This is a genomic window from Arthrobacter sp. UYCu511 (assembly GCF_040547105.1).
Classification (GTDB): domain Bacteria; phylum Actinomycetota; class Actinomycetes; order Actinomycetales; family Micrococcaceae; genus Specibacter; species Specibacter psychrochitiniphilus.
Genome location: NZ_JBEPPB010000006.1, coordinates 113559 through 170964 on the forward strand (window position 1 = coordinate 113559; position 57406 = coordinate 170964).

A 57406-nucleotide genomic window follows, 5' to 3' on the forward strand; every position below is an offset into this window, starting at 1 on the left:
GTGCGGTAGCCCCAGTGGCGCAGCAGGTGGAGGGGGCTGTGCTGCTCTCGCCGCCACTTCACCGGGCCGCTGATTCGGATTTGCTTGCATGGGCCGCGTACGGCAAGCCACTGACCGTGCTTGTGCCGGAATTCGATGACTACCTGCAGCCGGAAGCTGCCACGGTCCGGTTCGCCTTAGTACCCCAGGCCAAGCTCATAGCTGTTGACGGTGCCAAGCACTTGTGGGTGGGGGAGAAGTACGCTGCCCGAGCCTTGAATGAAATTGCTTCGAGCGTCTTGGGCACTGACGTGGAGTTGTCCACACAATGGCACGGACCCGTGGCGGCGCTTCCCGTCTAATATGCGCCTGGGTTTTGGCGCTTGAATTCAAGAAGGAGGGGCGGATTCCCGCCCCTCCTTCTTGCTTCTGTAAGATCAAAAAAACGATCTCTGCCCAGAGGTGAACTTTAGTTCTCGTCCTGCCGGGCTATGAAGACTTCTCTCACCAGCAGCATCACCGCAGCGGCCGTGGGGATCGCAATCAGTGCGCCCAGAACACCGAGGAGTGTGCCACCGGCAATCACCGAAATAACGGCAACGGCGCCGGGAACCGCCACGGCCTTTTGCATGATGCGCGGTGAGATGAAGTACGCCTCAAACTGCAGGTAAGCAAAGTAGCAAATGGCGTAAATGACGGCAGTCTGCCAACCCGCTGTCAGGCTGACGGCGATCACCACAATCGCCGCGATCATGCCTCCCACCAGTGGAATGAATGCCAGCAGCGCCACAACAAAGGCCAGCAGGACGCTGAAGGGGATGCCGAGAATGCTCATGACGATGAAGGCAAAGGTGGCGTTGAGTACGGCCACGCACACCTGACCTATGACGTAATTGCCCACGCCGCGAGTGATTTCCTCGCTCAACTCTTCAACACGGGAGCGCTGTGAACGGGGTGCAAGGCGGTAGCCCCACTTCTTGATGGCAGGCAATGAGGCTAGAAAATACAGGCTCAGGACCAGCACAATAAGGGTGCCAAAAAGTGCATTAGCAATAGTGGTGCCAACACCTAGTACTCCGCCAAAAATACCGCCCACAGCTTGTGCGTCCTGGAAAAACTTGGCTACTTGCTCGTTGATCGTGTCAAGGACGTGGTACTGGACATCAAGTTGTTTGAAAAAATCCGAGTTGAGGAAGTCCTTGATCCATACCGGAGCCTTATTAATGAGCTGGGTAGTCTGCTCAACAATGGTAGGAATCAATGTGGCGAAGAACAACGCCACCACACTAAGCAGAGCAAGCAGAACCACAACTATTCCCAGAGGGCGCGGGACCTTGCGCTGCTCGAGCCAGCGGACCACTGGGTCCAACCCCAAAGAGATGAACAAAGCTGTCACAATCCACAACAGTAGGGATTGCGTGTTCGCCAGGATAGAGCTCAGAAACAAGGCAATGCCAACGCCCACGGTTCCCATAAAGCCAAAGTAAATAGGATGGCGGACCAAGCTGCCCCCGCTGGAACCTTCGTTGTTGCTCATGGGCGCGCCCGGTCCGCTCGGAGCCATCGGCAGGTCAAAGCGCACGCGAGGCTGTGCACCCGGAACCGGCTGCCGGATTTTGTCCGCCACCCAGCTGCGCCAACCCCGTTGAGCTGGTTTTGCTTCGAGGGATATTGAGGCGGCCGATGCCGCAACGGGGGCGGCCAACGTGGGGTTCGCTTCACCCTGCTCTTGGCGTGTTTCATTCCCGCCCTGAAGCGGAGCCGGAGTGGTTTCTTCCGGGAGCGGCTGTTCGCCGCTTGGATCTGGGGAAGAGTTCACTGTTTCTGCCTTAATGTCTGATGGATGGTGGCAAATTCTTCCACTTCCTTTAGTGAATAGAGGTTACCAGCGCTTGAGTGTTCAAAACGTGCGCCACGGGGATGCCAACGTGATAAAAGTCAAAGGAGAATGCCCATTAGATAACGGTTCAGTTACCCTTGATCTAACGATCACAGCAGTGTTCCGTCGATGTTAGGTAAGTTCTTGCGTTCAAAAATTGCGATTGTCTTGGCCATCCTGGGCCTCTTGGTGTTGGGTGCAGGCATTGGCCAGCGCACCATCTGGCTCCCTCCGGCCACGCTTACAGCCACAGCGCCGGCGCCCTCCGCGTCTGCACCACTGACTGTTATTGGTCCGCAACTGCTCAATACTCGTGATGGCCAGTTCACCATGACCGTCAAGAGCGATGGGCCTCTGCAGCTTGCTGTGGCACGCCAGGACGATATCCTCGGCTGGGTAGGGAATGGCGCATATACCGAGATTGGTGGGGCCGATGCGGACTTTACTCAGCTGGCGGCCACCAGCCACAAGGGTGAGGCCACCGTGCCTAACCCTGCAGGCTCCGATATGTGGGTCAGCGAGGAAAAAGCCGATGGTGAACTCAGTTACACCTGGCAGGCTCCCGGCCGCGGGGACTGGGCCTTGCTCCTCTCTGTTGATGGCAAGGCCGCAGCGCCTACCGACATTTCCATCACGGTGGACAACGAAGCTGGCACCCCTTGGGCCGTCCCGCTGATGATCATTGGCTCAGCGCTGTTGGCTCTGGCCGCACTGATGTTCCTTATTGCACCAAACAAGCCCAAGGCAGAAGTTGCGGCAGGCCGCCGTACTGCTGGCCGCGTCCCGTCCGATCCGGCCACCGGCGCCCTGGAAGTGGACAAGATTGTGGCGTCCCGTTCAGCGGCCAAGCAGGCAGACGGACCCGGCGCCCCTGCCACGATTGACGAGGCCCGCAAGGCAGAAGCCGACAAGGCAGGCCCAGACAAGGCAGGCCCAGGCGATGATTCCACTGATCGCCCGGACAAGAGCTCAAGGCAGGACAAAGCTGCCCCCGTTCAAGCAGTTGTTTCCGGTGACGCTACCTCCGCCCTGCCGCTGATGCTGTCTAAGACTGAGCCCCCCGCTGCGTCCAAGCCCAGCGACACTACGGTGGATCCGGTGGCCGTTGAAACTGAGTCCAGCTCAGATTCCGGCACCTCGGACCAGGCTGATCGGGACCAACCTGATAATGACCCCTCTGATCAGGACAAGCCTGATAACAACAAGCCTGATGACAACACGCCCGATAACAACAATGGCGGAAATAATATTGCTGGGGAGAACATTGCCGGGAAGAACAAGCCTGCTAAGAGTAAACCTGCCAAGGACAAGCCCGGTAAGGACCAGCAGACGGAGTTCAGGGCGCATGAAGGAACCATGGGACTGATGAACAAGCGCGTTAAGTTCACCACGCGTTGTGGCGTGGCCTTGGCCGCAGTTCTAGTGGCTGGCAGCCTCAGCCCTGCTGTGGCTGCCGATCCCACCACACCGGCAACGAGTCCCTCAGCCACAGCTGCTGCCACAGAATCTGCGCCCGCCACGGCAACAGCCGTGCCGTCCACGCCAGGTTTCCCCGCACTGCTCGATAGCCAAGTGCAGCGTATTTCCTCGGCGGTTGCTGCTGCTGTGGCGGCTGGTGATAATGCAAAAAATGCTCAGGAACTTGAAGTTCGGGTTTCGGGAATGGCCTTGGAAGCCCGCACAGCCAACTACAAAATTCGGGCCAAGGTATCCAAGCAGGCGGCCATGGAACCGGTGAATGCCTCAACACTGCTGGCCAAGGTCGTCACCACAACGGAGACTTGGCCCCGTTCCAGCATGTTGGTTACACAAGGTGAAAACAATGCCCTGCCTCAGCTATTGACGCTGGTGCAGGCAAGCCCGCGGGAAAACTACAAGCTGATTCAGGCAACGCCTTTGCTGCCCGGTCAAACTTTCCCCAAGGTTGATAAGGAAGGCACCAAGGAATTGCCTCTTGATGCTGCTGATGGTCTGGCGATGAGCCCTGCTGACGCCATTGCGGCCCTGAGTGACCGCCTCACAAAGGCCGATAGCAAATTCAAAACCTCCTTCAATGACAGCGTCTACATTCAGAGCGTCCTTGATACCCAAGCCACCATCCTCAAGGAAGCCAAAGACGCCAGCTACGTGTTCAGCCACAAGGCAGACACCGGCCAGGTAGTAAACCTGCGCACGGCTGACGGCGGCGCCATGGTGGTAGTTGGATATAACTTCGGAATCGACGCTACGAGCAAGGAAAACGCCAACCTGACCGTGGGCGATGACGCGGCAGTATTCACGGGAGGCAAGGAAACCACGAAGGGCTTCACCCTCAATTACGCTGAGCCCGTGGTCATGCACATTCCGCCCGCAGGCTCGGATGGAAAAATCACCATCTTATCCGCTACCCGCAACCTGGTAGGCGGCAACTTCAAGAAGTAATTTCGCCTTGCACAGGGGACCCGGACGCTATCAGGAGTCTGAGTCCCCTTTGCCAGGTTTCACCCGCGGCGAGATTTAGCTAAGGCCGCCGCCTTGCCCAGTTAGAGTGAGTTCATGAGTCAAAACAGCCCCATGTCACCCAACGGCCTGTCCGGAGTTAACCTCCGTGGCGCCGTCGATCTTTCCGCCCTGAAAAACCGTGCCGCGGCTCCCGCGCCTGGCGCTTCCGCCAACGCCTCGCCCTATGCGGTGGACGTGAACGAGGCAAGTTTCCAAGAGTTTGTTCAGCTTTCGCAGCAGGTTCCCGTTGTGGCGGCGATGGGTTCTGGCCGCTCGCAGCAATCGGCCAATGTGACCGCCATGCTGGAAAAGGTTGTTAACGAATTCGGTGGCCAGTTGGCGCTCGGCCGGATCGATGTTGATAGCAGCCCGCAAATTGCTCAAGCTTTTGGCGTGACAGCGGTTCCCACAGTGGTGGCACTGATCAAGGGCCAGCCTGTGCCCATGTTTGAGGGTGAGCTTCCCGAGGAACAGGTCAAGGAGTTCTTCAATGAGCTCCTGAAGGTCGCAGCCAGCAACGGTGTTACCGGCAATCTCGGTGGTGCGCAGGACCCGGCGGCCGTGCCCGAGCCGCAACTGCCACCACTGCATCAGGCCGCCCGCGACGCCATTGAAGCAGGGGATTTGGAAACGGCGCAGAGTAGCTACGAGAAAGCCTTAGCTGAAAAGCCCAACGATTCCGACGCTAAGATCGGTTTGGCCCAGGTGCAGCTGATGCGCCGGACCGCTGGTATCGATGTGGTGGCGGCCGAGGAGCTGCGCACCCGGGCAGCCAGCGATCAAGACGATCTTGAAGCCGCCTTGGCCGTTGCGGATCTGGACGCGACAGGTGGTCATGTTGAGGACGCATTGGCACGGCTGGTGAAGTTCATTGCCACGCATTTTGGCCCCGAACGCGAACCTGCCAGGATCCGCCTCTTGGAGCTGTATGACGTTGTGGGCATCAGCGATCCGCGCGTTTCTGCTTCGCGGCAAGCACTGGCCCGGGCCTTGTTCTAAAGCTGCGTTCTCGAGCCGCGAAGCCGGCGGGTGGCTGCCGTGTCATTCTTGTGGGGCCAATTGCCGGAGTGACACGGAAGTGCCAAAATCATCCTTTGGGATAAGTCACATGCAACCTCAGGATTGCTAGTGTCGTCTTCATGAACACCTCGATTGCGCCCTCAGAGACCCGGCCACCTGCCCTGTCAATTCGCGGACTGGCGAAGCGTTTCGGCGAGAAGGTGGCCGTTGACAACATCAACTTGGATGTTCCTGCCGGATCCTTCTACGGTTTGGTGGGGCCCAACGGCGCCGGAAAAACAACCACGCTATCCATGGCCACGGGGCTGCTGCGCCCGGACTTTGGTCAGGTAAGCGTCCATGGTCTGGACGTTTGGGCACAACCGTTGGAAGCCAAGAAGCTCATGGGTCTGCTGCCTGACGGTGTGCGCCTCTTCGACCGGCTCAGCGGTGAGCAGTTGGTCACTTACGCCGGTCTCCTGCGGGGCATGGACAAAGACACCGTGGCGTTGCGTGTGAAAGACCTCCTTGCCGCCTTGGACCTGACCCGGGACGCCGGGACGCTGGTGGTGGACTACTCCGCCGGTATGACCAAGAAGATCGCCCTTGCCGCGGCACTTATTCACGCCCCGAGGCTGCTGGTCCTTGACGAACCCTTTGAATCGGTGGATCCTGTCTCCGCCGCCAATATCCGTGACATCCTTCATGACTACGTAAATTCCGGCGGCACCGTGATTGTCTCCAGTCACGTCATGGACCTGGTCCAACGCATGTGTGACCACGTGGCCGTGATTGCCGGCGGCAAAGTCCTGGCTGCTGGCACGGTGGATGAGGTCAGGGGCGAAATGAGCCTGGAAGAGAAGTTCGTGGAACTTGTTGGCGGCCGTAACCAGACTGCGGGGTTGTCATGGTTGCGCACCTCTTAAGACTAAAAATTGCGCTATTGCGCAACTCCATGAAGCGCACGCCCTGGCAACTGGTAGGGCTCATCATTGGGGCCCTGTACGGGCTGGGCATCTTGGTCATGGTGCTGGTGGGCCTGGCCGTGCTGGGTGCCACTGATTCGGCGCTGGTAGGCACCGTCCTTGTCCTTGCCGGTGCGGCACTGTTCCTTGGCTGGCTTATTGTTCCGGTGGTTGCCGCCGGACTGGATATGACACTGGACCCTGCCCGCTTCACCACCTACGCCATCCCCATGAAGAGCATGCTGACCGGCCTGGCGCTCTCAGGTTTCATCGGTATTCCAGGTGCCATCACCTTGTTGGCCGCCGTGGGCACCGCCGCTGCCTGGTGGCGCCACCCGGTGGCAGCTGTTGCCGCCCTCATCTGCGGAGCCCTAGCCGCGCTAACCTGCATTGTTGCCTCACGTGCCATCACGGCAGCGAGCACCAGTCTGGCATCCTCCCGCCGTTTTAAGGACGTCAGCGGCATTGTGGTTCTGGTCCCGCTGATGCTTATGGGCCCCATCATTGCCGGCATCTCCAGTGGAATCACTGACTTTGCCGATTTCCTGCCCCAGCTGGCAAACACTGTGTCCTGGACTCCTTTGGGCGCCATCTGGGCGGTGCCAGCCGCCATTGCCAGCGGCGCCTATGGTGCTGCCGCCGTGAAATTCCTGATTGCGCTGGCAACCATTGCGGCACTGACCTGGGTGTGGAAGGTGTGCCTGGTCCGGGCTCTTGTGACCCCCGCGTTCTCCGGAACAGCCAAGCGTAACCCGGGCAAGTTGGGCTTCTTTGCCATGTTCGCGCAAACCCCCACTGGCGCCATAGCTGCCCGCTGTCTCACCTATTGGTTCCGTGATCCGCGCTATAGTGCGGGGCTGCTCATCTCCCCACTTATCCCCGTTGTCCTGGTATTTGGCGGTTCTCAGACGGGGGGGATGGATGCAGTGGGACCCATCCTGAGCTATTCCGGCGCCATTGCAGCTTTCATGATTGCGTGGAGCATTTCCTCCGATATTTCCTATGACAGCACCGCGTTCGCTCTGCACTTGGCCTCCGGTGTTTGTGGAAAGGCAGATAGGACCGGACGTGTTCTGGCTGCTGCCGTCCTGGCACTGCCACTGGGATTGCTCTTTGCTATTGCCGGAAGTGTTGTCTCCGGAACCTGGGCGCAGTTCCCACCGGCCGTGGGCCTGATAATGGGTGCTACCGGCGCAGGACTGGGCCTGGCCAGTGTGCTCTCATCCCGCTTCACCATGATGGCTCCCTTGCCGGGGGAGAGCCCCATGAAATCCAAGCCGGGCAATAGCTTCGCCACCGTGCTGGTTCAGTTGGGCGGCTTTGTCGGTGCGGGGGTACTAGCTGCCCCCGTAGCAGTGCTGGTCATCATTGGTGCCGTCACCGGCCAGCCACTGTTTGGCTGGTTGGCCTTGCTGGTTGGTCTGCTGCTCGGCGCCCTGTACGTGGTCTTGGGGATCCGCATTGGCGGGGCGCAATATGAGCGCCGTGGACCGGAATTGTTGCAGTCCGTTTCTGTAGATCGCTGAGACTGGATATGGTTAGAGCTACAAAGCAGACCCAAGGCAAAAGCGCCCTGTCAGCCACCGCTTGCGGAGTGCGCTGACGGGGCGTCTGTGCACTTGCGCCCGTCTGCGACAAGCCGTTAGTCACCGCTTTCTGAGGGTGGCAGTGAAAGGAAGCGTGTTTCATGGAGGTCATCATCCTCCCCAGCAGCAAGGAAATTGGGGCGCTTGCCGCCGACTCGATCGAGGCCTTGGTGCGTAACAAGCCCAACGCCGTGATTGGCCTGGCCACGGGTTCCTCCCCGCTGCCCATCTACGATGAGCTGGCCCGCCGCCACGCTGACGAGGGGCTGAACTTTTCCGCGGTCAGCGGCTTTGCTCTGGATGAATACGTGGGCCTGCCCGCGGGCCACTTCGAGTCCTACCGCGAGGTCATTCGCCGCGAGTTCACGAACCGCGTTGATGTGGCAGCAGAGAACGTGCACGGCCCGGATGGCTCCACCGAGGATCTGTTGGGTGCCTGCCAAGCGTACGAGGATGCGATTTCTGCCGCGGGCGGCATTGACCTGCAGATCTTGGGCGTCGGCACCAACGGGCACATCGGCTTCAACGAGCCAGGCTCCTCGCTGGCCTCACGCACACGCATCAAGACCCTGGCCGAGCAGACACGCCAGGACAACGCGCGCTTCTTTGATCATCTTGACCAAGTTCCGCACCACGTGGTGACCCAGGGGCTGGGCACCATCATGGATGCCCGCCACTTGGTTCTGGTGGCCTTCGGAGCAGGCAAGGCCGACGCCGTACGCGACTTCGTTGAGGGCCCCGTGTCCGCAGCGTGCCCGGCCTCGATCCTGCAGTTCCACCCCCGGGCCACCGTCATCATTGACGAGGCTGCAGCATCGAAGTTGGCAGGTGCTCCAAGCTACCGCCACGCCTATGACAACAAGCCCGCCTGGCAGGGTCTGTAAAAAGTAGGGCCACTGACGCCACTTCTGCGGTTGCGGGAGCTCACCTGAACGAAAAGGTGGGCTCCCGCAGCCGTCCCCTCCCAACGCTCCCGCAGTTTCGGCGCGTTTTCCAGGGACGCTCCCTCTCCTTCAGTCGGAGTGTGATGTGGGAGCCACTACGGTGAGTCGCGGACGTGAAGACGGTAGACTGAATTTATGAGTTTGCCTCCAGACCCCTTTGAAAACGATCCGAACTACGGACCCGGCCAGACCGGTGGTTCCACTGCCGTGATTGAGCGCCAGGAACTGAAGCAGGAAGTCGAGCCCGGAGACAGCGAACGGTTCTCGCATTATGTCCGCAAGGAAAAGATCATGGAATCGGCCATGACCGGAGATCCCGTTGTGGCGCTCTGCGGCAAGGTCTGGACTCCGGGGAGGGACCCCCAGAAGTTCCCCGTCTGCCCCGAGTGCAAAGAGGTCTATGACGGACTGCGCCCCGAGGGTGGCGGCAAGGGCAAAGGCCCGAAGAAGCCCAAGAATTAGTTCGGGGCTGTAATTCTTTTTTGGGAACGGTTTAAAACCGTTCAATCGCCGTGCCCGGAAGTGGGAACGGAAGCGTGGAAGAAGTGACAAGGATGGCGGATAATTCGTGACGGAGACATTGTTTGGTGGCCCGTCGCTGCCTCCGGCCTATCCTGAGCGCGCCGCATGGGGTACAGCACAAAAGCTGCGTGCATGGCAGTCAGAAGCCATGGAAAAGTACTTCAACGAGAGCCCGCGGGACTTCCTGGCCGTTGCTACCCCGGGTGCCGGAAAGACCACGTTTGCCCTGCATATTGCCACACAGCTAATAAGCCGCGGGCAGATCAACAGGGTCACGATCGTCACACCCACCGACCACTTGAAAAAACAGTGGGCAGACGCCGCGGCGAAGGTGGGCATCGCGATTGACCCAAACTTTAAAAATGCTGATGGCCGCCACGGCAAGGGCTTCATTGGTGTAGCCGTCACGTACGCCCAAGTTGCCAGCAAGCCCATGTTGCACCGGGCCAAAACTGAGGCCGCGCGCACCCTGGTCATCATGGATGAGATCCACCACGGAGGCGACGCCTTGTCCTGGGGTGATGGCATCCGGGAAGCGTTTGACCCCGCCACACGCCGTTTGGCCTTGACGGGTACCCCGTTCCGCTCGGATACAGCGGCCATCCCGTTCGTGGAATACGCCGAGGATAGGGACGGCATTCGCCGGTCAAAGGCTGATTACACCTATGGCTACGGTGAAGCGCTCAAGGACCATGTGGTGCGCCCCGTCATGTTCATGGCGTATTCGGGGCAAATGCGCTGGCGCACCAGTGCTGGTGAGGAAATGGCGGCAACGCTGGGCGAGGCTGTGACCAAGGATGTCACCTCGCAGGCATGGCGCACGGCGCTGAACCCCGAGGGGCAGTGGATCCCTGCCGTCCTGGCCGCCGCGGACAAGCGCCTCACCGAGGTGCGCAGGGCAGTGCCTGACGCCGGTGCCATGGTGATTGCCACAGATCACGAGGACGCCCGCGCCTACGCCGCAGAGTTGAAGAAGATCACGGGAGAGTCACCTACCGTCATTTTGTCCGATGACGCCAAGGCTTCCGCCAAGATTGATTCTTTCTCGGCAGGGGACAAGCGCTGGATGGTGGCCGTGCGCATGGTCTCCGAAGGTGTTGACGTGCCGCGTCTTGCTGTTGGTGTGTACGCGACCTCGACGGCGACTCCGCTGTTCTTCGCTCAGGCCGTGGGCCGTTTTGTGCGGGCCCGCAAAAGGGGAGAAACGGCGTCGATCTTCCTGCCTTCAGTGCCCAACCTGATGGCACTGGCCAACCAGCTTGAGCTGGAGCGCGATCACGCCTTGGACCGCCCGGATAAGGATCCGGATGGCTTTATTGAAGAAGATTCCGAGATGGAGGAGGCCAACCGTGAGGAAAAGGCCTCCGACACCCTGGAGAAATTCAAATTTGAGGCGCTGGAATCACAGGCGTCCTTTGACCGGGTGTTGTTCGACGGCGGCGAGTTCGGTACCGGCGGCGCGATTGGCAGTGAAGACGAGCTCGACTTCCTGGGCATCCCAGGACTTCTCGACGCCGACCAAATGGGTTTGTTACTGCGTCAACGCCAGGCCGACCAACAGAGCCGCAAGCGCAAGAGATCTCCGGCCGAACCCGAGGCGCCGCCGTTGGTGGACCACCGGCTGTTGATGGATCTGCGAGGCGAGCTGGCCAAGAACGTCTCCGCGTGGAGTTCCCGATCAGGGATGCCCCACGGCATGGTGCACAGCGAATTGCGCCGCATCTGTGGCGGCCCGGCCGTGGCACAGGCTGATGAAACGCAGTTGCAGACCCGGTTGAAGAAGCTCCAAGACTGGTTTATTGGGCGGAAATAACCCGGCTCATGCGCCCGCCCGCTACTTGACCTCTACTCCTGCGTCTTTGAGTTCCTCGAGAGCTTCCTCACTGGCGTCTTCGTCTACACCTGCCACATAGTCCCGCAACACAGTGGTGTTGTACCCGGCGTTAATGGCATCTAGGGCAGTGGCGCGCACGCAGTGGTCCGTGGCGATCCCCACAATCACAACATCTTCGACGTCGTTCTCGCGCAGCCAATCATCTAGGCTAATGGGGGCCTCGCCGTCCTCTGCCACAGATTCGTGGGCCTCACGTTCACCCACGGCAACCTCATCCTCAGGTGCCAGCAGGCCGTCGAAGCCAGAGTAGGCCGCATCAAACTTTCCCTTGCGAAAGTATGCGTCAATGTCCTCAGTATCCAGGTTCCGGTGCAGGGCTGCGCCCTTGCTGCCGGCCACACAGTGCACAGGCCAGCTGTTGAGAAAGTCCGGGGTCTCGGAGAAGTGGGCACCCGGGTCAATATGCCAATCCTGTGTGGCAACAACGAAGTCCAGGTCTTGGGCGTTTTCTAGGAATTCACTGATTTCGCTTGCAAGGTTGGCGCCGCCGGCGACGGCGAGTGAGCCGCCTTCGCAGAAATCATTCTGCACGTCAACAATGATCAGGGCCTTGGCCATGGGATGCTCCTTAGTTCTCTGCCGCAGGGACAGGTGCTGCTGTTTCGTATTCGGTAGGGATCACAGGCTCCCCGCGTTGGAGCCGGCGGGCGGCTCCGGGCAATTCGGCCATGGATGCGGCGTGCCGGGCGGTGGCTCGCACCACACCATCAGAACCGATCCACCCTGGTTCCAGCACGCCCTCGGTCATGAACCGTGCCAGCAGCGGGCGGTCATTGGTGTCAGCATCCGGGCGGTGACCAATCCCCACCACTTCGGCAGTAGCCACACCCTCGTTGTTCAGGCGGCGCGTGGCGTACTTGCGCCCACCCACACTGGTTTTGTTCTTGGAAGCCTTGGCAACAGCCACAAACTCACCGTTGTCACCTTCACGGGACACCAATTTATACACCATCGACGCCGTGGGCGCACCTGAGCCGGTCACGAGGGAGGTCCCCACGCCGTAAGCGTCCACGGGGGCTGCGGCCAGCGCTGCGATGGCGAACTCGTCCAGATCGCTGGTCACCGTGATGCGCGTGTTCGTGTTCCCCAGCGAATCCAGCAACGCCCGGACATCCCGCGCCTGGGCGAGCAAGTCACCGGAATCCAGCCGCACGCCGCCCAAGGCGGGTCCCGCAATGGCGACGGCCTTACGGACGGCGGCTTCGACGTCGTACGTGTCAACCAGCAGTGTGGTGCCGTTGCCCATGGAACCGAGCTGAGCACGGAAGGCATCCTCTTCACAATCGTGCAGGAGCGTGAAGGAGTGGGCGGCGGTGCCCAGCGTCAGTACGCCGTAGCGCAGGCCGGCTTCTAAGTTGGACGTGCCGTAGAACCCGGCAATCACGGCGGCACGGGAGGCGGCCACGGCGGACTCCTCGTGCGTGCGTCGGGATCCCATCTCAATGCAGGGGCGGGCTCCGGCAGCACCGGTCATGCGGGAGGCGGCGGAGGCAATAGCGGAGTCGTGGTTCAGGATCGAGAGCACGTACGTTTCCAGAATGCAGGCCTCGGCAAACGTCGATTCGACGGTCAAAATGGGTGAATTGGGGAAATAAAGTTCGCCCTCTGCATAACCGTAAATGTCTCCGGAGAACTTGAAATCGGAGAGCCATGCCAAGGTTTCGTCATTGACAACGTTGTTCTGGGCCAGAAAATTCAGCTCGTCAGGGCCAAAACGGAACTGCTCCAAACCTTCGAGCAGACGGCCCGTTCCGCCAACAACCCCATAGCGGCGGCCGTCCGGCAGGCGTCTGGCAAAGGCCTCAAAGACGCTGCGGCGATGTGCGGCACCCGAGTGCAGAGCAGCCTGGAGCATGGTCAGCTCATAGTGATCTGTAAACAGTGAAGTGCGGGGCTGTCCCCAGCTTATTGGCGTAGTCACGGAATTCACTTTAGTGGGGCAACACTAGAATGGACATATGAGTGTCAGCACAGCCCCGGAAACAGACCGGGAAGCATCAACGCGCGAACTCATCTCCCCGGACATCCCCTGGGAATTGATCGTGTGGAATGACCCGGTCAATTTGATGAGTTACGTTAGCTACGTTTTCCAAAGTTATTTTGGCTATTCAGAGGCAAAGGCGGCGAAATTAATGCTCCAAGTCCACACTGAGGGCAAATCCGCGGTGGCCCATGGTGCCAAGGAAAAGATGGAAGCCCACGCCGTAGCCATGCACGGGTTCGGCCTGTGGGCAACTGTTGTGAAGGGCGGCCCCCGTGGCTAAAGCTTTTTCCGCCGGCCGCCGTGGCATCACCGGATTCCTTGAACCCGCCGAGCGTGACCTCCTGCGCAAGCTCTTCTCCGACATCATCACCATGCTTGAACCGGCCACCCCCGCCCACGAGGATCCACTGGCGGCGCTGATCGGCCTGGACATGGATGTCCGTGTCCCCACGGACCCCGCTCTCTTGAGGCTCCTGCCGGACGCGCTCACGGGCGACGCCGACTCCGCCCTGGAGTTCCGCCAGCTCACCGAACGCTCCCTGCGCGAAAGTAAGATCGGTGCCTTGCGGGCAGCATCCTTGGGTCTGGACAGCGAGAAGCTGGTCTTAGATAGTGAGGGTGCCAAATTATGGGCCATGGCGTTGAATGATGTCCGTCTGGTGCTGGCCGAAAGGCTAGCTATCCGCACTGCCGAAGACGCCGAACGGATCCATGAGGTGCAGGACTGGGGCGATGCAGATGATGTAGAAAGTTACCTCTCGCTGGTCTATAACTTTGTCTCCTGGCTACAGGAAAGCCTGGTGCAGGCCATGCTCGTGGAACTGCAACGAACAAAATAGGTGGCCACCGGCGTCAAATATTATCTGTAGCCGGGCCGCAGGAACTATTGTTGAAACGATCATGAGCGCAAATCCAGCACGCACCACCGAAACACAGCCAGCCGGCCGCCCACCCTTGACGGACCGCCCCATCGGGATCTTTGATTCCGGCGTGGGCGGCCTGACCGTGGCCCGTGCCGTCATCGATCAGCTGCCTAATGAGTCGATCCTGTACGTGGGTGACACAGCCAACGGCCCCTACGGTCCGCTGCCCATAGCCGAAGTCCGGGCCAACGCCTTGGGCGTCATGGATGAGCTGGTTGATTCTGGCGTGAAACTGCTGGTGATCGCCTGCAACTCAGCATCGGCGGCGGTTCTGCGTGACGCCCGTGAACGTTACACGGCACGGTACGGCATCCCCGTCATTGAGGTCATCCAGCCAGCCGTGAGGCGTGCCGTGGCGGCCACCCGGACTGGAAACGTGGGCGTCATTGGCACGGTGGCAACTGTGGGATCCAGGGCATACGAGGATACGTTTGCGGCCGCCCCGGACCTGAGAATTACCTCCGTGGCGTGCCCCGATTTTGTCCGGTTCGTGGAATCGGGGATCACGGCCGGGCCAGAGTTACTAACCACGGCGGAACAGTATTTGGCGCCCTTGAAAAAAGCCGCCGTGGACACGCTGGTCCTGGGCTGCACGCACTATCCCTTGCTGACGGGCGTAATTTCCTACGTCATGGGGGACACAGTGACACTGGTATCCAGTGCCGAGGAAACAGCCAAAGATGTGTACCGGGCCCTTGTCAGCCACGATCTGGAACGTGTCTCAGTGGCTGCTCCTACCCACCAATTCCTCTCAACCGGTGACGCCGCCAGCTTCGCCGTGCTGGCCAGGCGCTTTCTGGGTCCGGAGGTGCGCGGAGTGGAACAGGTGAGCCATGTTGCTGCGCATTACCCCACAGGATCTTTAGCCCGCATCACCCCTGACATGCTCGCTGCCGCCGCACAGAAACCAGGCGGTGGCGCAGTCACACAGCAATCCAATTTTGTTTTGCAGGCTTCCATAGGCAGACTTGCTGTTCCGGGAAGTATTGCGGGGGAGTAGCCATGAAGTTGACCATTGTTGGATGCAGCGGGTCCTTTCCCGGCCCGGCCTCGCCCGCGTCCTGCTACCTGCTGACAGCGCACGACGGCGTTCGGCCCTGGCGTGTGCTCCTTGACTTGGGCAGCGGAGCCTTGGGATCCGTGCAACGGTACATGGACCTAGAGGACATTGATGCCATCTTCCTGAGCCACCTGCACCCAGATCACTGCATGGACTTGTGCGGGCTGCACGTGGCCGTCCGGTGGAGTCCATACGGCTGGCACCGTGGACCGATTCCCGTATGGGGCCCGGCAGCCACAGCAGACAGGCTTGCCACCGCCTACGGCCTGGACCTGGATCCGGGCATGCGCGAAGAATTTGACTTCATCAACTGGCAAGAACGTGAACCCGTGAGCGTAGGCCCATTCAAGGTCACACCCTATTCAGTGAACCATCCCACTCCGGAGGCCTACGCGCTGCGCGTGGAAGTCACTGAATACGATGGCACTGGCATGGACCGAACCTCCGTTTTGACATACTCCGGTGACACCGACAGCTGTCAAGGGTTGGAAGACGCCGCCCAAGACGCCGACTTCTTCCTGTGCGAGGCGGCCTTCGAAGAGGGCCGGGATGATCACATCAAAGACGTGCACCTCACAGGAAAACGTGCCGGAGAAGCTGCTGCCCGGGCTAACGTGAAGCGGCTGCTGCTCACTCACATCCCCGTGTGGACGGACACCAACAAGGTGGTGGCCGAAGCCCGCGAAGTGTATTCCGGTGACGTGGCCGGTGCCGTGGCGGGTGTGCACTACACGATCTAGGAGGCCGGAGTCCGTTGTTAAGATTGGAGGCCTGTGCACCTGCCTCAAATCTTAACTACGGACTCCGAAGACCGCGGCAGCCCGTGCACGCGAGGCTATAGGCTGGTATGCATGACAACAAATGAAACACTGCGCGCCGACGGCCGCAGCAATGACCAGCTCCGCGACATCACCATCACCCGCGGCTGGTCCAAGCAGGCCGAAGGTTCGGCCCTCATTGAATTCGGCAACACACGGGTCCTGTGCACCGCGTCTCTGACCCCCGGTGTGCCGCGCTGGCTCAAGGGCGAAGGTACCGGCTGGGTCACGGCCGAATACGCCATGCTGCCGCGCGCCACCAACACCCGTAACTCCCGTGAATCAGTCAAGGGCAAAATTGGCGGGCGCACCCACGAGATCTCCCGCTTGATTGGCCGCTCCCTGCGCTCCATCATCGATACCAAGGCCCTGGGTGAAAACACCATAGTCCTGGACTGTGACGTTCTGCAGGCCGACGGCGGCACCCGCACCGCCGCGATCACCGGCGCCTACGTGGCCCTCGCCGACGCGATTGCCTACGCCAAGGAAAACAAGCTGATTGCCAAGAACGCAAACCCGCTGATTGACACCGTCTCCGCCATCTCCGTAGGCATCATCGACGGCGTTCCCATGCTGGATCTGCCCTACGTTGAGGACGTCCGCGCAGAGACGGACATGAATGTTGTTGTCACCGGCTCGGGTAAGTTCGTTGAGGTTCAAGGCACCGCGGAAGGCGCCCCGTTTGACCGCGATGAGCTCAATCAGCTCCTGGATTTGGCCCTGCTGGGCACCACGGAACTGTCCCGTATCCAGCGCGAAACCCTCGCCAACTAATGGCGCCCAAGCTCATCCTCGCCACCCACAACCAGGGTAAGTTGCGTGAGCTCCGGGAGCTGCTGCGGGGCCAGATCCCGGGCCTGGACGTTGATACTGACGTGCTCGACGCCGGAGCCATCCACGCCCCGGATGTTGCCGAAACAGGGGTCACCTTCGCAGATAACGCACGTCTCAAGGCTCATGCCGTGGCGCAATTCAGTGGCGTCTTGGCCATTGCTGATGACTCCGGACTGGCCGTGGATGTCCTGGGCGGGGCCCCGGGGATCTTCTCGGCCCGCTGGGCAGGGACGCATGGAGATGACACGGCGAACCTGAATCTGCTGCTCGCTCAGCTTTCCGACATCAGTGCCGAACACCGCAGCGCACGTTTTGTTTGCGCCGCGGCACTAGCCAGTGCAGACGGGTCCTTGGATGTTGTGGAAGAGGGAACTCTTGAGGGAACTTTGCTCAGTGTTCCCCGCGGCGAGGGCGGTTTTGGATACGATCCCATCTTGGCGCCCTCAGGGCTGGAGGTCTCCTGCGCCGAGCTAAGCAGCGCGGAAAAGAACGCCATCAGCCACCGCGGCGATGCCTTCCGCGCACTGCTGCCGCACATAGTGAAGGCACTCTCCCACTGAATCTCGCCGCCACGGCGACTGCAGGCGCTGAGAATTCAGGCGCTGCGAATGCAAGTGGTGGGAAATAGAGGTGGAAAAACGAAGGCGACCCCGGGCTGATGCCCGGGGTCGCCTTCGTGGTGGTGGAAGAACTACGCCTGTGAAGCCCTCTTCTTATTGCGCTTGATCATGGCCTTAATGAATTCAATGCCGATGGGAATGACCGAGAGGGCCACGATGCCGATGAAAATTATGTCCAGGTTTTTTTGGACCCAGGGGAAATTGTCACCCAAGACGTAGCCGAGGTAGGTGACGCCGCCGGCCCAAGCAACGGCACCAATGGCGTTGAAGATCAGGAACTTGCGCATATCCATCTTGGCCACGCCCACAATGACGGGGACAAAGGTGCGGACAATGGGGACGAAGCGGGCCAGAATCAGGGCCTTGCCGCCGTGCTTTTCAAAGAAGGCGTGAGCACTCTCAACGTGCTGCCTCTTGAACAGTTTGGATTCTGGTTTGTTAAAGATGGCGGGGCCGGCCTTGTAACCGATGTAGTAGCCCAGCTGGTTTCCAAGGAAACCTGAAACAATCAGCATTCCCATGAGCACCCAAATGTTGACGGGCATACCGCCGGTGCTCACCAGCAGGCCTGCCGTAAAGAGCAGAGAATCGCCGGGTAGGAAGAAACCCACCAGCAGGCCAGTCTCGGCAAAGATGATGGCGCAGGCAATGATGACCACCCAAAAACCAAGTGCCGGGTGGTCCAACATGTTCATGGGGTCCAGCCAGTCGGGCAGGATGCCGAGGGACGGCACGGCCCCGTGTCCCACGAGCGCGGGCAGGGCGGAGGCACTCAATGCAGTAAGTATCACGATCCAAGATTACGTTACTTCCCTGTGCGATATCTCCACCCTTGGGACGATCTTTGGGGTTGACAGTCACCACTATGGTCGTATGGTTAGTTACATGAGTAATGAACCAACGAGGTTAGCGGTGGTCCTCGGGAACTGGGCGAAGGTGGTGGCTGCGTGATTGATGACAGCAAGCCGATCTTTGTACAGATCGCGGAATTGATTGAGAACAACATTGTTGAGGGCGTGCTCGCTGAAGAAGCCCAAGTGCCCTCCACCAATGAGTTCGCTGCCTTTCACCGGATCAACCCGGCCACCGCCGCGAAAGGTGTGAACCGGCTAGTTGATGACGGAATTCTTTATAAGAAGCGAGGCATTGGCATGTTTGTTGCTACCGGCGCGCGGGAGATCCTCATGAGCCGTCGCCGGGAAGTCTTTTACGAACAATTCCTCCAGCCGTTGGCCAGAGAGGCTCGCAAGCTGGGGATCGACGGCGTACAACTAGCGGCGATGCTTGCCAGGGAACAGATGCTGGCCAGGGAACCAGAGCTGGCCCCGCATGAACCGGCTCGGGGCAGCACAGCACAGTTAAAGGAAGGCGCATTGTGAGTACAACAGTTGTCAGCATGGAAAACGTGTCCAAGGCCTACAAGGACGTCATGGCCCTTGACGGAGTCAGTCTCAGACTCGAACAGGACAAAATTTACGGCCTGCTGGGACGCAACGGCGCAGGCAAGACCACGCTCATGTCTGTGTTGACGGCACAGGGATTCGCCAGCTCGGGGGAGTTTAGCGTCTTCGGGGAACAACCCCATGAAAACGAAAAGGTGCTGAGCCGGATCTGTTTCATCAGGGAATCGCAGAAGTATCCCGATGACTTCAAGCCCTTCCACGCGTTCAAGGCCGCAGCCATCTTCTACAAGGACTGGGATAACGCTCTGGCCCTGCAATTGGCCAAGGACTTCCAATTGCCCATGAAGCGGCGGATCAAGAAGCTCTCGCGCGGTCAGCTCTCAGCCGTGGGCGTCATTATCGGCTTGGCCTCGCGGGCCGAACTGACTTTTTTTGATGAGCCTTACCTGGGGTTGGACGCCGTGGCCCGCCAGCTCTTCTACGACAGCCTGCTGGCCGACTACTCCGAGTTTCCACGCACCATTGTTTTGTCCTCCCATCTCATTGATGAGGTGGCCAATCTGCTCGAACACGTGATCGTGATCGACAAGGGCAAAATCATCGTGGACGACGATGCCGAGAACCTCCGCGGCTCGGCCTTTAGTGTCGCCGGTCCGGCAGCCCGCGTTGAATCCTTCGCAGCAGCCCGGGCGGTGCTCCACCGCGAAGGGATCGGGGCGCTGCTTTCGCTGACGGTCGAGGGTGTGCTGAGCCAGGCCGAACGCCGGGAAGCGGCAGAACTTGGTTTGGAAGTTGGGCCCGTCTCGCTGCAGCAGCTCGTCATCAAAAAAACGCTCGATGCCGGTATTGCCGGCGTCCCCGATGGGGCAAGGGAAGAAACAGCCAAGGCAGCAAGGAAGAGCAGCCGGATGGGAGCATCACAATGAACCGTGCAGTGGGAGTTGCCAAAATGCAGCTCATAAGCAAGTGGACCTTCTTGGGCATTCCAGCGCTCATTATTGGGGTCTCCTTCGCCTTCAGCCTTCTCATCTGGGCCATGATCCCGGATTCGGTGGGGACCAAATACTCAGGTGCCGGCCAGGCAGTCATGTGGTATTTCTTTGGTCTGGGCATCCAGTCATTGACCTACACATTCCCGTTTTCCCAGGGCCTGAGCATCAGCCGGCGCAACTTCTTCTTTGGCACCGTGGGATTGTTCGCCGTTATTGCCGCCAGCATTTCGGTGCTCTACGTGCTTTTGGGGTTCGTGGAGGCAGCCACCAATGGTTGGGGATTGCAGGGGCAGATGTTCAGCCTCGGCTGGGTCTCCGAGCAGCCCTGGGGTGGGCAGCTGTTCTTCTACTTCGTGGTGATGATGTTCCTTTTCCTGGCAGGGTTCTGGGGTGCGACTGTGTATAAGAGGTGGCAGACAACCGGGCTGCTGGTGATGTTCATTTCTCTGGGAATCCTGCTGGTGGGTTCCGTGGCGTTGATCACCTGGCAGGGCTGGTGGGCCGCCGTCGGCAGCTGGATTGTGGCCCTGACCCCCGTCACGTTGGGTCTTCTGGCCCTGGGGCTCGCGGCACTGCTCGGTGTTGGCGCCTACCTGACGTTGCGCCGGGCAACACCCTGAACCGTCACGGCAAGTACGACGCCGGTGGGCCAGGTTCTGAGCGAATCTGGCCCACCGGCGCTGCACTTTGTGCGAACAAAGGGTGGGCCGGCTCACCTTACGCTGGCGGTGTCAGTGGGGAGGGGTAGCCTTGAGAGGTGGCTCTGGACTTTACTGCAATTGATTTTGAAACCGCCAACGGATTTAGGGGATCGCCCTGCTCCGTTGGTCTAACAAAGGTCCGTGGCGGGGTGATTGTTGAGGAAGGCTACTGGCTCATGCGCCCACCGGAGGGCCACGACCACTTTGATTCCCGCAACATCACTATTCACGGCATCACCCCTGACGATGTGGCCACGGCCCCGCGTTTTGCCGAGGTGTTTCCGGCGATTGGCGCTTTCATTGGTGCGGATCCGCTGGTGGCGCACAATGCGGCCTTTGACCTGGGCGTGATCCGTTCCGCAGCAGAAGTCTCGAAAATCCCCGCACCCGCGTTCGACTATGCCTGTACCGTGATCCTTTCGCGCAAAAACTATTCACTGCCGTCGTATTCGTTGCCGTTTGTGGCCGAGGCTGCCGGTGTACCACTGCAAAACCACCACGACGCCACCGAGGACGCCCGCGCCTGCGCCGGGATCATGGTGGACATTGCCGGCAAACACGGCGTGGATTCCGTGCGCGGGGTATTTGAATCGATGACGTTGGCCATGCCGCACGTTGACGCCTACAACCCCACCACAGATGAGCTCTCCAAAGCCACCCGTTCGGCGCTGGAGAGGATGGTGCAGATGCAGGCTGGGATCGCCGCTGGAACGGCTCGTGGCGGGCGCTCCAGCTGGTCCACTGAGGGTCCAAACCCGGAACCGAACACCCACGCTGACATCGCCCACCCGCTCTTTGGACAAACCGTGGTCTTCACGGGCGATCTGAGCCTGGGCCGTCCTGAAGCAAAAATCAGGGCAGCGGCTCACGGAGCCCAGTGCGCCAGCAATGTAACCCTAAAAACCACTGTGCTTGTGGTGGGCAGCGGCTTCACGGCAGTAGATTTACGCAGCGGACGGCTGACCTCCAAAGCCAAACGTGTCCTGGATCTGCAGCGCCGCGGACAAGGCATTGAGGTGCTCTCCGAGGGCGAATTCATGCAAATGGTTGGCTGAACCGCCCGCACTCCATTTTGGTCATGCTGGGCAACAATCTTTCGAAACCTCACAGGCACGGTTCTACTCTGAATTTATGAGCCAACGTGCCGATATCCCTGCAGTTACCGCCGCCGCCGACTTTGAGCGGTGGCCATTATTGCTGCCGGGTCCGCCCAAACGCTTTGCACAGGGCATTGGTGCGGTACTGTCCCTGGGCTGAACGGGTAGTTGAACTACTCTCCGGTGGTGAGCTTGATGAAGTTGGCTCCCAGACGCCGGATCAGGGAGGGTGCCTCGCACAGTTTCAACCACGACGGCGGCAGGGTAACTTCCCCGTAGAACGCACCCAGGATGTTCCCGGCGATGGCCGCAGTGGAGTCACTGTCCCCGCTGTGGTTGGTGGCAAGGCGGATGGCATCCAAGAAATGCCCCGCGGGCGAATGTGCACCAGGCGCCGTAACCAGCACGGAGTAGACAGCAACAGCAAGTGCCTCCTCAGCTACCCAACCCAACCCCAGCGCGTCGGTGAGGGAATCGCCGCTGAGGGGTTCGCCGTCGTGCGTGGACAAGGTCAGGGCCGCCTCAAGGCGTGCCAGCAGCTGGGCATCTGCACCAGGCTCGGCAACAGCCCGCTCCCTGGCGGATTCGGCACCGGCACGCAGCGAGAGCCCGCCCATGACCAACTGGTGGATGAGCCAGCTAAACGCCCCGGAGGACTGGCGCGCCGAGGGATGCCCGTGGGTCAAAGACGCCGCATCGGAGCTGATCTTGTACACCGTTTCCGCCTCGATGTTAGGCAGCAATCCGTAGGGCGCCGAACGCATCACGGTCCCGCAACCCTTGGAATCGGGGTTGACGGGGCGGAAAATGGTGCCCATTTCCCCGCCCGCCAAACCACTCACGCACGCATTGCCGGGGTGGCGTTGGTGGTGGAGCACGCTCTGAGAATCAATCCAGCGGGGGGCCTGCTCCGGGGTGTGGCTGGGCACCTGCATATTCTGGGTCTTGAGCCAGCGCAGATACGCGAGCCATTGGCAGGCGTTGATATCGGCACCCACACCGCTATTGGCCCACTCCAGCACATCCAACAGGCCATCAAGGGTGTAAAGACTCATCTGAGTATCGTCGGAAAAATGCGGTGTGCCGGACGCCTGGGACAAGTCCACCAGCAGCGCCGGACCATACTTCGCCTCAATGGCGGCGAGGGAATCGAACTCCACAAGGTAGCCGAAGGCATCACCTAAGGCGCCTCCCATGAGCGTGCCCTGGACGCGGCTGGCGAAGTCGGCGGGGGGAGCGGGCTGAACTGGAATGGTCATGAGACCAATTTACCGTTTCCGGCAGCGGATGCGGGCCAAGACAGCGGTGCGGCTGTGAGGAGGCATACGGGGGCCGAAGTAGACTCAAAGGCGGTGCTTCTTGTGCGCCCACCACAAACTGCCCGAACTTTTGAGGAGATCCATGCGCGAGCCCGCCTGGCGACGGACCGGAAAAACGCCTGACTACCGCTTTTCACTAGCCAATGAGCGTACCTTTCTGGCGTGGGTGCGGACCGCGCTGGCCCTCTTGGCAGGTGCAATAGCAATTGATCAGCTGGCCCCGGAAATTGCGCCGCCATTGATTCGTATCATCTTGTGCATGGTCCTTGCCGTGATTGGTGCCGTGCTGGCCATTGTCAGTTACCGGCGCTGGGCTCATCAGGAACAGGCCATGCGTAATGATGAGGAACTGCCGCACTCATGGCTCTTGCTGGGGATGACTGTCATTGTCTCGCTCGCCGCCATTGTTTTTGCCATCTTGATCCTGGTCCAGCCCTAACATGGCCTCCTCTGTGGCACCTGTCCGGGACCCCGGCCTGCAGCCTGAACGCACGGCCCTGTCCTGGCGCCGGACCATCATGAGCGCCGTGGTGGCCGATCTTCTCATTTGGCGCGGCTGGTTGCAGACGTTGACAGGCTTCAGTGGGGGCCCGGACACCGGACTTGGGCTTGGCGGAGCGTTGGGCGGATATTCAGCCCATGTGGTGGGAATGGGAGTCTGCGCGGCCGTGGCCGCCCTGACAACTATTGTTTTGGTGCTGTGCGCCGCTGCCCGGATCCGGCTCCTGCACTCCGGCGTTGCACCCTTGGAGTCAGAGGGGCATATTGCCGTTCCGGCTCTTATAGTACGTACAGCTTCGGCCGCTATAGTTACTCTGGCTGCCACCACGGTGTGTGCGCTGGCACTAGGCATGTGAGCTCGGCGAGTGCCCTGTTTGCTCTTCTGCCTAGCTTTCCTGTCAACTTTCTTGCCGGGCCCGCTGCTGCATCACCGTGTGAGCGCTAGCCCCCTGTTTTTGTTTCCCATTCGAAGGATTTTGCCCTCATGACTTCATCCGGAACAGCCAATGCCCCGGTGCATGCCTACCCGCTCAGTACCCGCGTAGCACTTGAGGGGCTGGGCAGCTTTTTCATTGTCTTTGCCGGGCTTGGCACCGCCTTGTTCAGCTCCGGCGGGTCCGGTGCCACGGTGGGCTTCGCTTATGGCCTGGCCATGGTGGCCGCCATCATCTCCTTCGGTCACGTCACCAACGGTTACTTCAACCCCGCCTTCTCGTTGGGTATGGCAGTTGCCGGCCGGTTGAAGTTTTCCGCCGCTCTTTTGTACATTGTGGCCCAGACTATTGGCGGCATTTTGGCTGCGGCAGTTTGGCTTGCCATGATGCGGGTGATGCCCGCCGGTGCCACCCCTGCTATGCCCGAGCTCTTCGGCGCATTGGCCAATGGCTTTGACGCCCACTCGCCTTCGCAAGTGCCCATGATCGGTGTCCTTATCATCGAAATGGTGGCGGTTGCCGTCTTGACGGCCATGCTCTTGGGCGCCACCTCGCCCCGGAACAAAACCACCATGGGCCCGGTTGCCATTGGTCTGGCTTTTGCGGTTGCCGTGGCCATCACCATGCCGCTGAGCAATGGTTCACTGAACCCGGCCCGCGCCACTTCAGTGGTATTCCTGGCTGACTCGTGGGCGCTAGGTCAGCTGTGGCTGTTCTGGGTTGCACCTCTGGTTGGTGCGGCCCTGGCTGCAGTCATTTACCGCTACTTTGCCCCGGTCAGAACGGTTGACGTGCCGGTGAGGGACGCTTCCTCCTCCGCGCTGCTGACCTCTGGTGCTGTGCTCACCCAGGCGCACGCCGAGAGTACCGTTGAGGGCGCCACTGAGAGCGCCACGCTGGCAAAGGGCCGCACGATTGCAGGGGTCGATGAGACTGACGACGCCCAAGCGTTCTTCGACGCACCCCAGAAGTAACCTCACAGCAGTGCCGAGCTGACCCCGGTATGGGGGCGAGAAACCGCCCCTACTACCGGGGTCAGCCGTGTTTGCGCCGGAGCCGGGTTAAGGTTAAAGCATGCTGATCTTCTCCCTTGTGTTCCTTGCCCTGTGTTCGGTGGGCCTGGCAGCACTGACCCAAGCGTGCGCCACCGGAAAGATCAAAGTGAACCCATTCGTGGGGATTCGCACCGCTAAGACCATGGTCAATGCCCAAACGTGGCGGGCTGGACACGGCGCGGCAGTCCAGCCTATGTGGGTCTCCGGGATTGCCGCAGCCGCTATTTCACTGGCCGGGCTGTTGTTTCTAGATGCCCCTGAAACCCAAATGATCATGGTCCTGCTGGCTTGTGCACTGCTGCTCTCTGCTGCGATCTATGGGGCAAAGTTGGCCAATACAGCCGCCGTTGAAGCCCTGACCGTGGAAAAAACCCGCCGCTGAGCCTGCCCGTGCCGGTGCGTGAACTGGTGCTGATCCCGCCGTTGGGTGGGTTGTGCTCGCCTACTCGGGTCATTGAATGTCTGTGCCCTCCGATACCTTTGAAGCATGAAGCTTCTGCACACCTCAGATTGGCATTTGGGCAGGTCGTTCCACGGCGTTGGAACCCTGAACGCACAGCGGCGCTTTGCCGACCAACTCCTTGACACCGTCCTGACGGAAAAAGTGGACGTGGTCCTGGTGGCCGGTGACGTGTACGACCGCGCACTGCCCAGCGTTGACGTGGTGAACCTCTTTGATGACATCTTGGCCACACTGAACAAGGCAGGGGTGCAGGTGGTTATCACCAGCGGCAACCACGACTCCGCCACCCGTCTGGGTTTTGGTGGCAGGCTTCTGGAATCCGCCGGTGTGCACTTGCGCACGCGGATTGCGGACCTTGCGGTGCCCATCCTGTTTCCTCTGGAACCCCAGGGTGAGGGGCTGGTGGCAATTTACGGTATCCCGTTTCTGGAGCCCCGCCTCGTGGCCGAGGAACTGGGTGTAGAGACCGGCACCCACTTCAGTGTGACGGAGGCGGCCGTGCATCGAATTGCCGAAGACCTAGCTACCCGGCCTGCCGGCACCGCGTCCATTGTGCTGGCCCACACCTTTGCCAGCGGCGGCATCACCTCAGCAAGTGAACGTGATCTAGCCATTGGCGGTGTTGGGGCGGTGCCGCTGGACCTCTTTGAGCCGTTCAGCTACACCGCTTTGGGTCACCTGCACGGACGCCAGAAACTGAGCGCAACAGTCCGCTACTCGGGCTCCCCCTTACCGTATTCCTTCTCCGAGGCGGCCCATGTCAAGGGCGGCTGGCTGGTGGAGATCACGGCGGACGGGCTGGGTGAGGTGCGCCAGGTTGACTGGGCTCCGGAAAAGTCGTTGAGCCTGGTCAAGGGCAAGCTCGAGGATTTGCTGAACAATCCCGACTGGGAATTTGCGCAGGATAACTACTGCCAGATCACGCTGACGGACAATGACCGTCCGGAACTGGCCATGGACCGGCTGCGCGTCCGTTTCCCGCACACCCTGGTGCTCATGTTCGAGCCGGAGACCGCACGGGAAGGGGACGCCCAAAGCTATGGTGCCCGCATCGCCAAGGCCGCCGACGATCTGGAGCTGTGCTGCGGATTTCTGGACCATGTGCGTCATCGCGCCGCGAACAACGACGAACAGCAGCTTTTGCGTGCAGCCTTGACTGCCGTCCGTGAACAGGAGAGCGCCCAGTGAGAATTCACCGCCTTGAAATTCAGGCTTTCGGCCCCTTCGCGGGCCGAGAAATCATTGACTTTGACCAGTTGGGAGCGCAGGGCCTGTTCCTACTCAATGGCTCCACGGGTGCCGGGAAAACAAGCATTCTGGACTCCATTGCGTACGCCCTGTATGGGACGGTACCCGGGGCCCGGTCCAATTCCGCCAATCAGCTGCGTAGTCACCACGCAGCCCAAGGAGTGGGCCCGGAAGTACTGTGCGAGTTCACGGCCGGTGGGCGCCGCTTGGAGGTCCGGCGCAGCCCTGAATGGATGCGCCCCGTTAAACGCGGAAGCGGCACCACGCGTGAACAGGCAAGCACCCAGCTGCGTGAAAAGAACGCCGACGGCTGGGAAGTGAAATCAACCCGCAACGATGAAGCCGCCAGCGAGATTCAGCAGCTTCTGGGCATGAACATGGCCCAATTCACCAAGGTAGTGTTGCTGGCCCAGGGCGAATTTGCGGCCTTCTTGCGGGCCACCGCCGCGGACCGCCAAGCCTTGCTGCAACGGTTGTTCGGCACCGATGTGTATGAGGGCGTTGAAAACCGTCTGGCCGCAGAATCCCGCACAGCCCAGGGCGCCGTCGCCACCGGTATGGCGGAGCTGCTGGCCAAAGAGGAATTGGCACGCAGCCAAAGCAGGTCGGTGCTGGCCGCCTACGCCGCGCAACTAGCGCAGGCTGAGGAGGGAGGGCAAGCACCGGAGACTGCCGAACCGGTAGAACTTCACGGGATGGAGCTTTTTGCCAGCCTCGGGGAGCAGCTTGAACGCGCGTTGACCCTGGCCCAAGCGCATGCCCAAACGTCACAAGAGGAGTCAGAGGCACTCGTAACGTCCATTGCGGAGGAGCAGAACCGGCGTACACGCCACCAGCAACTGGTTGAAGCCGTGGCCGAACAAGAGCGGCTAGCAGGCTTAGCCGATGAGGAAGCGCAGTGGCGCCACAGCTTGGAGTTGCACCATCAGGGACAGGTTTTGGCGGCCGTGGTGACTGCTGCGGCCAAGAGTGCTCGGGAAAGCACTCAGGCACAGGAGGCGGCAGCGAGAGCCGCCACAGTATTTGACAGCAACCCGGTGGCGGCGGCGCTCTTAGGCCAGCCGGGTGCAACAGCAAGTATTGAGGATTTACAGACGCTGGATAAAGAACTCATCAGGCAGTTGGCCGCCGTGGACCGGGCCCTACCTGATGAAACTCGGAACGCGGGGAAAAGTGCGGCCCTGGCCAAAAATGAGAAAGCCCTCGCTGATGCTCTGACGCAGCGCCAGCAACAGGATGCCGCGGCCACCGCGGCCAGAGCCCGTCTCACGGAGGTACAGGACCGGGCGGAGACGCTGCGCGCCGGGGCCGTCGATGTTGAGCACGCAGAACAAGCCGCCACGGCAGCTAAAACGTTGGTGGGCGCCATTGAGGAATACCAGGCACACTGCGTGGAGCTCGTGCAACTGGAAGACGCGGAACGTGAGGCGCGGGATAAGAGCCTGAATTGCCGGCAGAGCTGGCTAGAAGCCATTGAAAGCCGGCTCAGCCAGGCAGCCGGGGAACTGGCGGCCACGCTCGTGGAGGGGGAACCCTGCCAGGTCTGCGGCAGCACGGTGCATCCGGCGCCCTCACCACTTGCCGCTGCCGGGGCGGACCTCCTGAAGGCCGAGAGGGCAGCCAAGAAGCTCTCTGATACTGCCGAGGCGGCAGCTAAAGACGCCGGTACCCGGCTGGCCCAGGCCAGGAGCGCGCTCGCAGTCCTGGCCGAGCGTGGAGGCGAGGGAGAATTGGCCAAAGCGCAGGACGCCGTGGTGCAAAGGCGCCAAGCACATCAGGAGGCCAAAGCGGGTGCCGCAGAACGCGATGCCCTCCACCAAGAAGCCGGGGAGTTGCAGGAGCGCCTGGAACAAGCCCGGGAAGGTGTTGTTGCGGCGGCCGGGCAGGCGGCGTCTTTGAGTGCAGCGCAAGCGGCCCTGGCAGAGGAAATTGCTGATCTGGGCCAGCAGCTGGAGCTGGCCCAGGACGGGTACACCTCGCTGGCGCAACGGCGGGTTGCGGTGCTGGCGGCCCAGCAGCCGGGGGAGGAGCTCCTCGTGGCACTGCGTAAAAAGGCCGCTGCCATGACAACGGCGCAGGATGCGGGCGCCGCGTTGGAGAAGGACCTCGAAGGTTCCGTTTTTGCCGATGCCAGCGGCGTGCAGGCAGCCTTGCTGGCACCGGGGACCGCGGCCGCGCTGGATGAAAAAATCAAGGACCACGCCAAGGCCGTGGCGGTAAACACTGACCGCCTCGCGACTGCTCAGATGCTTGCCGCCCGTGCGGAGACGGTGGTGGTGCTGGGGGACAATGAGCTTGCCGCGTTGGCGCAACAGAGCCGGGTGGCTGTACAGCTGGCAAAAACGGCGGAATTGGCTGCGGGTATGGCACGCTCAGCCGCTACCGAAGTGCGCCTCACACAAGCGGACTTCATGGCGTTGGAAGAGGATGTTGCGCCGCTGCGGGAGAAGGCGAAAATGCTCTTGGGTCTGGCTGAGGCAGTGCGTGGACAAGGCGAGAACAAGTACAAGATGACGCTCAGCAGCTATGTTCTCACGGCCAGGTTGGAACAAGTCGCCCAGGCCGCTTCGGTGCGCCTGGCCACCATGAGCGACGCCCGCTATACGCTGCGGCACAGTGATGCCAAGAAGGGAAACCAAAAGTCCGGGCTGGGCTTGGAAGTAGTGGATGAATGGACAGGGATCAGCCGAGACACCGCCACCTTATCCGGTGGCGAATCCTTCATGGCGTCACTGTCGCTGGCCCTGGGTCTCTCGGATGTGGTGCAGTACGAATCCGGCGGACTGGATATAGAGACCTTATTTGTTGATGAGGGCTTCGGCAGCCTCGATGAGCAGTCCTTGGAGCAGGTCATGGATGCGCTCGAAGGACTGCGAGACGGCGGGCGCATGGTGGGGCTGGTCAGTCACGTTGCTGAAATGAAGCAGCGCATCCCCGTGCACCTGCATGTCCACAAGGGCCGCCATGGCTCCACCGTGGAGCTGAAAATGGCGGGAGCGCAAGCCTCGTGAACGGATAGACTGGAGCAGCCTTTGTGCCAGCAAAGCCCATAGCTGAGACGGCACCGGCCACCACCACAAATGATTTTTCGAAAGTAGCTAACCATCTCTTTGTCATTGCCGACCCCCGCTGCCCCTGCCCAGAAGGGCGGGCGCTATTCGGTGCTGCCCAGACTTGCGGGCACCAGCTACATTCCGCTGGGTCTTTTTGCCCGGGTGCCGTTGGCGATGCTAACCATCGGTGTGCTGACCATGGTCACGCAGGTCAGCGGGTCTTACGCCATCGGCGGTTTTGCTGCAGGCTGTATTGGCATTGGTGCCGCGGTGGGTTCGCCCGTGGTGGGGTATTTGGCGGACCGGCTGGGCCAAAAACGTATACTGCTGGTGGCCGCCGTGGTCAACGCGCTGCTTGTGGCGGCTGTGGTGATCCTGGCCTACACGGTCCTGCCTACCGACGGCGCCCAGATTACCGATGGCGGCACCCTGGCAGTCTTTGCTGCCGCGCTTGTCTCCGGCGCCACCTCACCGCAGGTGGGGCCGCTGTCCCGGGTGCGGTGGATGGCTCTGAGTAAGAAACTACCCGCCAACCAGCGTGGTCCAGCCGTGGATACGGCGCTGTCCCTGGAGGGCACGGCAGATGAGATTACTTTTGTGTTGGGCCCGGCTCTGGTAGGTCTGCTCGCCTCGCTGGTGGCACCTTGGTTGCCGCTGGCATTGGCCGCCATTATGACAGTGGTTCTGGTGACCCTTTTTGCCTTACACCACACCGTGGAATCCGTGGGGCCGCGCACTGCCGCCAGCAGCACCGTGGGCAATGCTGGCTATGTGGCGAAAGAGAAACCCAACTGGCTCCTAGTTGCTGTCCCCGTGGCAGGGATGCTCGCCATGGGAACCTTCTTCGGATCGGCTCAAACTTCTTTGACCGCTTTTACCGGCGTTCACGGCTCGGTGGACCAGGCGGGGCTGATGTACGCCATCATGGGCTCCAGTTCTGCTGTGACGGCGTTGTCGGTGGCCTACTGGTCCACGAAATTCACGTACGCGTGGCGCTGGGTACTGATGGCCACGTTGATGGCGGGCGGGGCTTTCCTTTTCCTAGTTCCCCAATCTCTGGGCCAGATGGTGTGGGTGCTGCTGCTCATGGGCCTCCCCGTGGGCCCTGTCATGGTGTCCATCTTCAGCGTGGGCAGCATGGTGGCGCCGCAGCAATGGATGGGCACCGTCATGACGGCGCTCTCTAGCGGCATTGTTGCCGGGACCGCACTGGGATCAGCGCTGTCAGGTTCATTGGCCCAGAATCAGGGGTATTCGGCGGCGTTTCTAGTCCCGATCATGGCAGCCACGGCGCTCGTTGTGCTGGGCCTGCTCTCCGTGATGGTGCTGCGCAAGCGCCAGCAGGCACAGCACTCAAACACCTAGCACCTAGCTCAAGAAGCTCAAGGCGGCATCCTTGAACTCGCGTGAGGTCACCGTGTTGTTATGGGTTCGTCCCTGGATCACCAACTGTTTGCTTCCGGGGCTCAGCTCCGCCAACCGGGTCATGCTGCGGGCACGTTCATCGAGACTGCCGGCCACCAAAAGGATGGGCATGGAAGGTACGGCGTCGGTGGGATCAAACGGCTCCATTTTCACCGCCTGAATCAGGGACAGGAGCGCAAAAATATCGTTGGAGGGAATCACCTGCGCCATGTTCAGCAGCCAGGCCGTTGAAGCATCGGCAATGGGCGTGCCGTCATTGAGGAAGTCTTGTGCTGCCCGTAAATCAAAATCGGCCAAGGGATCCTCCGGGTTAGGGCCGCCCAACACCATCTTGCGCACCAGTTCGGACTGAGTTGCACCAAACTCCCACGCTAAGCGGGACCCCAGTGAGTACCCAATGAGATCGACCCCGCTGGTGGGGTCTGCATCGACTCGGGGACGCACACCTTGATCAATGAGGACTTGGAGCAGATCGGCGCGGATCTTCCCTGGTGTGTAGGAGTCCAGATCGTAGGGTGCGGTGCTGCCGCCATGGCCTGGCAGGTCAACGCTAATCACCCGGCGCCCGGCCTGATTGAGGGCGGTGACCCAGCCTGTCTTGACCCAGTTCAATTCAACGGATGAAGCAAAACCGTGGATCAGCAGCACGGGAGGCAGGGGAACAGGCTCCGTAGCTTCAAAGCTAACAACGTGGAGTCCGGCTTGGACGCCTTCAATGCTGTGCGGAGAAGTTATTGCAGCGTGCTTGCCGGGTGAGGGCATCTTGCCTGGTGAGGACATGGGGTGAGCCTTTCCCGCAGCGGTCCGTGCCGCCGTCGTACGTCAACAATAGCGAAAACGTAGCGTGCCTGCCCTAGGTTCGCCTTTGAGTACAGTGGCGCGGGCGCCGCGTGGACCCGATCTAAGGCTGTGCGGCTGCCCGTGCCTTTTGGCGGCGGTGCGAGAAATGGCTGAGCAAAGCGATAACAACCACCAGACTGAAGGTGCTCAGGAGTTGCTTTGCACTGGTGGGATCGCTGAATCCGACGGCAAAGATGGCCGCCAGCAGCACCAGCCCGGCAATTGAAAGGTACGGGAATCCGGGCATGCGCAGTGGCAAGGGCGTTCCGTCACTGTCTGCCCGGCGGCGCAGGATGAATTGTGAAAGCAGCGCCGAACCCCAAATGATCAGGCAGGTGGATCCCACCAAGTTCAACAATGCCTTCAGGACGGTGTCGGGGTACAGGATTTCCAAGACAACTGTCACGAAGCCGAACGCCACGGACATCGCCACTGCCGGAACGGGGACTCTACGAGTGTTGGTGCGCGCAAAAAGCCGGGGTGCCTCACCGCGCTCGGCGAGTGAGTAAATCATGCGCGATGCCCCGTACAGGTTGGCGTTAAGGGCTGAGAGCAGTGCAGCCACGGCCACCAAAGTGATGACTGTGCCAGCCCATTGAAGTCCGGCAACGTTCAGCACGCCGGCAAAGGGAGAAAGCAATGCTTTGGAGGTCCACGGCAGAACGGCAATGATGACGAACACGGAGCCTACATAAAACACCAAGATACGCCACACAACAGTGCGCACCGCCACTCCAACGCTGCGTTCCGGGTTGGGCGTCTCGGCGGCGGCAACAGCCACAATTTCGGTGCCGCCGAACGCGAAGGCCACAACAAACAGTGCTGTTGCGATGCCCGCCATGCCGTTCGGTGCGAATCCGCCGTTGTTGACGAAGTTGCCCAGGCCAGGGGATGTGGTGCCGGGGATCAGGCCCAGCAGCAAGGCGATGCCAAAGAGCAGGAAAAGCACAATCGCGGAAACCTTGAGCAGGGCAAACCAGAATTCAAACTCGCCGTAGTTTTTGACACTTGTCAGATTGACGGCTGTGAAGACCACCATGAAGATCAATGTCAAGGCCCAGACCGGCAAAACCGGCCAAATCGTGACGAGTAGCGCGGCTGCCCCGAGCGCTTCGGCGGCAATCACTACCACCAGCTGCAGCCACCACAGCCAGCCGACCGTTGCCCCAGCAATCTTGCCCATAGCCTTTTCCGCGTAGACGGAAAAGGCGCCGGAGTTGGGGTTGGCTGCGGCCATCTCACCCAAGGCCCACATGACCAAAATGATCAAGGTGCCGGCCACCAGATAGGAAATCAGCACGGCCGGTCCAGCCTTCATGATCCCCTCGCCGGAGCCTAGGAAAAGTCCGGCGCCAATTGCACTGCCAAGACCCATCATGGTCAGTTGGCGTTGTTTGAGTGAGTTGCCCAGGCCTGTTGTGACAGGCGCAACCGTGGCAACTTCCGTTTGGGGGTTCATGAAAGGGATGGCCTTCGTTAGTGGAGCTGGCCACATTTGGCCGACGATGAAAGAATTTTGATCCTTGTCAAGGGTAATTCACCTTTGGCTAACGGAATAAATTAGGTGGTGCCGGTCCGGGTGCAGGTCCGGGTGCCGGTCCGGTTGCTGTTTGCGGGGATAGTCCAAGTTTGACGGGTTCCGGAGCCGCTATGGACGGGTCCTCTGGCGTAAAAGATTTGTTTCTAAGACACCTGTGGCCGTAGAATCAGTTGTAGTCAATATGACTCTAACTGGTTTGTTGGGTCGGGAAATGAGGTGAGCGGCATGGAACGAGTGCCCTTAGTGGCTGCAGCTAATGTCAGCGAACGCCTGGCGCAGCCCCCTGCACTGGCCATCTCGACCGTCATTTTTGCTCTCCGCCCCAGTGTTTCTTCAGGACGGCCCACGCTGTGGCTGCCGCTGGTCAAACGCATTCGCGAACCTTTTAAAGGGCTGTGGGCGTTGCCGGGCGGACCCCTGACACAGGCCGAATCGCTGCTGGATGCGGCGGCTCGGAACCTGCAGGACACCACCGGCCTTGCACCTAGCTACCTTGAGCAGCTCTACGCTTTCGGCGGCTTGCACCGTTCGCCCAGTCAGCGCGTGGTCTCGATTGTGTACTGGGCTCTGGTGCAGTCCACCGAGGCCGAACAGGCAGAAGAATCGGAGAACGTTCAGTGGTTCCGGGCCGACGGATTGCAAGAACTGGCCTTTGACCACAATGAGATCGTCAAATACGCACTGTGGCGCTTGCGCAACAAGATGGAATACGGTCCCATTGCGTACCATCTACTCGGCGAAAAGTTCACCTTGGCTCAGGTCCGTGAGGTCTACGAAGCCGTGCTGAACCGCAGCGTTGACCCGGCCAACTTCCGCCGCCAGCTCAAGCAGACAGCAGGCATTGAACCCACCGACGAGTTTTTACAAGGCGGCAAGCACCGCCCGCCCCGGCTCTACCGCTACAGCGGCACCAACAATCACCTGGTGAAAACCCATCTCTTGGAGCAACCCCTCCTGGAAAGAGCAGGCCCGCCAGGGCACCCGCCGCCCACCCTCTAGCCTCAAGGTCAACCCTCCCGCACCACCAGCAGGCACGGCCCAGAATCAAGTACCAGAATCAACCACCAGACTCAGCCCCACGCACGCAATCCTCACTGCCTCAACCCTTTGGAGCACGCCATGTCATCCGTGAACACCACCATCCAGCTCATAACCCGAGAGCAGGCCGAAGCTGCCCAGTCCCACATCCCAGGCCAGCCGGGCCGGGCGCAGGAAAGCTGTGACGAGGATCTGGTCCAGGGCCCCTGGGAGTTCGATCTCGCCGAGGCACTCGCCGGTACACCGGGCTACGGCCCCGGCGCCTCCAATGAGGACACGGCCCCGGCCGCCACTCCCGTGCAGGGGCAGCTGCCGCAGGAGTACAAGGACGCCTCTGACGCCGAGCTTGAGGGGCGAATCCGTGCCGCGAAAGCGGAACTTGGGGAACGCGTGGTGGTACTGGGGCATTTCTACCAGCGTGATGAAGTGGTGGCGTTTGCGGACTTCGTGGGGGACTCCTTCCAACTCGCCAACGCCGCGAAGAACCGCAGCGAAGCCGAAGCCATTGTGTTTTGCGGCGTGCACTTCATGGCCGAGACGGCAGATATGCTCTCCGGCAGCCACCAGAGCGTGATTCTGCCGAACCTGGCAGCTGGCTGTTCCATGGCAGATATGGCGGATCTACCTTCCGTTGAGGCGTGCTGGGCGGAATTGGAGGCGCTCTACGGTACAGAGCCCGACGCCGAGGGCCGGGTTCCGGTTATCCCCGTCACCTACATGAACTCCTCGGCAGCGCTCAAAGCGTTCTGCGGGGAGCGCGGCGGGATTGTGTGTACCTCCTCGAACGCCTCCACCGTGCTGGACTGGGCCTTTGAGCGCGGCCAGCGCGTACTGTTCTTCCCCGATCAGCACCTGGGCCGCAACACCGCCAAGGCCATGGGCATCCCGTTGGAGGCGATGCCGTTGTGGAATCCGCGGCTGCCCTTGGGAGGCAACAGTCAGCAGGTCATGGAGGCCGCGAAAGTAGTGCTGTGGCAGGGATTTTGTTCCGTGCACAAGCGCTTCACGGTGGCCCAGATTGAGAAGGCACGCGCGGACTTCCCCGGCCTGCGCGTGATTGTGCACCCCGAATGCCCCATGGAGGTCGTGGATGCCGCCGACGAGGCAGGATCCACAGACTACATTCTCAAAGCCATCCAGGGCGCCCCGGACGGCACCACTTTTGCCATTGGCACCGAGATCAACATGGTCAACCGGCTCGCGGCACAGTACCCGCAGCACACCATCTTCTGCCTGGACCCGGTGATCTGCCCCTGCTCCACCATGTACCGCATCCACCCCGGCTACCTGGCCTGGGTGCTGGAAGGCCTGGTGGCCGGTGAGGTGCGCAACCAAATCACCGTCCCGGAAACCACGGCCGTCAACGCCCGGATTGCGCTTGAGCGGATGCTCGCCGCCAAACCACGCAGCGCAGCACGCGCATGAGCGCCCGCCACCTGGTGGTTGTTGGCAGCGGGGTGGCCGGCCTCTACGCCACCTTGCTCGCGGCCCAGGCCGGGGTTCAGGTCACGCTGCTGACCAAGGGTGCGCTCGCGCAGAGCAACACCCATCAGGCGCAGGGCGGGATCTGCGCCGTATTGCCAGACGGCGCTGCCGCCCCGGGCGACACCGTCGAGGCGCACATTGCCGACACCCTCAAGGCCGGTGCCGGAGAGTGCGACCCCGAGGCCGTACGTATTCTATGCACGGAGGCGGCGGGTGACATTGCCGCGATCGAGCATTTTGGTGTCCGTTTTGACCGTGACGCCAGCGGTCGCAGGGCGCTGGGCCTGGAAGGCGCCCACTCCGCGGCCCGTATCCTGCACGCGGGAGGTGATGCCACGGGCGCCGCCATCGCCAACGGGCTGATCAAGGCCGTCCGGGCTGCCGCAGCACGCGGCGCCGTAACGCTTGTGGAACACGCCTTCGTGCATGATCTGCTGGTTCTGGAGGGTGCCGCCCTGGAGCACAGTGTCCTAGGGCGCAGTGTCCTGGAGCACAGTGTCCTAGAGCGCAGTGTCAAGGGTGTGCGGTACCACCGCGAGCTCCCACAGGGTGAGCCCGGCATGATTGATTTGAGGTCCGACGCCGTGCTGCTCGCCACCGGGGGAGCCGGGCAGCTTTTCGCAGCGACCACCAATCCCGCCGTGGCCACGGCCGACGGCGTTGCCCTCGCCTGGCGTGCCGGGGCCGTGGTGGCTGATCTCGAATATTTCCAGTTCCATCCCACGGCACTTGCCGTGGGGGAGAATTTCCTGATCTCCGAGGCCGTCCGAGGTGCAGGCGCCGTTCTGCGAGATGCTGCGGGTGAGGCGTTCATGCTTCGATACCACCCCGACGGCGATCTTGCGCCCCGTGATGTGGTGTCCCGCAGCATTGCCGCCCACCTGCGCAACGGCAGGGACGGCCAATCCGTCTACCTCGATGCAACAGGCATTGAGCAGGCGCAGGGGGCGGGTTATCTAAGCCGCCGCTTCCCCACCATTGCTGCCAAGACACAGGCGCTGGGCTTCGACTGGACACGGGAGTGGCTGCCCATCACCCCGGCCGCGCACTACTGGATGGGCGGCATCGCCACCAATCAAGATGGCGAAACTTCCTTGCACGGACTCTATGCGGCCGGAGAAGCAGCCTGCACCGGAGTGCACGGAGCCAACCGGCTTGCCTCAAACTCACTTCTGGAAGGCTTGGTGTTTGGCCGCCGAGCTGTGGATGCCTTCCTGCGTGAAATGGCTGCTGGCACGGGAAATGTTGGCGCCCAAAGCAGTCATGCCCAGTACAGTCATGCCCAGATGCAGCTTGGCGGGGCAACGCCATTATCCGTCCACGCGGATGCGCTTACTTTTAGCAAGGACACCTTGCAGGCCCTGATGAGTGCTCATGCCGGGGTGTTTCGGGATGCGCAGGGCCTGCGCCATGCCGCAGAGGTCCTGGCAGGGTGGCGCGCGCAGCGAGAGATGCCCGCCCGGACCGCGGTCCCTAGCCGTGAAGAAGCCGAGGCGTTGAACTTGCTCACCGTGGCGCAGCTCTTGGTTCATGCGGCACTGAGCCGGGAGAACTCCGTGGGTGCCCACTTCCGTGCTGATTTCACGGACCCTCCGATCAGGACCCGCACCGCCTCCTCCCGCACCGCCTCCTCCTCCCATGCTGCGGCGAGGGATTTCCAGCACCGGGCTGCCACCGTCTCCCACATGAACCCCGTCAAATTCCAGCGTGAAAGCGAAACAGTATGAACGCCGTCGTACCTGCCGTAGAGGCCACAGACTTGCACACCACTGCGTGGCTTCCGCCGCTGCCAGGTAACGCCGTGGCGGAGATTCTCCTGAGGGCGTTCGCCGAAGACGCCCCGTATGGGGACATTACCTCGGCCACGCTGCTTCCGGCCGAGGCGAGGGCCACGGCCTGGCTGGTGGCGCGCGAACCTGGCATCTTCTCCGGAGGTGAGGTGTTCACGGCCGCTATGCTTCTGCAAGACCCGGGTGCGCACGTGGAACAGCTCACTGCCGACGGCGCACGATTCGCCGCAGGGCAGCGGCTCATGTCCGTGACAGGGCTGGCGCGCGCGGTGCTGACGGCGGAGCGGATTGCGCTGAATTTGACCCAGCGCATGAGCGCCATTGCCACCCAGACCGCGGAGTACGCTGCCCTCATTGAAGGCACCAAGGCGCGTGTCACGGATACTCGAAAGACCACCCCTGGACTGCGCATCCTGGAACGCTACGCGGTGCGCTGCGGCGGCGGGCACAACCACCGGTTCTCGCTCTCAGACGCCGTGCTGGCCAAGGACAACCACCTGGCCGTGCTGACCGGCGGGGACACCACCAAATTGACGGCGGCGCTCGCAGCCGTCCGTGCCCAGCTACCGCACACCGTGCATTTTGAGGTTGAGGTGGATGCGTTGGAGCAAGTTGAGCCCGTGCTGGCTGCTGGCGTGGACACCATCATGCTGGATAACTTCAGCAATGCAGAACTCGTGGAGGGTGTGGCGTTGGTGGCCGGCCGCGCCTTGGTGGAGGCCAGCGGCAACGTGAATCTTTCAACCATCGCCGGCATTGCCCGCACGGGTGTGGACATCATTTCCGTCGGCGCCCTGACCCACAGCGTACGTGCCCTGGATCTGGGCCTTGATATTGCGGTGGAACTACAGTGATCTTCCTCGACGCGGCTGCCACTACCCCCGTCCGGCGGGAGGTCATCGAAGCCATGTTCCCGTTCCTGACCAACCAGTTCGGCAACCCCTCCAGCCACCACGAGCTGGGGGAGTTGGCAGCCTCCGCGTTGGCTAACGCTAGAGAGCAATGTGCGACGGCGTTGGGTTGCCACCCCGAGGAGCTCACCTTTACCTCCGGGGGAACCGAGGCAGACAATCTTGCCTTGAAGGGCATCGCGTTGGCCCGCCGTGCAGCCAACCCCCAATTGAACCGGGTGCTCATCAGCGCCGTGGAACACCCGGCCATTGTGGAATCGGCCGAGTACTTGCGCCGCGTGCACGGTTTTGTAGTGGAAGTGGTGCCGGTGGATTCCAGTGCTCTGGTGGATCCTGGCGTGTTTGCCGCACTGCTGGATTCCGGCAGTGCGGGCGGGGTGGCTGTTGCCTCCATCATGTACGCCAACAATGAGGTGGGGACGGTTCAAGACCTTCCGGCGTTGGCCGCTGTGGCCGCCGCCGCAGGGGTGCCACTGCATAGCGACGCCGTCCAGGCGGCGGGCTGGCTGCCGTTACAGGTGGGCGCCTTGGGTGTCACAGCCATGAGCTTATCGGGGCACAAGATCGGTGCGCCCAAGGGGGTAGGCCTGCTCTATATCAAGGGCGGCACCCGCTATGAGCCGCTCATCCATGGCGGCGGTCAGGAACGCGGGGGACGTTCCGGGACAGAGAACGTGGCTTTTGCCGTTGCCCTGGCCACGGCGTTGACACTGGCGGAACAGGGGCGGGAGGCCGCGGCCATACGTGTCACTGCTCTGCGGGCGGAGTTCATCGAGCAAGTTCTGGGCGAGCTGCCCAGTGGGGAACTGACGGGGCATCCAACCAGGCGGCTGCCCCATGTGGCTTCCTTCTGTTTTGCTGGCACCAGTGGGGAATCGGTGCTGCTGGAGTTGGAGAGGCGCGGGATTGTGTGCTCATCGGGCTCGGCCTGTGCGGCAGGCTCCGATGAGCCGTCGGCAGTACTGAGCGCCATGGGGTTCGAGCGGGGTGTGGCCCAGACGGCCCTACGCTTTAGTTTTCCTGCTGACGTGCAGTCTGGTGAATTGGCGACGGCGGCCACCGAACTGGTGGCCGCCGTGGCGCGGGTATTACGGCTGAGCTAACTTCGGTTCGCTAGTTGGCGAAGGCCGGGGCCCTGTCCCAGTCGAAGCGATTGCGCAATATCCGATTCCAGCGGTTAGCCGGAAGATTGGGGTGGAGCAAGGCGATGCCCACACAGTACTTGCTCATGCTCAGGTCCCGGATGCCCATCTCGGCCAGGACCCGATCAGCAACCCCGCGCCCGTCGGCTGACTTTGTTTCAACCACCACCAGGTCAGGCCCGGCCACTTCCTGGTCCTGGTCTTTGCACACCAACTGCACATCGCAGGTGAGCCTTTCGCGGCTGTGCGGGTTGACGAGCGTGCCTCGGCGGTAGTCCACGGTCATGACCGGGTTCAGAGCGGGCATGGGGATCCCGTATTCAGTCTCGAGCAGCTCGGCCAAGAATGCCTCGTCGTCGTGGTTCATGGTGGTGCGCTCATCCAACGGGTGGGGGATCCGGTACTTGTCCGTTTCCCCGCGCAGACCCTTCAACTTGGCCTCAAACATGCACAATCCGGAATCCAGGTAGGTGCGGGTGCGGACCTTGAAACGGCGCCGCCGGCCCTGGCGGTGGGCCCGGAACTGGTCCAGATCTGGGGTGTCGAAGTAGGTGGAGCTGTAGCCGAAGATGCGGCGCTGGCCGATTTCCATGATGGCGAAATCGTCGTCCAAGGCCGCCATGAGGGTGGCCAGTTCGTTGCTGGTCAGCAGGAACTTTTTATCTACGCGGCGCTGCAGCGCAGCTTCCTCATTCACCTCCGCGAGGCTGATGGGACGGCGCTGGCCGGCACCGGCCTCGAGGACTTCTGCGCAGGTCATGAATGTGACTGCGCATGGAGCGGCGCTGCTGCTGAGGTGGCATCGCTCGCATCAAAGAGCACAGCCTCAAGGTCCGCCGTGCTCAAGGCCGGCTCTGTGCCCGCCATCGGATTGGATTCGGTGCTCCCGATGGATGCTGAAGACTTGGCGGCCAGGGCAGCGGGGGTGGGGGTCTTGTAGCGGACGTCGGCCACGGTCATGTCACGCACAACGTCCAACGAGATCACTTCGATGCGGGTGACGGGCCCGCCCAGCAATGACTCGAGTGCGTCACGCAGTTCCACCTCATTGGCGTAGGCGCGGTCCAAGGTGATGCTCTGGCGGCGGGTGCGCGGTGCGATCCGGGGATGATCGGCGAGGTAGAGCACAGCCACCAGTGCCGCGGAGAGAACGGGGGAGAGCCAGGCCGGGTCCGGGTGCAGGCCGTTCATCAAACCGAGGACCAGTGCGGCGAAGTAGTAGCCGATCTCGCCCTGGGTCAGGGTATCCGAGCGGAGCCGGATGATGGAGAGTACGCCAAACAATCCCAGGCCCAGGCCCATGCCGGCCCCACTTCCGGACAAGAGCATGGTGACCAGCATGATGCCCACGTTCAGGCATACGTAGGCGATGGCCAGGTCGCGGCGCTGGTAGCGGGGGAAGTAGACGGCGTAGACCAGAACGGTGATACAGACAAGGTTTGCTGCCAGTGCAATCCACAGATTGAACATGAGGGCTCCTAAACGAGTGATTGATTTCCTAATCACTACTGTTCAGTACGCGTATGAGAGAAAAAGGAGACGGAAATGAGAGCCCTCTCATGAACTCCGCATCAGTCCAGTTTGAGCCTGTACCCCATGCCGCGGACCGTCTCAATGCGCTCGGCGCCGAACTTTTTACGCAGGTACCTGATGTAGACATCCACAATGTTGGAGCCGGGGTCAAAGTCAAAGCCCCACACCTGGGAGAGCAGCTGTTCACGGGAAAGCACCTGGTCCCGGTGCCGGAACAAGGTCTCGGCCAGGGCGAATTCGCGGGCGCTGAGATCCTTGGCAACACCGTCAACTAGGGCGCGGCGGGTACGCAGGTCCAGGATCATGGTCCCTGCCGTCAAGACGGTTGCCTCCTCCATGACATGCCCGCGCAGGCGCAACCGGACCCGGGCCAGCAATTCCTCAAAAGCAAACGGCTTGGGCAGGTAGTCATCCGCCCCGCCGCCCAGACCGGCCACCTTGTCCTCCACGCTACTGCGGGCTGAGAGAATCAGCACGGGGATGTCCACCAGGTCTTGACGCAGCCTGTGCAGCACCGATAGCCCGTCCATGACCGGCAGGCCAATATCCAGGATCAGCAGGTCATAGGCGTAGGAGCGGGCCTCTTCATAGGCTGACTGTCCGTCAGTAACAACATGTGTGACATAGCCCTCGGCGTTCAACCCCTTTTGTACAAAGGTTGCGATGCGGGCTTCATCTTCTGCGATCAGGATGCGTTTCATTTAGTGCTCTCCGGTTTCATTAAAAATGTGTGCAAGTTCTCCAACGCGTGCTGTGCCCGGTTTCAGTGGCTCATCGCTTTCTTCCTGCGGAAGCTGGATGGGCAGTGTGAGGGTGAAGGTGGCTCCCGCGCCCGGTGCGCTAAGGACGGAAACCGTACCGCCATGGGCATCGGCAATGGATTTGACGATGGCCAGGCCCAGCCCCGCACCAGCGCTTTGACGGCGGCCAGAACCACGGTGGAAACGGTCAAAGATGCCATCTTGTTCCTCCACGGCTATCCCCGATCCGGTATCCCGCACCCACAACAACAGGGTGCCGTTGCGGTGGACGGAATCAAGTTCTAGCTGGTGGGCAGGGTCCAGTCTGGAGCCAAAAGCAATGGTGCCTGTGTGCGGGGTGTGGGCCACGGCGTTGGCTGCCAACTGCATGAGGGCCTGGGTTAGACGCTGGCCGTCGGCAACCACTTGGCCCTCAGCGAGTTCATCGATGGCCCAGTGCTGTGGGCCGAGTATGCGGGCCTTGCTCAGCGCATCCACTACCAAGTCCATGAGCTCAACGTTTTGCGGCATGAGGAAATCGGGCTGTTGGGACTTCGCCAACAACAACAGGTCATTGACAATCCGGCTCATACGGTCAAGCTCATCGGTGACCAGGGCTACGGTGTCGGCGCGCTCAGCCGGGTCCTCACTCATCATCTCAAGGTGACCCCTGATCACGGTGATGGGCGTGCGCAACTCGTGTCCGGCGTCGTCCACGAATTGACGCTGTGTGGCAAAGGCCATCTCGAGACGGTCCAGCATGCGGTTGAACGTGCTGGCGAGGGCGGCAACATCATCACGGCCGTTCACCTCAATCCGGCCCTGCAGGTCAGTCTCACTGATGGTCTCGGCGGTCTCACGAACTTGCCGCAGGGGTGCCAACACGCGCCCGGCAATGAGCCAGCTGGTAATGCCGGCGCCAATGACAGCCAGAACGCCGGAGAGGGCGAAAATTCTCAGTGAACTAAAAAGCGGCGCGGCAAGTTCATTGCGGAATTGCACACTGATCACGGCCCCAAGCTGCGGATCGCCCTCCACCTGCACCGGTAGCACAGCGTAGGCTACTTCTCCGGCAGCTGACTTGTACCGCCCGTAAACAGGTTCATCATGGCCTCCCACGAGAGCTAAGAACACCGGGTCCCTGTCCAGACGCACGGGAGGGTCCCCGGCCATGCGCCGGTGCGGTGCATTCCCCAGCAGGCTAAAGGCAGTCTCGGCGTTATTGGGCACGGTGTCTTGTAAGTACCGGGTCAGCAGATCATCGGAGGTGAACTCGGAGTCGGCTGCCGAAGACGCTGCAAAGGTGCGCAAACTCGTGGCCGCATGAGTGAGCCGGCCATCCAGCAGCGCATCTATACGGGCATTGAGGATCTGTGCCGAGAGCACAATGGACGCCGCGAACGCGAGGGTCAGCAGCAGCACCATGGCGCCAATAATCCGCGCCCTGGCGCTCGGAGTACGAGGTTCACGAGCCGTTGGGTGCTGGCGGGGAGCTCGCCCGCCTCGATTAGTCATCATAATAGTCATCCCAATAGTCGTCCCAGTAGTCTTCCCAATCGTCATCGCAATCCTCGTCCCCTGCCAGCGGTGCGCAGACGGGAACTTCGATGGCCCCATTCGATGGTGGGAGGGGCCTTGCGGGCACCGGGTTCGGCGGTGGAACGATTATGGGTAAGGGTGCGGCCGGGAGCTCCGGTGGAAGATTGCCCTCTGTCGGGGTGCTGGAAGGGGACGTGCTCGCGGGCGGATTGCTGGCAGAGGGCTCACTCGTGATCTTCCCTGTGGGCGGGGTCCACGCGGGGGTGACCACGATGCTTTCGCCCAGCTCGGGTTCGGAACTTGAAACTAGCAGTGTGGTGGCCAGCGTGGTTCCACCCACCAGCACGGCCAGGAAGGTGATGAGGATGAACCGTGGAATCTGCATGCCCCAATCCTTTCGCATGACGGTGCCAGCCACATGAGGCGGGGATGAGAGTTCTCTCATCCAAACATGTTCCCTGCCCGTGGGGCGAATTAGAGCAAACTGTTGGCGGGCGTTAGAGGGGTTTTTGGGTTCACCGTGGAGTGGACCAGGCTGCAAAGTCACCAACCCGGTTCCCGCGGCGGCCTTTCCAAGGTTCTAATGGACCTTACGCAGGGTTGCCGTGGCGGACCCTGCGGAAAATCCAGTAGCGCAGCAGCAGAAACCGGCTGACGGCTGAGGCCACATTGCCCAGAACAATCACGGCAAGTACCACCACGAGGGAGGCCTGTGGGGCTATCTCATGGAGCGCCCACAGGCTGCCACTGGTCATGGTCAAGGCCAGCAGCATGACCCAGATTCCTCGGCGCTGGTCCCGCCACCACAAGTGGCGCCCGCTCACGCCAAAGCTCATGCGCCGGTTAAGTTCCGTGTTCAGGAATGAGCACAACACCAAGGAAATGACGTTGGCCCACTGGTTTCCCGTGGTGGGGCGCAGGATGGCAAAAATCGTCATGGAGATGACGGTGCAAATGAGGGCAACAACAGCAAAGCCACGCAGTTGCTGGGATAGGGCAGGATGGTGCTGCCACCAGCTTTTGAGCACACCAGAAACCCCGCGGCCTGTGATGACAGGCTCGGCGGGGAGTGGCTCCGGAGTTGTTGTAGTTGCCATAACTAACTAAATTCTGCCAGCTGACTGTGTGAACTCCCAATCAGCACCAAGAACGTTGCCTGTGAGTTTCAGCCGTGAGTTTCACTGGTGGGCCAGAGGCCGGTCAAGGCCCAGCCACCACGGGGTTGCGCAGCTCGCCAATCCCACCCACACAGCAAACAACCTCGTCACCTGGGCTGATCTGCCGGCACTCGGCCGGGAATCCGGTGAGGATCACATCACCGGGCTGCAAGGTCATGAAGCTACTCAGATACACCAGGATCTCATCCACACCCCAGCCCAGATCGTCACTCGAGGCGGGGGCCAGCTGGGTTCCGTTGTGCACAATGCTGATGGGCACGCCGTCGTCCGCCAGGCCCACCACAATCCAGGGGCCAAGCGGGGTGAAGGTGTCCGGGCTCTTGGCGCTGATCCACAGTTCATCGGATTTTTGTGCATCACGAGCGGAGACATCATTGCCAATGGTGAAGCCGAGGATGGCGCTGCGGGCACTCTCCAGCGACAGGTTCTTGGCAGGCCGGCCAATGACAATTGTCAGCTCGGCCTCAGGATCAACGTAACCTACCGTAGGGCTCAGCTTGATTGCCTCGCCTGGGCCAATCACGGAGCTGGCCGCCTTGTGGAACGCCTGCGGATCAAGGGCACGGCCGGGGGCGCCGGTGTTGTGCGCCATGCCAAAAACATTCACCGGGGCGCAAGGAGCCAGGAACGTGAATTCGTCCTCAGTGAGCGTTGCGCCCAGGGTCCAGCCCTCACGGGCGGCACTGTTCTGGTTGGCGGCGGAGGTGGGGAACGGGGTCTCCACGACGTGCCAGATCTGCCCTTCCGGGCTGGTGAAATCAGCCGCATCATTGCGGATAAAAAATTGCTCGGGCAGTGGGGGCGGTGCGGCACTGCGCCGCCCTGGGTTCTGCGCTGCGGCCTCAAGGGGGCGGACACGGGCAAGGCGGTAGGGCACTAAAGTCATGAGGACATCCTACCTCCGGCGGGCGGGTGTGCTCACAGTCACGTGGCATAGACTCCCTGACATGGCTAAGGGAAACACAAAAATGCTGAACCGTGCTTTGACTGCCGCATTCTCGGTTGGGGCTGCCGGTGCAGCAGCCGTCATCGGTGCCCGCGCACTCCGGGCAGGGCCGGGAACGCCGCCGGGTGACTTTGGCGCAGCAGAGCCAACCGGAGATATTGGTGCGCACTACGCCCAAGGTGCCGCAGATCAGCTCAGCGAATTGATCCGCTTCCGCACCGTCTTCTCCACTGCCCGCGATCAGATTGAGTTGGACCAGTTCACTGGCTTCATCGCGGCGTTGGAACGGCTATTTCCCAGAGTGCACTCATCCTTGACCCGGGAGTTTGTGAACGGCCAAGGACTCCTGTTCCGCTGGGCAGGACGCGGGGGGGATGCGCCGGCGCGTCCCACAGTCTTGATGGCCCACTATGACGTGGTTCCCGTGGATTCCCGTGATGCCTGGACGCACCCTGGATTCTCAGGACTTCAGACGGACGGCTATGTGTGGGGTCGCGGGGCCCTGGATGACAAGGGGGCGCTGGTGGTGATCATGAACGCCGTCGAATCCTTGTTGGAGGAGGGGTTTGTGCCCACTGACGATCTCTACCTCTCCTTTGGCAACAACGAGGAAACCGCTGGCGACAGTGCCCAGGCGGCAGTGGCGCTGCTTTCCGCCCGGGGTGTTGCGCCGTGGCTGGTCCTTGATGAAGGCGGCGCGGTAGCTCTCGATGCGTTCCCTGGCTTGAAGGTCCCTGCGGCTGTCATTGGTGTGGCTGAGAAGGGCATTTTGGATCTGGAACTGCTCACCAGGGGCGCTGGCGGGCATGCCTCGACACCGCCGAAAATGGGCGCCACAGTTCGTTTAGCCCAAGCCATTGTGGCCTTGGAAGAGTCCCCCTTTCCTGGCTCCATGCCGGCGCCCATCGTTGAAATGATGCGGCGCATAGGACTTGAGAGCAGCTTTGCAATGCGGCTTGTGACAGAGAATATGTGGATGTTCAAGTCCCTGCTGACCCAGGTATTTGGGGTAGTGGGTGATGAGACCCGGGCGTTGACCCGCACCACTGTGGCCGTGACCATGCTGGAGGGCAGCAAGGCTGCCAACGTGTTGGCCTCAACTGCGCGCGCCAACGCCAACATTCGCATTGCCGTGGGGGAGAGTGTTGAGTCAGTTGTGGCACATATCCGCGCCATCATCGACGATCCACAGGTGGAGCTCAGAGTGATTTCCGGGCATGACCCCTCACCCATCTCTTCCTTCACCAACGAACAATTCGCCCTGCTCAGTGCTGCGGTAACACGTTCCTATCCGGAGGCTGTGGTGACACCGTACATTCAGACCGGTGCCACCGATTCACGCCACTTCACCACCATTTCGCCAGCCGTCTACAGGTTTTCACCGCTCCTGATGGACGCTGGCGACCGTGCCTCCCTCCACGCCGTCAATGAACGGGTCCGCATCAGTTCGTTGGGCGCGGGAGTTATCTTCTACCGGGAGCTGTTGCAGGGCCGCGAGCTAGCTCTGCGAGAACGCGAACGCAGCTAGCGGCTGGCCACCGACTCCCTGATTTTGTTCGTCAGCTCAAGCAGCGTGCGCATTTCATCGTCGGAGAGCGCCACTTCCATCAGCTCCATGATGTTCTTGACATGCGCTCGCCCTACCTCTTTTTGAAGCGCGGCGCCTTCCTCGGTGAGCCCAATCAGCACCCCGCGCCTATCGCCCTCCGCCGTCTTGCGGTGGATCAGCCCGCGCGCCTCGAGTCGGTCCACCATGCGGGAAATGCTCGGCTGGGTCAGCAAGACATGCTCGTTGAGCTCGTTGAGCCGCAGCCAGCCGCTGGGGCAGCGCGTTAAGTTATACAAAATGTCGTATTCCCGGCTGCCCAGTTCTTTGAAACTGGGCTCCTTGTGTAATTCGCGCATAACGGCCACTTGCGTGCGCAGCAGTGACTCCCAGGATTCCGTAGCGAGGCGGCGGTGTGCGGCGGCTGACATCTTTAGTTCACTCCTGCAGGATTGATCGATGTTGTTGAAGGCGCGACGCCGGAACTTACCGCCGCGCCCTGGCGCCGGGCTTCGAAGGTGGGTGCGTCGGGGACGGACGCGGGCCGGTTGGTTGCAAATTCTTCACGGAGGGTGGGGAGTACCTCAGCACCGAAGAGATCTAGCTGCTCCAAGACGGTCTTCAATGGCAGCCCGGCGTGATCCACCAAGAACAGCTGGCGCTGGTAGTGCCCAAAGTAGTCACGGAACGTCAACGTCTTGTCAATCAACTCCTGTGGGCTGCCCACCGTCAACGGGGTCTGGGAGGTGAAGTCTTCCAGGGACGGGCCATGGCCATAGACCGGGGCGTTATCAAAGTACGGGCGGAATTCATTCACGGCGTCTTGCGAATTTTTGCGGATAAAGAACTGCCCACCCAAGCCAACAATTGCTTGTTCAGGTGTGCCGTGGCCGTAGTGAGCGTAGCGTTCGCGGTACAGGCCAATTAGCTGCTGGTAGTGCTCCTTGGGCCAGAAGATGTTGTTGGCGAAAAAGCCATCACCGTAGTACGCAGCAATTTCGGCAACCTGGGGTGTGCGGATGGCGCCGTGCCACACAAAGGGGGCAACGCCGTCGAGCGGGCGGGGGGTGGAGGTGAAGCCGCGCAGGGGTGTGCGGAACTTGCCCTCCCAGTTCACCACTTCCTCATCCCAGAGGCGGCGCAGCAGCGAATAGTTTTCCACCGTCAGTTCCACTGAATCCTGATTGTTCTTGCCAAACCACGGGTACACAGCGCCCATGTTGCCCCGTCCCAACACCAGATCCACGCGGCCGTCGGCCAGATGCTGCAAGGTGGCGAAATCCTCGGCAATCTTCACGGGATCGTTGGTAGTGATCAACGTGGTGCTGGTGGAGAGGATGATCTTCTTCGTCTGGGCGGCAATATAGCCCAAGATGGTGGTGGGGGAGCTGGGGTAGAACGGCGGATTGTGGTGCTCGCCGGTGGCAAAGACGTCCATGCCGATGTCCTCAGCGTGTTTGGCGATGGTGGTAATGGCTTTGAGGCGCTCGTGCTCGGTGGGGGTTCGCCCGGTGGTGGGATCCATGGTGATGTCGCCAACACTGAAAATTCCGAACTGCATGGTGTGCTCCTTGACTCCCGGGCGCAGGGGGCTCCGGGAGATATATGCGTTTGTATCTAATATAGGGCTAACCCGCTAGCAGTCCAAAATGTTCCCTGTGCCTTCGCAAGCCACCGCACACCACGCGCGGCTGACATAAAGGATGTTTCTGCGCGCTGGGTTACTCGCGGGTACTAGTATGCCCACAAGACGTACAGTGCCGTGCACCGGAAAAATTGGAGGCAAGCCATGGCTGTATTCCAGCGCGGCACGCACGGGCGGGGCCTGCGCCTGGCACCCACCGCCACAGCAGTTGTGGGATTCTTGGTGCTGGTTGAACTCACCAGTGGCATCCTTCAGGGGTACTACACGCCGCTGCTGACAGACATTGCCCGCCACCTTGGCATCCACGACGCCGACGTCAACTGGTTCGAAGCCGCACAGCTCATGGTCGCCGCCCTGGTGGTTCCTGTCTTGGCCAAGCTGGGGGACATGATGGGCCACCGCAAAGTGCTGTTGATTTCCACGGCATTGACGGCGGCCGCGTCCTGGGGTGTGGCCTTCGCCCCCAGCTTTTGGTTCTTTCTGGCGGCATGGGCATTGCAGGGATTCTACGTTGTCTGGCTGCCGCTGGAAATTGCGCTCATCTACAGCCGCTCCCACCACCAGCTAGACGGTGCCGCGCTGACACGAAAAGCGGCGGGGATCCTCGTGGCGGGTCTGGAATTGGGCGTGATTGTTGGCGCCTTGGCCGGTGGATTTATTGGTGGCGCCCTGCCGGATATGCTCTGGCTGACCCTTATGATTCCTGCCATCGCGGTCACCTTGTGCTTCTTTGTGATCCTGTTCGGTGTTCCCGAATCCGAGAGCCGCACGGGTGGCAGGCTGGACCTCATGGGCTTGACCCTGCTCTCCACCGGCCTGCTGCTGATCACCGCCGGCCTGACCTTCATGCGCATCAACGGCCCAGGCACCTGGTGGGCGTGGGCCGCCGTGGTGCTTGGAATTGCCGCCATGATTCCTTTCACACGCTACGAACTGGGCCACAAGGACCCGCTGATCGACATCCGCCTCCTGAGGAAGCCCAGTATGTGGCCGGTCCAATTGACCGCGTTCCTGTTCGGCGTCTCGGTATTGGGTGCGCAAGCGCCTCTGTCCACCTTCGCCCGCACCGCCCCAGCCGAGGTTGGCTACGGTCTCGGTGCCAGCGCTTCCGTGGTGTCGATTCTGATCGGCGTGTACGTGCTGGGCATGCTGGCCGGTGCCCTCCTTTACCCCGTTGTCACCAGATGGACCACTCCACGAATCACCTTGATGGGCGCAGCATTCATGGTTGCCCTGGGATACCTGATGTTCCTGCCTTTTCACGATTCCACGGTGCAGGTGCTCACCAACATGGCGATCGCCGGCATTGGCAGCGGGGCTCTGGTGGCTGCCCTGCCTTCCGCCGCCGCGGCTGCTGCTCCGCTGACACAAACCGGAATGGCGACAGGGCTGACCAACGCCACAAAGACCTTGGGCGGAGCTTTCGCATCCTGCGTCTTTGGCATTGCACTTGCCGGACAGGCACTGGGTTCGCTGACTGCCGGTGCTGGCTCCACAGCTGCCCCGTTGGAAGGCTACTTGTTGGTGTGGACCATTTGCGGGGTAACGGCACTTGTTGCCGCGATCGCCTTGTATTTTGTGCCGAAGCTGGCTTTTGGCCCCACCCTCCCGGTGGACTAAGCTCCACAGTTTTCGCGAGGTTCCGCGTGAGTTCTGTTACCGAGATTCAGCCCCGACACGCGGGCGGGCAGCGGCCGTCCGGTACCCTTTCTAAGGCGCACAAGAAATCTGGAAAGGCACATACATGAGCAACTACAACGGGGCGCCTCCGCCTCCTGCAAACGCACCGATTCCGGGTGGGCCAATGCCCCAGCAAGGGCCAGGGAACCGCAAGACTCTCTTTATAGTTGTGGGCGCAGCGGTTGTGGCGGTGGTGCTTGTGGTTGTGGTGGTGTTGGTCTGGGTCCTCCCTTCTTTCACTCAGTCCGGTAATGAGGGGAAATCAGCACCCACCGTGGCCGCGAGCCAGAGCGCTTCGAATAACGCCGGAAGGGGGAGCGGCGATGCTCCCTCCGAAGCCGCGACGCCCACCGGTCCCGGGGCAGGGAATGAGCCCAGTGATGGCGCCGTCACCATGCCAGAGGGTGCCGTTGCGTTGCCACAAGGCTGGGATGCGCTGGAGGGACCCACCGAGATTCCGGCGGAGGGAGATCCGCTGTTCTCCAAGTTTGTGACCGGAGAATCTTCCTTCCAGTACCTCAAGGCCTGGGACTATGACACCACGTTCGGCAAGACCACCGATCCCGAATCAGGCAAAGAGATGCAGCAGGTGGCCCAGGGCACCAAGGACTTGGACGCTGACGGCATTTCCACGGCCTTTGCCTTCTTCGCGGAAAGTGATGAGGGAAAGCACGGAAGCGATCCGGCCACGGTGAAGGCTGCTATCAAGGCCACACAGAGCAAATTGGCTGGTGCTTCAACAACCGAGCTGACCCAGCAATTGGTGGGACACAAGTGCACCTCTGACTTCACCTCCAGCACTCCGGCGATCCAAGATTTTCGCCGCGGCCAGGCCGTTGTCATCTCGTTCAGCTGCAAGAGCGCCAACGGTGAGGACATCCAAGCGATCAACCTTTTTTCTGTCACGCCGTGGGGAACGCCGCAGCGAGTGGGCGTCAGCGGCCACAAGAGTTACTGGGACGCCAACCCGGGCGTGTTTGAAAAGCTGGGCAATTCCTACCGCATCAACAGGTGGAAGCTCTAACAAACGAAAAAATAACATCTCACGCCAAGGCGTAGGGAATAGTTGAGGGACGTTGAATTTTCAACGTCCCTCAACCATTTGGAGTTAACCCAGGTGCTGATGCCCTTGGAGCTGGACGGTTAGTCTGCGGCGCGGCGGCCGCGGACCTTCGGGATGGCCCCGGTAGTCCAGTCCTGGAAGCCAGCTCCCGCGTGAGCACCAGTATCGGTACTGCCCTGAGCACCCGCGTGAGCACCCGCATGGCTGGCCGGTACGTGCACCACCTTGAGCGCCTTGATGAGATCGTGGCGTTCTTTGCGTCCTTCAACGAGTCGGTACAGCACCGGCACCAGGATCAGGGTCAGGACCGTGGAGGAGATCAACCCACCCACCACCACAACGGCCAGAGGCTGTGAGATGAAGCCCCCGCTTCCGGTCAGGCCCAACGCCATGGGGGTCAGCGCAAAGATGGTGGCCAGCGCGGTCATCAAAATGGGCCGCAAACGCTGCCGTGCACCATGTTCAATGGCGTCGGCCACGTTCATGGCGGGTCTGTCTCCGGCAGGTTGGCGGTACTGGTTGATGAGGTCAATCAGCACAATGGCGTTTGTCACCACAATCCCCACCAGCATCAACATGCCGATCAGTGAAGGAAGGCCCAGCGGGATACCCGTGATGAGCAGCAGACCAATGGCTCCGGTTGCCGCAAAGGGGATGGACACCAACAGGATCAGCGGCTGAATCAACGATTTAAACGTGGCCACCATGATCACATAGACAATGGCGATGGCGGCCAGCATGGCCAGCCCCAATTGCTGGAAGGATTCGGTCTGCTGCGTGGCCGCGCCGCCCATGGTAGCAATGGTGCCAGCGGGCAACTGCATCGAGTCGAGCTTCTTTTGTACCTCGGCGCTGAGCGAACCCAAAGCGTTGCCCTCAGGCGTCACTGAAACTGTGGCCGTGCGCTGGCCGTTGGAGGATGTCACCGTGAGCGGGGCTTGGACCTCTTCAACAGTGGCCACCTGCGAGAGGGGTACGGGCCCTGTTTTGGTGGGGATTTGCGCGGCTGCTAGGGCCTTCACGGAATCAAATTGGGTGCCCAGACCAATCTGGACCTTGTAATCGGTGGTGTCAATGCGCACCGTGCCGCCGGGGATGGGGCTGACGGTGGCGGCCAACAAGCCCGTGATTTGTTGCTCATCCAAGCCGGCCGCAACGGCCTTCGCCCGGTTCACGCTGACCTGGACAACCGGCTGGGTGCCGCTGAGGTTGCTTTCCACCGACTGCGCGCCCGCCAACCCGGTCATGGCCTTGACCAGAGTTTCACTGGCCTGTTGAAGTTCCTCGCCCGTGGTGGCCTTGACAGTGATATCAACGGAGGAAGACATGCCAAAGCCGCCGCCCTGGGACCCCAAGCTGATGACGCCTGCATCCTTGATATCTTCGACGGCGGTACGTACGGTGTCCTGAAGCTTCACCTGGTCCGCATCGGGATCCGTGATGACCTGGAATGAGGCGCTGGAAGCACCGGAGGAGAGAAGCGCCGAAAAGCCGCCGGAGGCGTTGCCCACCGTGACCTGAACATCGGTGACGCCGTCAATGCCGCTCACCACGCTTTCAACTTTCTTGGCAGCTTCGTTGCTGGCTTGCAGGCTTGTACCCGGGGGCAGATCCTGCTGGATGGTGATGCTGTTCTGTCCGGTATCACCTAACAAGTTGGTAGGGAGCAGCGGTGTCATGGCCAGGGTTGCGGCCAGCACAATGCCACCGGCAATGAGCGTCACAACAGGATGTTTTTGGGTCTTGGCCAGGATGGGCAGGTAGCCGCGCTGCAACCAGGACGAACGTTCCTTCTCTTCCACAGCGCTCAGCAGCGCTTTCCCACGCAAGGGGGTGCCGGCGTCGTGCTCCGAGACCGTGCCTGAACTGGTGTGCTCCACCGCGGGCGTGGACTTCAAGAACCAGTACGCCAGAACGGGAACAATGGTCAGCGAGACCAGCAGGGAGGCCAGCAGCGCAAAGGTGACAGTCAGTGCGAAGGGGCGGAAGAGCTCCCCGGCCAGCGAGCCCACAAACGCGATGGGCAAGAACACGGCCACGGTGGTCAGGGTGGAGGCCGTAATGGCTGCCGCAACCTCCTTGATGGCGGCCAGGATGGCGGTCTTCTTGTCCTCACCGTAGCTTAGATGCCGCTTGATGTTCTCGATGACCACAATGGAGTCATCCACCACCCGGCCAATCGCTATGGTGAGCGCGCCCAGGGTCAGGATGTTCAGCGAGTAGCCGGTGGCCCAGAGGCCAATGAACGTCACCAGCAGGGACAGCGGGATGGAGATCGCGGTGACCAGGGTGGAGCGCACTGACATGAGGAAGATCAGGATCACGATGACGGCGAAGCCAAGACCCAACAGGCCTTCCGTGGCGAGGTCGTCAATGGACTTCACAATGAACGGGGCCTGGTCCAGGACGGTGGTGAACTTGGTGTTGTTGCCCATTGATGCCGCCAGTTGTGGCAACATGGTGGCCACCTCTTCGGACACCGAAACCGTGTCTGCCTCAGGCTTTTTCGTAATGGATAGGGCCAGTGTGGCTTTGCCGTTGGTGCGGGTGATGGAGGTGGTGGGGTCATCCGCCAGCGTCACAGTAGCCACGGAGGCGATGGTGGGGATTCCCTCCGCTGCACCGGCCAGGGGCAAGGCCTTGACCGCGTCGAGTGAATCCACGGGGCTGCCGGCCTGGATGGACAAGGTGGTGCCACCGGTGTCCAGGGAGCCGACAGGGACCAAAGTGCCGTTGTTGCTCAGAGCTTGGGAGATGTCACCGGGGTTTACGCCCGCGGCAGCCATTTTGGCGGGATCGGGCAGGATTTGGATGTGCTGGGAATTGGCGCCGCTGACATCGGCGCTGCGGACGCCGTCGATCTTCATGAGCTGCGGCACGGCAATGCGTGCCAGATCCGTGTTCAGTGCAGCGAGGTCTTGATCCGAAGATACTGCCAGGAAGACGATCGGAAAATCGGAGATGCTCCCGGCGATCGGCTGCGGTTGCACACCGTCAGGCAGGCGCTGGCTGACATTGGAGATGGCACGGTCAATTTGGTTCCGGGCCCGGTCCAGGTTGGTGCCATAAGCGAAGGAGAGGCTAATGGTAGAGACGCCGCTGCGGGAGGTGGAGGTGCTGGATTCCAGCCCCTCCACCGCATTCAGCGCAGCTTCAAGAGGAGCGCTGACTTGTTTGTCCACCACGGCTGGAGAGGCGCCGGGCATGGCCGAGACCACAGTGATTTGCGGGAACTCGATACTTGGGATGAGCTCTTGTTTCAGCGATCCCAAGGTGATGACCCCGAACACCATGGCAAAAATTGTGATCAGCGCGATCAGGGCCCGGTTGCCCAACGACATTGTGGCCAATTTGAACATTAACAATCTCCCACTGCTTCTTGCCGGCTGATCCGGGCCCCAATCAAAAGAGCTGAAGGCCCCCTCGTTACTTCAACTGCAAAGAAGCTGCCGTGGCAGCCAGGCTCTTTTCAAAGAGTTCGGCATTTTCATTGAGCTTTGTGCCATAGGTGGGCATCATGGTGCGCAATGAATCCTGCCAGTGAAATTTGTACTGGCGTGGGAAGCAGCGCTGCAACAGTTCCAGCATAATCGGCACGGCCGTGGATGCTCCGGGCGATGCACCGAGCAGGGCTGACAAGGTGCCGTCGGCTGCCGTGATGACTTCAGTGCCGAACTGGAGCACTCCGCCCTTCTTGGCATCCTTCTTGATGATCTGAACCCGCTGGCCTGCCGTGATCAGCTCCCAGTCCTTCCCGTCCGCTTCGGGGAAGTACTCGTGGAGTGCATCCACCTTGCCGGAATGGGTTTTTGTGACCTCGGTGACCAAGTACTTGACCAAGTCCAGATTGTCCTTGCCCACGGCGAGCATGGGGATGATGTTATTGGGGCGGATGGAGCCGGGCAGGTCCATGTAGCTGCCGGTCTTGAGGTACTTGGTGGAGAATCCGCCGTAGGGGCCGAACAGCAAGGAACGCTGGCCGTCAACGTAGCGGGTGTCCAGGTGCGGCACGGACATGGGCGGGGCGCCCACGGATGCTTGGCCGTAGACCTTGGCGCTGTGCTTGGCAGCGAGTTTTTGATCAGTGCAGCGGAAGAACTGGCCGGAGACGGGGAACCCGCCAAAGCCCTTACCCTCGGGAATGCCTGATTTCTGCAGCAGGTGCAGGGCGCCGCCACCGGAGCCGATGAAGACGAACTTGGCCTTCACCTTGCCGTGTTCGCCTGAGGTGGGGTGCTTGAGCCCAACATCCCAGCCGCCGTCAGTGGTGCGGGCCAGATCGGTCACGGTGGTGCCGTAGTTAATCTCCACACCGTTCTTGTCCATGTAGCCCATGAGCTCGCGGGTCAGAGCGCCAAAGTCCACATCCGTGCCTTCAGCGGCGCGGGTGGCGCTGACAACCTGTTGGGGATCACGGCCCTTCATGACCAGAGGCGCCCACTGGGCGATCTTCGCGGGGTCCTCGGAGTACTCCATGGAGGCAAACACGGGGTTTGCCGACAGCGACTCATGGCGGGCCTTGAGGAACTTGCGGTGCGCCTCACCAATCACAAAGCTCATATGCGGCACGGTGTTGATGAAGCCCTTGGGAGAGCCGATCAATGATTCGTCCACCAGGTGCGCCCAAAACTGGCGTGAGAGTTGAAATTGTTCGTTAATGCTGATGGCCTTGGCCGGGTTTACTGAACCGTCTGCGGCCGCCGGTGAGTAGTTAAGCTCACACAGTGCCGAGTGTCCGGTGCCCGCGTTGTTCCAGGGGCTGGAGGACTCCAAACCGGGAGTATCGAGCTGTTCAAAGAGCACAATCTTCCAGTTAGGTTCCAGCTGCTTGAGCATAGTGCCCAGCGTTGCGCTCATGATGCCGCCTCCAATGAGGACAACGTCAGCGTCTTTGGTGTTCGAAATGAAGGTCACAGTCAACTCCAGTAGAGGCTCTTCCTAGCGCTAGAAGCGTATCGCGGCAAGGACTCTAAGCATAAATCAGCACCGTGTTCCCCGCAGGGCGTGCCTTCGTTCCCGCCTGAAGTGCCGCGGCAGGCTGGTTCAGAATGCCTGCGTGCCGCACCGGGCTGGTTCAGCCTGGCGCAGGGGGAGCCAGCTGCACGGCATTGAAGACCTCATTGAGCACCGGGCTCAACGGATAGGACAGCACCCGGTCAGAGAGGGCAATGGCGGAGATGGGAAAGACGATGGGCACAGCCGGGACGGTGGCTGCAATTTGTTTGCTGATGGACTCATAAGCGGCCACACGGTCCGCTCCGTTGGGCATGCTGCGTGCCCGGGTGATTTTGGACACCAGCTGCGGATCCACCAGTCCCAGTTCGCTGCCCGGGGAGCCGAAGATGGGGCCCACAAAATTGTCCGGGTCCGCATAGCTGCCGTTCCATCCCATGAGGCTGAGGGCATGATTGCCGTCTCCCGTGACGGCGGCCAGATAGCCTTCGTTCCACGGGATCGGGACGGGTTTGATGTTGAAGCCAACTTTTGTCAGTTCAACAGCAATTTGGGCGTAGACCTTTTCAGGGGTGGGCAAATAAGTGCGTGCGGCGTTGGTGGGATAGTAAAACCTGAGCTCTTCACCCTTGTAACTGGAGCCTGCCAGGAGCGTTTT

The 57406-nt window shown here is 61.1% G+C and carries 53 protein-coding genes (2 of these 53 only partly in view); 34 read left to right on the forward strand and 19 right to left on the reverse strand.

From position 1 onward, the window contains the following. A protein-coding gene (locus ABIB48_RS10380; protein WP_354212921.1) for an alpha/beta hydrolase crosses the window boundary here: on the forward strand, window positions 1-341 show its 3' end. 451 nt of this gene lie to the left of the window's left edge; 341 of the gene's 792 nt are visible here — the last part of the coding sequence; the start codon falls outside the window, past its left edge; it ends in the stop codon at window positions 339-341. Between the two features lie 107 nt (window positions 342-448). Here the strand turns inward: ABIB48_RS10380 and ABIB48_RS10385 are convergent, their stop codons facing one another. After that, window positions 449-1798 carry an AI-2E family transporter gene (locus tag ABIB48_RS10385; protein WP_502914125.1) on the reverse strand — a complete coding sequence of 450 codons (1350 nt, stop codon included), beginning with the start codon at window positions 1796-1798 and terminating at the stop codon, window positions 449-451. A gap of 204 nt (window positions 1799-2002) precedes the next feature. On the opposite strand from ABIB48_RS10385, the gene ABIB48_RS10390 reads away from it, so the two are divergent. The 7 genes from ABIB48_RS10390 to ABIB48_RS10420 all read left to right on the forward strand — a co-directional run bounded on the left by ABIB48_RS10390 (window position 2003) and on the right by ABIB48_RS10420 (window position 11168). After that, a complete protein-coding gene (locus tag ABIB48_RS10390; RefSeq protein WP_354212922.1) occupies window positions 2003-4279 on the forward strand; it encodes a hypothetical protein in 2277 nt (758 codons plus the stop codon). Window positions 4280-4393: 114 nt separating this feature from the next. Next, entirely contained in the window at window positions 4394-5338 is a 945-nt protein-coding gene (locus ABIB48_RS10395) for a tetratricopeptide repeat protein (protein ID WP_110106649.1), read from the forward strand. Between the two features lie 140 nt (window positions 5339-5478). Further along, the gene (locus ABIB48_RS10400; protein WP_110106650.1) at window positions 5479-6264 is read left to right on the forward strand and encodes an ABC transporter ATP-binding protein; all 786 of its coding nucleotides are present in this window, start codon (window positions 5479-5481) and stop codon (window positions 6262-6264) included. Next, window positions 6246-7829 (forward strand): transporter, encoded by a 1584-nt coding sequence (locus ABIB48_RS10405; RefSeq protein ID WP_354212923.1) that lies wholly within the window; start codon window positions 6246-6248, stop codon window positions 7827-7829. Before ABIB48_RS10400 ends, ABIB48_RS10405 begins: the two co-directional genes overlap by 19 nt. A gap of 161 nt (window positions 7830-7990) precedes the next feature. Further along, window positions 7991-8773 carry a glucosamine-6-phosphate deaminase gene (nagB, locus tag ABIB48_RS10410; protein WP_315913114.1) on the forward strand — a complete coding sequence of 261 codons (783 nt, stop codon included), beginning with the start codon at window positions 7991-7993 and terminating at the stop codon, window positions 8771-8773. Between the two features lie 195 nt (window positions 8774-8968). After that, complete coding sequence (locus ABIB48_RS10415; protein WP_110106653.1) at window positions 8969-9295, forward strand: DUF3039 domain-containing protein; 327 nt, start codon at window positions 8969-8971, stop codon at window positions 9293-9295. A 106-nt stretch (window positions 9296-9401) separates the two neighbouring features. Further along, entirely contained in the window at window positions 9402-11168 is a 1767-nt protein-coding gene (locus ABIB48_RS10420; RefSeq protein ID WP_354212924.1) for a DEAD/DEAH box helicase, read from the forward strand. Between the two features lie 21 nt (window positions 11169-11189). On the opposite strand, the gene ABIB48_RS10425 is transcribed toward ABIB48_RS10420, so the two are convergent. Next, the gene (locus ABIB48_RS10425; protein ID WP_110106655.1) at window positions 11190-11807 is read right to left on the reverse strand and encodes an isochorismatase family protein; all 618 of its coding nucleotides are present in this window, start codon (window positions 11805-11807) and stop codon (window positions 11190-11192) included. 10 nt (window positions 11808-11817) lie between these two features. Next, a complete protein-coding gene (locus ABIB48_RS10430; RefSeq protein WP_354212973.1) occupies window positions 11818-13131 on the reverse strand; it encodes a nicotinate phosphoribosyltransferase in 1314 nt (437 codons plus the stop codon). Window positions 13132-13207: 76 nt separating this feature from the next. On the opposite strand from ABIB48_RS10430, the gene clpS reads away from it, so the two are divergent. The 6 genes from clpS (at window position 13208) to rdgB (ending at window position 17428) form a co-directional block, all read left to right on the forward strand. Continuing rightward, entirely contained in the window at window positions 13208-13513 is a 306-nt protein-coding gene (gene clpS, locus ABIB48_RS10435; protein ID WP_110106656.1) for an ATP-dependent Clp protease adapter ClpS, read from the forward strand. Next, a complete protein-coding gene (locus ABIB48_RS10440) occupies window positions 13506-14072 on the forward strand; it encodes a DUF2017 domain-containing protein (protein ID WP_110106657.1) in 567 nt (188 codons plus the stop codon). Before clpS ends, ABIB48_RS10440 begins: the two co-directional genes overlap by 8 nt. A gap of 61 nt (window positions 14073-14133) precedes the next feature. Continuing rightward, entirely contained in the window at window positions 14134-15156 is a 1023-nt protein-coding gene (murI, locus tag ABIB48_RS10445) for a glutamate racemase (protein WP_354212925.1), read from the forward strand. A gap of 2 nt (window positions 15157-15158) precedes the next feature. Beyond that, entirely contained in the window at window positions 15159-15956 is a 798-nt protein-coding gene (locus ABIB48_RS10450) for an MBL fold metallo-hydrolase (RefSeq protein ID WP_354212926.1), read from the forward strand. A 111-nt stretch (window positions 15957-16067) separates the two neighbouring features. Beyond that, entirely contained in the window at window positions 16068-16808 is a 741-nt protein-coding gene (rph, locus tag ABIB48_RS10455; RefSeq protein ID WP_110106659.1) for a ribonuclease PH, read from the forward strand. Further along, window positions 16808-17428, forward strand: a complete 621-nt coding sequence (gene rdgB / locus ABIB48_RS10460) for an RdgB/HAM1 family non-canonical purine NTP pyrophosphatase (RefSeq protein ID WP_354212927.1) — start codon at window positions 16808-16810, stop codon at window positions 17426-17428. Before rph ends, rdgB begins: the two co-directional genes overlap by 1 nt. A gap of 131 nt (window positions 17429-17559) precedes the next feature. Here rdgB and ABIB48_RS10465 read toward each other — a convergent pair whose 3' ends face one another. Then, a complete protein-coding gene (locus ABIB48_RS10465; RefSeq protein WP_245932231.1) occupies window positions 17560-18264 on the reverse strand; it encodes a DedA family protein in 705 nt (234 codons plus the stop codon). Window positions 18265-18435: 171 nt separating this feature from the next. Here ABIB48_RS10465 and ABIB48_RS10470 point away from each other — a divergent pair, with 171 nt between their 5' ends. The 5 genes from ABIB48_RS10470 to ABIB48_RS10490 all read left to right on the forward strand — a co-directional run bounded on the left by ABIB48_RS10470 (window position 18436) and on the right by ABIB48_RS10490 (window position 21841). After that, window positions 18436-18867, forward strand: a complete 432-nt coding sequence (locus ABIB48_RS10470; RefSeq protein WP_179442450.1) for a GntR family transcriptional regulator — start codon at window positions 18436-18438, stop codon at window positions 18865-18867. Then, window positions 18864-19817, forward strand: a complete 954-nt coding sequence (locus ABIB48_RS10475) for an ABC transporter ATP-binding protein (protein ID WP_110106661.1) — start codon at window positions 18864-18866, stop codon at window positions 19815-19817. The genes ABIB48_RS10470 and ABIB48_RS10475 overlap by 4 nt, the downstream gene beginning before the upstream one ends. Then, window positions 19814-20503: a hypothetical protein gene (locus tag ABIB48_RS10480; protein ID WP_179442448.1), complete on the forward strand. Its 690-nt coding sequence runs from the start codon at window positions 19814-19816 to the stop codon at window positions 20501-20503. The genes ABIB48_RS10475 and ABIB48_RS10480 overlap by 4 nt, the downstream gene beginning before the upstream one ends. A gap of 137 nt (window positions 20504-20640) precedes the next feature. After that, the gene (locus ABIB48_RS10485; protein WP_354212928.1) at window positions 20641-21639 is read left to right on the forward strand and encodes a 3'-5' exonuclease; all 999 of its coding nucleotides are present in this window, start codon (window positions 20641-20643) and stop codon (window positions 21637-21639) included. Between the two features lie 76 nt (window positions 21640-21715). Then, window positions 21716-21841 (forward strand): hypothetical protein, encoded by a 126-nt coding sequence (locus tag ABIB48_RS10490; protein WP_315913120.1) that lies wholly within the window; start codon window positions 21716-21718, stop codon window positions 21839-21841. A 13-nt stretch (window positions 21842-21854) separates the two neighbouring features. Here the strand turns inward: ABIB48_RS10490 and ABIB48_RS10495 are convergent, their stop codons facing one another. Continuing rightward, window positions 21855-22940 (reverse strand): ADP-ribosylglycohydrolase family protein, encoded by a 1086-nt coding sequence (locus ABIB48_RS10495; RefSeq protein ID WP_354212929.1) that lies wholly within the window; start codon window positions 22938-22940, stop codon window positions 21855-21857. Window positions 22941-23082: 142 nt separating this feature from the next. Here ABIB48_RS10495 and ABIB48_RS10500 point away from each other — a divergent pair, with 142 nt between their 5' ends. From ABIB48_RS10500 to ABIB48_RS10530, 7 genes are all read left to right on the forward strand, one after another. After that, window positions 23083-23439, forward strand: a complete 357-nt coding sequence (locus tag ABIB48_RS10500; protein WP_354212930.1) for a YidH family protein — start codon at window positions 23083-23085, stop codon at window positions 23437-23439. A gap of 1 nt (window position 23440) precedes the next feature. Further along, complete coding sequence (locus ABIB48_RS10505) at window positions 23441-23857, forward strand: DUF202 domain-containing protein (RefSeq protein ID WP_354212931.1); 417 nt, start codon at window positions 23441-23443, stop codon at window positions 23855-23857. 128 nt (window positions 23858-23985) lie between these two features. Further along, window positions 23986-24909 (forward strand): aquaporin, encoded by a 924-nt coding sequence (locus ABIB48_RS10510; protein WP_354212932.1) that lies wholly within the window; start codon window positions 23986-23988, stop codon window positions 24907-24909. A gap of 100 nt (window positions 24910-25009) precedes the next feature. Beyond that, complete coding sequence (locus ABIB48_RS10515; RefSeq protein ID WP_110106668.1) at window positions 25010-25372, forward strand: SdpI family protein; 363 nt, start codon at window positions 25010-25012, stop codon at window positions 25370-25372. A gap of 105 nt (window positions 25373-25477) precedes the next feature. Beyond that, on the forward strand, window positions 25478-26641 hold the full coding sequence (locus ABIB48_RS10520; protein ID WP_354212933.1) for a metallophosphoesterase family protein: 1164 nt from the start codon (window positions 25478-25480) through the stop codon (window positions 26639-26641). Further along, window positions 26638-29712, forward strand: coding sequence for an AAA family ATPase (locus ABIB48_RS10525; RefSeq protein WP_354212934.1), 3075 nt, complete (start codon window positions 26638-26640; stop codon window positions 29710-29712). Before ABIB48_RS10520 ends, ABIB48_RS10525 begins: the two co-directional genes overlap by 4 nt. Window positions 29713-29811: 99 nt before the next feature. After that, window positions 29812-31119, forward strand: a complete 1308-nt coding sequence (locus tag ABIB48_RS10530) for an MFS transporter (protein ID WP_354212935.1) — start codon at window positions 29812-29814, stop codon at window positions 31117-31119. A gap of 3 nt (window positions 31120-31122) precedes the next feature. Here the strand turns inward: ABIB48_RS10530 and ABIB48_RS10535 are convergent, their stop codons facing one another. Further along, window positions 31123-31959, reverse strand: a complete 837-nt coding sequence (locus ABIB48_RS10535) for an alpha/beta fold hydrolase (RefSeq protein WP_354212936.1) — start codon at window positions 31957-31959, stop codon at window positions 31123-31125. 121 nt (window positions 31960-32080) lie between these two features. Further along, entirely contained in the window at window positions 32081-33478 is a 1398-nt protein-coding gene (locus tag ABIB48_RS10540; protein WP_354212937.1) for an amino acid permease, read from the reverse strand. Between the two features lie 306 nt (window positions 33479-33784). Here ABIB48_RS10540 and ABIB48_RS10545 point away from each other — a divergent pair, with 306 nt between their 5' ends. The 5 genes from ABIB48_RS10545 (at window position 33785) to ABIB48_RS10565 (ending at window position 39886) form a co-directional block, all read left to right on the forward strand. After that, window positions 33785-34558, forward strand: a complete 774-nt coding sequence (locus tag ABIB48_RS10545) for an NUDIX hydrolase (protein ID WP_110106672.1) — start codon at window positions 33785-33787, stop codon at window positions 34556-34558. A 120-nt stretch (window positions 34559-34678) separates the two neighbouring features. Continuing rightward, window positions 34679-36022 carry a quinolinate synthase NadA gene (nadA, locus tag ABIB48_RS10550; RefSeq protein ID WP_354212938.1) on the forward strand — a complete coding sequence of 448 codons (1344 nt, stop codon included), beginning with the start codon at window positions 34679-34681 and terminating at the stop codon, window positions 36020-36022. Then, window positions 36019-37809, forward strand: coding sequence for an L-aspartate oxidase (nadB, locus tag ABIB48_RS10555; RefSeq protein ID WP_354212939.1), 1791 nt, complete (start codon window positions 36019-36021; stop codon window positions 37807-37809). The genes nadA and nadB overlap by 4 nt, the downstream gene beginning before the upstream one ends. After that, a complete protein-coding gene (gene nadC, locus ABIB48_RS10560; RefSeq protein WP_354212940.1) occupies window positions 37806-38726 on the forward strand; it encodes a carboxylating nicotinate-nucleotide diphosphorylase in 921 nt (306 codons plus the stop codon). Before nadB ends, nadC begins: the two co-directional genes overlap by 4 nt. Further along, window positions 38723-39886: a cysteine desulfurase family protein gene (locus ABIB48_RS10565; RefSeq protein ID WP_354212941.1), complete on the forward strand. Its 1164-nt coding sequence runs from the start codon at window positions 38723-38725 to the stop codon at window positions 39884-39886. The genes nadC and ABIB48_RS10565 overlap by 4 nt, the downstream gene beginning before the upstream one ends. A 10-nt stretch (window positions 39887-39896) precedes the next feature. Here ABIB48_RS10565 and ABIB48_RS10570 read toward each other — a convergent pair whose 3' ends face one another. From ABIB48_RS10570 to ABIB48_RS10600, 7 genes are all read right to left on the reverse strand, one after another. Further along, entirely contained in the window at window positions 39897-40685 is a 789-nt protein-coding gene (locus tag ABIB48_RS10570; RefSeq protein ID WP_110106677.1) for a polyphosphate polymerase domain-containing protein, read from the reverse strand. Continuing rightward, window positions 40682-41395 (reverse strand): DUF4956 domain-containing protein, encoded by a 714-nt coding sequence (locus tag ABIB48_RS10575; RefSeq protein ID WP_110106678.1) that lies wholly within the window; start codon window positions 41393-41395, stop codon window positions 40682-40684. Before ABIB48_RS10575 ends, ABIB48_RS10570 begins: the two co-directional genes overlap by 4 nt. Before the next feature lie 101 nt (window positions 41396-41496). Further along, window positions 41497-42159, reverse strand: coding sequence for a response regulator transcription factor (locus tag ABIB48_RS10580; RefSeq protein WP_110106679.1), 663 nt, complete (start codon window positions 42157-42159; stop codon window positions 41497-41499). Beyond that, window positions 42160-43725, reverse strand: coding sequence for a sensor histidine kinase (locus ABIB48_RS10585; protein WP_354212942.1), 1566 nt, complete (start codon window positions 43723-43725; stop codon window positions 42160-42162). Further along, window positions 43706-44182 (reverse strand): hypothetical protein, encoded by a 477-nt coding sequence (locus tag ABIB48_RS10590; protein WP_354212943.1) that lies wholly within the window; start codon window positions 44180-44182, stop codon window positions 43706-43708. The genes ABIB48_RS10585 and ABIB48_RS10590 overlap by 20 nt, the downstream gene beginning before the upstream one ends. Before the next feature lie 145 nt (window positions 44183-44327). Beyond that, window positions 44328-44834: a GtrA family protein gene (locus tag ABIB48_RS10595; protein WP_354212944.1), complete on the reverse strand. Its 507-nt coding sequence runs from the start codon at window positions 44832-44834 to the stop codon at window positions 44328-44330. Window positions 44835-44937: 103 nt separating this feature from the next. Next, on the reverse strand, window positions 44938-45801 hold the full coding sequence (locus ABIB48_RS10600; RefSeq protein WP_110106683.1) for a fumarylacetoacetate hydrolase family protein: 864 nt from the start codon (window positions 45799-45801) through the stop codon (window positions 44938-44940). A 61-nt stretch (window positions 45802-45862) separates the two neighbouring features. Between ABIB48_RS10600 and ABIB48_RS10605 the strand changes: the two genes are divergently transcribed. After that, complete coding sequence (locus ABIB48_RS10605; RefSeq protein ID WP_354212945.1) at window positions 45863-47389, forward strand: M20/M25/M40 family metallo-hydrolase; 1527 nt, start codon at window positions 45863-45865, stop codon at window positions 47387-47389. Here the strand turns inward: ABIB48_RS10605 and ABIB48_RS10610 are convergent. After that, window positions 47386-47838 (reverse strand): MarR family winged helix-turn-helix transcriptional regulator, encoded by a 453-nt coding sequence (locus ABIB48_RS10610; RefSeq protein WP_110106685.1) that lies wholly within the window; start codon window positions 47836-47838, stop codon window positions 47386-47388. The two genes, ABIB48_RS10605 and ABIB48_RS10610, sit on opposite strands and share 4 nt — an antisense overlap. A 2-nt stretch (window positions 47839-47840) precedes the next feature. Further along, window positions 47841-48968, reverse strand: a complete 1128-nt coding sequence (locus ABIB48_RS10615; RefSeq protein WP_354212946.1) for an LLM class flavin-dependent oxidoreductase — start codon at window positions 48966-48968, stop codon at window positions 47841-47843. 228 nt (window positions 48969-49196) lie between these two features. Here ABIB48_RS10615 and ABIB48_RS10620 point away from each other — a divergent pair, with 228 nt between their 5' ends. Then, the gene (locus ABIB48_RS10620; protein ID WP_354212947.1) at window positions 49197-50672 is read left to right on the forward strand and encodes an MFS transporter; all 1476 of its coding nucleotides are present in this window, start codon (window positions 49197-49199) and stop codon (window positions 50670-50672) included. Window positions 50673-50796: 124 nt separating this feature from the next. Continuing rightward, window positions 50797-51756: a hypothetical protein gene (locus ABIB48_RS10625; RefSeq protein ID WP_354212948.1), complete on the forward strand. Its 960-nt coding sequence runs from the start codon at window positions 50797-50799 to the stop codon at window positions 51754-51756. Window positions 51757-51875: 119 nt separating this feature from the next. On the opposite strand, the gene ABIB48_RS10630 is transcribed toward ABIB48_RS10625, so the two are convergent. The 3 genes from ABIB48_RS10630 to ABIB48_RS10640 all read right to left on the reverse strand — a co-directional run. After that, window positions 51876-55154, reverse strand: coding sequence for an efflux RND transporter permease subunit (locus ABIB48_RS10630; RefSeq protein ID WP_354212949.1), 3279 nt, complete (start codon window positions 55152-55154; stop codon window positions 51876-51878). Between the two features lie 67 nt (window positions 55155-55221). Next, window positions 55222-56709 carry a malate:quinone oxidoreductase gene (locus ABIB48_RS10635; protein ID WP_315913140.1) on the reverse strand — a complete coding sequence of 496 codons (1488 nt, stop codon included), beginning with the start codon at window positions 56707-56709 and terminating at the stop codon, window positions 55222-55224. A 160-nt stretch (window positions 56710-56869) separates the two neighbouring features. Then, on the reverse strand, window positions 56870-57406 hold the 3' portion of the coding sequence (locus tag ABIB48_RS10640) for an ABC transporter substrate-binding protein (RefSeq protein WP_354212950.1). 1191 nt of this gene lie beyond the right edge of the window; only the last 537 of its 1728 coding nucleotides appear in the window; its start codon lies beyond the right edge, outside the window; the stop codon is at window positions 56870-56872.

Bases quoted from the DNA above. Each gene is read 5' to 3' on its own strand.
- ABIB48_RS10395 (WP_110106649.1), top strand. From the start codon at position 4,394: ATGAGTCAAAACAGCCCCATGTCACCCAACGGCCTGTCCGGAGTTAAC.
- ABIB48_RS10400 (WP_110106650.1), top strand. From the start codon at position 5,479: ATGAACACCTCGATTGCGCCCTCAGAGACCCGGCCACCTGCCCTGTCA.
- ABIB48_RS10405 (WP_354212923.1), top strand. From the start codon at position 6,246: ATGGTTGCGCACCTCTTAAGACTAAAAATTGCGCTATTGCGCAACTCC.
- nagB (WP_315913114.1), top strand. From the start codon at position 7,991: ATGGAGGTCATCATCCTCCCCAGCAGCAAGGAAATTGGGGCGCTTGCC.
- ABIB48_RS10415 (WP_110106653.1), top strand. From the start codon at position 8,969: ATGAGTTTGCCTCCAGACCCCTTTGAAAACGATCCGAACTACGGACCC.
- ABIB48_RS10425 (WP_110106655.1), bottom strand. From the start codon at position 11,807: ATGGCCAAGGCCCTGATCATTGTTGACGTGCAGAATGATTTCTGCGAA.
- clpS (WP_110106656.1), top strand. From the start codon at position 13,208: ATGAGTGTCAGCACAGCCCCGGAAACAGACCGGGAAGCATCAACGCGC.
- murI (WP_354212925.1), top strand. From the start codon at position 14,134: ATGAGCGCAAATCCAGCACGCACCACCGAAACACAGCCAGCCGGCCGC.
- ABIB48_RS10450 (WP_354212926.1), top strand. From the start codon at position 15,159: ATGAAGTTGACCATTGTTGGATGCAGCGGGTCCTTTCCCGGCCCGGCC.
- rph (WP_110106659.1), top strand. From the start codon at position 16,068: ATGACAACAAATGAAACACTGCGCGCCGACGGCCGCAGCAATGACCAG.
- rdgB (WP_354212927.1), top strand. From the start codon at position 16,808: ATGGCGCCCAAGCTCATCCTCGCCACCCACAACCAGGGTAAGTTGCGT.
- ABIB48_RS10480 (WP_179442448.1), top strand. From the start codon at position 19,814: ATGAACCGTGCAGTGGGAGTTGCCAAAATGCAGCTCATAAGCAAGTGG.
- ABIB48_RS10490 (WP_315913120.1), top strand. From the start codon at position 21,716: ATGAGCCAACGTGCCGATATCCCTGCAGTTACCGCCGCCGCCGACTTT.
- ABIB48_RS10495 (WP_354212929.1), bottom strand. From the start codon at position 22,940: ATGACCATTCCAGTTCAGCCCGCTCCCCCCGCCGACTTCGCCAGCCGC.
- ABIB48_RS10500 (WP_354212930.1), top strand. From the start codon at position 23,083: ATGCGCGAGCCCGCCTGGCGACGGACCGGAAAAACGCCTGACTACCGC.
- ABIB48_RS10505 (WP_354212931.1), top strand. From the start codon at position 23,441: ATGGCCTCCTCTGTGGCACCTGTCCGGGACCCCGGCCTGCAGCCTGAA.
- ABIB48_RS10510 (WP_354212932.1), top strand. From the start codon at position 23,986: ATGACTTCATCCGGAACAGCCAATGCCCCGGTGCATGCCTACCCGCTC.
- ABIB48_RS10515 (WP_110106668.1), top strand. From the start codon at position 25,010: ATGCTGATCTTCTCCCTTGTGTTCCTTGCCCTGTGTTCGGTGGGCCTG.
- ABIB48_RS10520 (WP_354212933.1), top strand. From the start codon at position 25,478: ATGAAGCTTCTGCACACCTCAGATTGGCATTTGGGCAGGTCGTTCCAC.
- ABIB48_RS10535 (WP_354212936.1), bottom strand. From the start codon at position 31,959: ATGTCCTCACCAGGCAAGATGCCCTCACCCGGCAAGCACGCTGCAATA.
- ABIB48_RS10540 (WP_354212937.1), bottom strand. From the start codon at position 33,478: ATGAACCCCCAAACGGAAGTTGCCACGGTTGCGCCTGTCACAACAGGC.
- ABIB48_RS10545 (WP_110106672.1), top strand. From the start codon at position 33,785: ATGGAACGAGTGCCCTTAGTGGCTGCAGCTAATGTCAGCGAACGCCTG.
- nadA (WP_354212938.1), top strand. From the start codon at position 34,679: ATGTCATCCGTGAACACCACCATCCAGCTCATAACCCGAGAGCAGGCC.
- nadB (WP_354212939.1), top strand. From the start codon at position 36,019: ATGAGCGCCCGCCACCTGGTGGTTGTTGGCAGCGGGGTGGCCGGCCTC.
- nadC (WP_354212940.1), top strand. From the start codon at position 37,806: ATGAACGCCGTCGTACCTGCCGTAGAGGCCACAGACTTGCACACCACT.
- ABIB48_RS10570 (WP_110106677.1), bottom strand. From the start codon at position 40,685: ATGACCTGCGCAGAAGTCCTCGAGGCCGGTGCCGGCCAGCGCCGTCCC.
- ABIB48_RS10575 (WP_110106678.1), bottom strand. From the start codon at position 41,395: ATGTTCAATCTGTGGATTGCACTGGCAGCAAACCTTGTCTGTATCACC.
- ABIB48_RS10580 (WP_110106679.1), bottom strand. From the start codon at position 42,159: ATGAAACGCATCCTGATCGCAGAAGATGAAGCCCGCATCGCAACCTTT.
- ABIB48_RS10585 (WP_354212942.1), bottom strand. From the start codon at position 43,725: ATGACTATTATGATGACTAATCGAGGCGGGCGAGCTCCCCGCCAGCAC.
- ABIB48_RS10590 (WP_354212943.1), bottom strand. From the start codon at position 44,182: ATGAGAGAACTCTCATCCCCGCCTCATGTGGCTGGCACCGTCATGCGA.
- ABIB48_RS10595 (WP_354212944.1), bottom strand. From the start codon at position 44,834: ATGGCAACTACAACAACTCCGGAGCCACTCCCCGCCGAGCCTGTCATC.
- ABIB48_RS10600 (WP_110106683.1), bottom strand. From the start codon at position 45,801: ATGACTTTAGTGCCCTACCGCCTTGCCCGTGTCCGCCCCCTTGAGGCC.
- ABIB48_RS10605 (WP_354212945.1), top strand. From the start codon at position 45,863: ATGGCTAAGGGAAACACAAAAATGCTGAACCGTGCTTTGACTGCCGCA.
- ABIB48_RS10610 (WP_110106685.1), bottom strand. From the start codon at position 47,838: ATGTCAGCCGCCGCACACCGCCGCCTCGCTACGGAATCCTGGGAGTCA.
- ABIB48_RS10615 (WP_354212946.1), bottom strand. From the start codon at position 48,968: ATGCAGTTCGGAATTTTCAGTGTTGGCGACATCACCATGGATCCCACC.
- ABIB48_RS10620 (WP_354212947.1), top strand. From the start codon at position 49,197: ATGGCTGTATTCCAGCGCGGCACGCACGGGCGGGGCCTGCGCCTGGCA.
- ABIB48_RS10625 (WP_354212948.1), top strand. From the start codon at position 50,797: ATGAGCAACTACAACGGGGCGCCTCCGCCTCCTGCAAACGCACCGATT.
- ABIB48_RS10630 (WP_354212949.1), bottom strand. From the start codon at position 55,154: ATGTTCAAATTGGCCACAATGTCGTTGGGCAACCGGGCCCTGATCGCG.